Raw genomic sequence first — 57,671 nt, forward strand, 5'->3', positions numbered from 1 at the left:
ACATTTAGTATAGAGCCTGATTTTTAAACGATTACGAGAGTTGGATCAAGCAGAAAAACAAACAGCCCATTCAGTTGTTTCAACAGACATAGAAGCAAATGAACAAGTAAGGAAAACGACCGTTAGAAATCGAAGCGAGCGGACGGCTCTATTGCGAGAGACAGCTCTTGAAGTGTTAAAAGAAAGTGAAGGACCCCTAAAAGGTGCTGACTTGAAACGGGAAGTAGAGCAACGGACGAACGAAAAAATTGCGAATATGACGACCTTTATGAGAGCGTTAGAGAAAATGCATCCAGAAGTAAAAAAAGTGGATCGAGGAACATACACAATCGTAGACGAAGCACACACATTGTAAAAAGATGTGTGTGCTTTCCTTTTACATCATCGTTTCTAAATCTTTTATCAATAACTCTTGATGGTCACTTGGTTCAACTTGTTTTGCTAGAGAATAAGCTGTTTCAAAAGCGGCTTTCGCTTCTGGAATTAAATGAAGTTGATAGTAGGCTCGTGCCAATGCTTCAAAGGCATAACCGAGATAAAAGGGAGTTAATCCACCTTTTTCACTAATTTCTATACATTTTTTCGCGTATTCGAGTGCGATTTCAGGTTTCCCAATAGTAACATATACCCGTGACAATTGCCAGTACCCGATTGACAAATGCTCGGCTGTATGGTTTTCTATTTCCGTCCAATGTAGAAATGAAGCATGACATAAATGAACCATTCGTTGGTTATCTTCTTCTGTACGATTCTCTTTTTCGAGTAAGTCCCAAACGTTATTAAAATATTGAGCGGCTAATTCGCGATGGGCCAGTGGGGTTATCGTCTTATTTTCAGCCATATTCGACACCTCTTCTAAAAATTTCGAATACTTAAATTATACAAAAAATAAGAAGGCAAGTAATCGTTTCCAAGAAAAATAAACAAGATTTCTCCATTTCTATTTCGTCCATTAATTTTGAAATGACACTTCATCAAGAAGAGAATGGAATTGGAAATGCGAAAACATTGCCATGAAAGCGTTCTCCCTATTACAATAACAGTCGTATGATTTCGAACGTAACTGGGAAAGGATGACACATACATGATAAAGTTGCCACAACAGCTCGAACAAATGATAAATGAACGCAAATCGTTATGGAAAGATGTTGATCAACATTTAATAGGAAAAGGTGGGTATACACCTTCAAACGAATCGATCTTATATGATGCCTTAACAGCTCTTTCCATCGGTAAAAACGTATTATTGAAAGGGCCGACCGGTTCCGGAAAGACGAAATTGGCGGAAACGTTATCGGCAATTTTTTCACAGCCAATGCATTCCATTAACTGTTCCGTTGATTTAGACGCTGAAGCGTTGCTCGGATATAAAACAATCGTTGAGAAAGACGAAAAAACAACGATTGAATTTATTGAAGGACCCGTCATTCAAGCGATGAAAAAAGGTCATTTATTATATATAGATGAAATTAATATGGCCAAGCCAGAAACGTTACCAATCCTAAACGGGGTTCTCGATTATCGCCGGACGATAACGAATCCATTTACAGGAGAAGTGGTAAAAGCCAGACCGTCCTTTGGAGTGATTGCCGCGATTAATGAAGGATATGTGGGCACGGTTCCGTTAAATGAAGCGTTAAAAAACCGTTTTGTAGTCATTGACGTTCCGTACATTCAAGGTGATGTCTTAAAGCAAGTATTAAAGGAACAAAGCCTTCAGCAAGATGATCGGCTGTTAACGAATTTTGTTCAATTATCAAATGATTTGCTTATCCAGGTTACGAACGGTCAAATTTCAGAGGAGGCAGCATCGATTCGCGCCCTTCTTGATACGGTTGATTTAACGGTTTACATGCCACCTTTACGTGCGATTCAACGTGGAATTATAGACAAGTTAGAAGACGAACGAGAAAAAGCGGCCATCCGGAATATTGCCGAAACGATTTTTGAATGAGGGATGTCCGATGAATCGATTTATTCAGTTTAACGACGAAAAAATAGATTCTTTTTTATTTATGCAACTAGCTGATTTAGCAAAAACGCTAACGAAAAATCCGAATATGGAAGTGGAATATGGTGTTCAATCGTATTTAGACGTAATCGGTGAAAAAATCTTCGTCAGCCACTTTTGGGACCATCGCTCGAAAGAAGATACGGTCGCTGGATTGAAAAGTGATGTGTTTTTACGCGCGATAGGCAGCTTCTATCACACTGACTTTCAAGAAGTGATTCGATACATCGAACTAATCAAACAAACGTCAATCCCGAGTTTTGCGAAACAATTATTTATGCTGGCAGAAGATACAAGGTTAGAAGATATTTGTATAAAAAAGCGTCCAGGCACGAAAAGCGTTTTTTCAAAACGGCGGATGATGTATAAAAAACATTTTGAAACACAGCTAAATGTCAATTTAGTAAAAAGTGTGTATACGGATGCTCTGTTTAACAGTTTATTTGGAATGATTCATGCAGAGTCACCAACGGAAGAGCCCCCATCGATTTCAGAACCATTAGACCGTGTCATTCCATTTATTCGCCATCAATTATCGAGAATTTTTGAAGCGGCGCATACAAGGGACATTGTTCACATTTGCATGGAACTAGTGGAAGTATTGGACGAGTTACTCGAAGAAGATATGTTGAATGAGTATTTTCACTTACCGGAGAACGTCTACCATGACGAAGAAGGTCTTGATTACCGCGATTTAAAACGCCAAGATCCACTGCAAAATTGTGATTTTCATGATAAGAAAAAAGACGGTGATGAAACGGTATTTGATGAAGAATTGAGGACATGGCATCGGGAAACGTCCGACCTATCAAAAACGTTTCTCCAATTCGATTTAGATCAAGGCACCCAATCTGATTTACTCGGTGAAGGGGTCCGTGAAGGAGACGAAGGGGACCAAGCGTTAGGCGTCGTTCAAGGTTCCGCTCGTCAATCCGTGAACAACGATTACACTTCTGCGGAAGCGACGGCGATGAAAAAAATGGACCGTTTAGGAGGAAGTGAGTCGTACGGAAAAGAGAACAAATATGCGGTTCCTATTTTTGTCGAGCCGACACTCTCAACGACGGAAGAAAAGCGTCATTACGAACAAATAAAAAAAGACATTCTCACCTATCAAAAGAAACTGAAAAATATGATTGAGAAAACGCTTGAGCATAAAAAAATACAGCCGCGCACCGATTTGCACATGGGACGGTTAAATAAAAAACTTGTTCGTTTCTTTACAGATAAAAACCCTCGACTGTTTTATAAAAAGCATGAACCGTCGAATGAAATTGATGCAGTGTTTACGTTGCTTGTTGATTGTTCAGCTTCCATGTACGATAAAATGGAAGAAACGAAACGAGGAATTGTTTTATTCCATGAAGCGTTACAATCATTAAAAGTTCCTCATGAAATCGTCGGTTTTTGGGAAGATACAAACGACGCAACCGAAACGTATCAGCCGAACTATTTTAAACATGTTATTTCATTTCAAACGTGTTTTCAAAGAACAATAGGTCCAAAGGTCATGCAGTTGCAGCCTGAAGAGGACAATCGCGATGGATTCGCCATCCGACTAATGACGGAGCGACTATTAAAGCGATCAGAAAAACAAAAGTTTTTACTCGTTTTTTCCGATGGAGAACCTGCCGCCTTGGGGTATGATCAAAACGGAATAATTGATACTCATGAAGCGGTTATTTTAGCCCGTAAACAAAGAATTGAAGTAATGAACGTTTTTTTAGCAAATGGAGAAATTGATGAAGGACAAAAGACAACCATTCAAAACATTTATGGAAAATACAGCATCCTCGTATCCAACGTAGAACAACTTCCGGACGTATTGTTCCCGTTGTTAAAAAAATTACTGTATAAAAGTATTTAACCTGTAGTGTATAAAAAGGAGGGGGTACGGATGGAACGGTTACGCCAAATACTTAAGCAAATTGACCATAAAGGGTACAAAGCGTATAAATCGACTCAAGGGACGTATCGCTTTCCACAATATGAATTAGCCATTGATTATGTACAAGGAGATCCGTTTGCCAGTCCATCTAAAATTCGAATCATTATCCCATGGGAACAGACCATCCTTACGAGAGAAGATACCCTTACCCGAAAACGAACGATTCATATCGAAGACTATATAACAAGACAAATTCATCGGGCCATTCAACGTGTCGGGAAACAGGTAAACGGATCAGGAAAAAGCGGACTTATTTGGATCGATCCGCCAGGCCAAGAAGTATTAGAGACAACGGCCGTTACGATTTCCCCCCGTTATCTAACCGTCTGTCTTTCCATCGGTTTACCGGCTCGTGGGCGTACCGTTCTTGGTAAAGAAGCAGAACGACTGTTGTTTGAACAACTTCCAACGGTGTTACAACAAAGTGTTTTTTCCCTGAAGCGGGAGTCGATTACATCTGTTATCCACTTGTGCGATCAGCAAGCAGCGATAAGGGAATATATGAAAAAGCATGGACTCGTGGCCTTTATTGGAAACGGCGCCATATTACCACGTGAAAGCGGAGTAAGTGATCGTCCATTAAAACAGGGAGCGGTTCCTTTTCAAAGTCCAAAAGAATTAGAGGTGGCCATTCCCGTTCCTCATCAACAAGAACCGATTCGGGGGATGGGGATTCGAAAAGGCATTACGTTAATCGTAGGCGGGGGATTTCATGGGAAAAGCACATTTTTGAAAGCCCTTGAACGAAGTGTTTACGATCATATCAAAGGGGACGGGCGAGAATTTGTTTTTACGGACGAGCAAGCGATAAAAATTCGTGCTGAAGACGGCCGAAGTGTCCAAAAGGTAAATATAAGCCCGTTTATTACTCACTTACCATTGGGGCGGAAAACCGATGCTTTTACAACTGATAACGCAAGCGGTAGTACGTCCCAAGCAGCCAACATCATGGAGGCACTCGAAGCCGGAGCGACGACACTTTTGATTGATGAAGACACAAGTGCGACGAACTTAATGATCCGTGATGCCCGTATGCAAGCGCTTGTTCAAAAGGATCACGAACCGATCACGCCATTTATTGATAAAGTAAAACAACTATATGAAGAAAAAGGTGTTTCGACAATTCTTGTTATGGGTGGGGCGGGTGATTATTTTGATGTCGCCGATTGTATTATTAAAATGGAACAATACAAACCGTATGATGTAACGGATGAAGCGATAAAGATTTCCCAAACGTACCCGACGGAGCGAAAAATGGAAGGAGGGATTTCGTTTGGTCAGATCAATGGTCGCGTCATTACGGAAACGTGTTTTAACAGTCAAAGAGGAAAAAAACAGAAAGTGGTCGCTAAAGGAAAACAGGTATTACAATACGGTTTATCGATTATTGATTTAGCAGCCGTTGAACAGCTCGTGCACCCGAGTCAAGTAAATGCCATCGGGGCCATTTTATTGTATTTAGAACGGAATAACTTGTTTCGAAAAGGATGGACCATTCCTGAAATTTTATCGTTTGTCCGTGACCAAATAGACCAGCATGGAATCCAGATTTTTTCTATGCAGAAAGGTCATCCTGGGGAACTTGTTTATGTAAGACCGTTGGAGCTTGCTGCAGCCATTAATCGATTTCGATTATTAAAGGTGAAATAAAAAGAAAAACGTCGCCTTCCCGGAAAGGAGGCGACGTTTTTCTTACAATTTATTTGCTAAAGATTTGATTTAGAAAATAAAAGATGTTCCGACGATGATGAGTAAAATAAATAGTACGACAAGTAGCACAAATGTTGAACCAAGATTTAAACCGCCAGAACCATAACCTCCATAGCCATAGCCACCATAACCGCATCCAAAGCCCATCATTGATTCACCCTTTCATTTATTTTTTATTAGGTTAGTTAATAACCACATCCACAGATAAAGGCTGCTCCTACAATAATAAGGAGAATGAACAATACGACAATTAACGCAAAATTATTATCTCTTCTTCCGAAATCAGACATGAACTAGCCACCCCTTTCATTTTTTCAATGTGATAGGAAGTTATCCTTCACATTAATTACAATATTCAATGAATGGAAAAAAGGGTGGATGGTTGTCCTAATATATGAAAAAAAATAATCAAAATCTTAAAAAACGAACTAAGCCGAAGCAATAGAGGTTCTTTCCGTTATGGCAGTTTAAAGAAAAGTGTTCCTTTAAAAAAATATAATTTCACACATCCAAGTTTTTCATCAATTGCTGTGCATATTTTACATACCGGTGTAAAGAAAAAGAGGAAGTTAGATCAAAGTAAGTGACAATTTCATCCGTCGGTTTTCCTTTTAAAAGGGCGTCCAAAATGCACTGGTTCCTTAAATGAAGCGCTGAAATTTTGCGTAAGCCAGCTCGTCGAACTTCTTCTTTGATCATTTCTTGTATTCCCCGTACGGATAAATATTTTGGACAGTTTGCTTCATAGTCATATTGAAAGCTAAAAGATACATTGTTGTAGGCGACAAATAAAGGATGATCTGAAAAATAGTGTGGACGTACTTCTTTTGGGATAGAGCGATAATACGTGATTAAGTGATGATGAATTTTATCAGATATGACAAATGTCCGCGTTCTTTTTGCTGAACGAACGACGATTTCTTTTTGAGCGAAGTTAACGTCTTTCATTTTGATTTGCGATAGTTCTGTTGGCGTTAAACCAATGTATCGAACGAGGAGAACGATCGCTTGATTGCGATGTTTTAAGTCTTTACGAGCGGAGGGAACGTGATCCGGTAAATAATCCTGATCAGCAAACGAATGATACAACCGCTCAAATTCATCATCTTGGATAAAGTCATTCTTGGAGAGGGGTCTTAACGTTTCCGTATCCGTTAAATCCGTAATCTCACAGCCGACATTAATCGAAAAATGGTGAAATAGACGGTTGATGACGACACCAATCCGGCGAATCGTTGCGTGCGAATAGTTTGCCTCATGTAAAGTCTGGAAAAACGATTGTAATTGATCTACCGTTAACTTGCGCATCATTGCTTCGTTTGTTTCACCAAATGTATGTTCCATCCAGCGAAAAAAGTGAAGTAAATCCGAGCGATACCGTTTGATGGTCGAAGGCTTCCGGCCTTTGCCTAGTAACATTTCATAAAAACGATCAACAAATGAAGGGGTTTCGTTCATATCCAATCCTCCTACACGAATAATTTCACGCATCCAATTTTTTATATAAATTATACAAATAAATGAAATAGTTTCCAAGGGAAAAAAGAGAAAATTTTACGAATGGTAAGCTTTCGAATCATATTTTTATTCATTGTAAGCATATATTAACAACTGTGATAAAAAGAAAAGGTTGCATGTGATGGGAATTTATTAAAAAGCCATTGTATTTCATGAGAAGAAATGGTAAAATCAGTTTAACTTAATAAGAGCTTATCAAGAGTGAACGAGAGATCGGGCTCGATGACTTCACAGCAACCTGCCATTTTGCAAGGTGCTCCAACCCGCAAAGCATTCGCTTTGGATGATAAGAACGGACGAAAACTCTTTTCCCATCATTCATGGCGAAAAGAGTTTTTTTATTTCCTCCGTTCTATCCAAATTTCATAAAGGAGGAAATGGGATGAAAGGGAATGTGGTGTTAAGGGGCTATTTGGCCAGCCATTGCACAGTGGATGCTTTTGTGAGTCATGTGAAAAATTGTGTTATTCAACAGCTGAGAGAATTCGGATGTGACACAGAACTGTATTTAGATTCACAGCCTAATTTTTTTCTGTTTTACGGTCATGTGAATAATGAGCTATATCATCTGTTATTAACTCGGAACGAAGTGGATCAGTTGAAAGCAGCGGGTCCATATGCGTTAGATCGGGCGTTATGGGAGGTTATTTTCACGAGATACAATTACAATCAAAAAAAATTTTCCAGTTCCTATTTAAAGCTTGTGTTTTGTGAAACGAGCGATGATGGGGAGGGAGACATATAATGACCATTACCTCTTTTAATCATGTAGGAATTATGGTATCAGATATCCAATCATCTAAAAAATTTTATCAACAAGTGTTAGGGTTAAAAGTAATGGAAGAGTTCGTTCACTCGAACGGAGAATTGCATTTAGCATTTTTAGGAAAAGATAATCAAACGATCATTGAACTTATAGAAGGATACAATCCAAATCTTCCGGTTGAAGGAAAGGTTCATCATGTTGCATTTTCTGTTCAAGATATTGAAAAAGAAAAAGAACATTTGCAATCATTAGGTGTACCTCTTGTTTGGAATGACATTACCACTTTACCAAATGGGGGGAAATATTTATTTTTTCACGGTCCAGACGGGGAATGGATTGAATTGTATGAAAAACGTGTAGAAGATAATTAATGAAATATATGGGAAAAAGGCTATTGGAGAGAAAAGACATTAAAATCTTGCCAATAGCCTTTTTAGTGGCTTAATTCGTATATTTTTTTCAATTTTTCCCGAAAGACATCGAGATGTACAAAACGTGCTTCCCGTAGCACTTCTTTTCCATCCATAAACAATATCATCACAGGTGCTGTAAAGATTGATAAATAACCAGCCACTTCAGGGACATCATCCGCATTGACTACGCCAAGTTGGATATCCGGAAAATCTTCTAACACGTTTTTAAGTTGTGGAAACAAGGCATGACAGACACTACAATTGGTTCGCATAATGTATACGAATGAAAAACGATGGTTTGTGATGAACTGTTCTATTTGAGAGATAGAAGCTAAAACATTTTGCTCATTCAATATTAATCCTCCCTTTTATTAAAGTTAACAATACCTATTATAGTATATTTTTCATCAAAAAGATATTCGAAGGATCAGAAATAAAAATTGACATTTACGTAAGCGTAAAATAAACTATATTCAGAATAATCAAATAAATGGTGAGCACAATGGAACAATACACAATTTCTCAACTATCCTCCGAATTTGAAATTAGTACCCGGACTATTCGCTATTATGAAGAAAAGGGACTTTTATCCCCAAAACGGACGAATACAGGGCAACGGATTTATACGAAAACTGATCGTGCTATTTTAAAATTAATATTACGAGGAAAACGATTTGGATTTTCTCTTGATGAAATAAAAGAAATGATCCAACTTTTTAACCAAGATCGTTCAGGAAAAAAGCAATTGGAAAAAACAATTGAGTACGGTGAGACAAAATTAAAGGAGGTGAACGAAAGGATAGAGGATTTAATGTACTTAAAAAAAGATTTAGAAGCAATTCTTCAAGATTTTAAAGAAAGGTTACGTCTATTAAGGGAGGGATAATGATGAATATTTCACAATTCTTAGCTCGTAATGCTCGAAAATTCCCAAATAAGTTGGCTTATATTGATGGAAGTAATTCTTTAACGTATAGCGAAGTCGATAACATCGTCAATCGGCTTGCTTCATCTTTATCGAGATTACACATTCAGCCAAATGATAAGGTAGTTTTATATTTACCCAATGGATTGGAATTTGTGTATGCCTATTTTTCCGTCTTGCGCTTAGGTGCAATCGTTGTTCCGATAAATACCCGATTAGCTAAAGAGGAAGTAAAATACATTCTCGAACATAGCGATGCAAAAGCAATCATTGCTCACCATACGTTGTCTCAACAATTAAACCCTCTCATCAACGAACTGGACCTCTTTTGGATTCATACCGGAAGTAATTCCCCACCTTGGATATCACTTGAGACGTTAATTAATGACGGCTCACCTCACTTGATTGAATGTAACCGCCATGATGATGACGATGCTTCCATATTATATACTTCTGGAACGACTGGAAAGTCGAAAGGTGTTTTGTTTACCCATCGAAATATTTTAACTGTAGCAAATATGATGGTCATTGAAACAAACATGAATAAAGATAGTCGATTATTACACATGATGCCGCTTAGCCATTGTGCACCACTACATCTTTTTTTCATCGGTGGTCTGTATGTCGGAGCTACGCATGTTTTAGCCTCACAATTTACTCCAAAAGATTTTCTTCATCTCATTCAGTTGCACAAAATTACACACTTCTTTGGGGCTCCAGTTGCTTATTTACTCACTGCTAAACAATCCGATATCGATGAATATGATTTATCTTCAGTAAAGTATTGGTTGTATGGCGGAGCACCATTATCGACACAGGAAGTTCAATTTGTTCAGCAAAAATTTAAATCGGATCGATTTATGTGCCTGTATGGGTTAACGGAAGCGGGACCAAATGGGATATATTTATCACCTGAGGAACATCGTGACAAAGCTGGAAGTATTGGTAAACATGCCGCACTACATTGTGAAGCGAAAATAGTTAATGAAAAAGGGGAAGAGGTTAAGGTAGACGAAATCGGGGAAATCGTATTAGCTGGTGAAGGAACGATGAAAGGTTACTATAAAGATCCAGTAAAAACAGCAGAAACCATTCGGAATGGGTGGCTATATACTGGGGATTTAGCCCGAAAAGATAAAGATGGATATATATGGATTGTGGACAGAAAAAAAGACATGATTATTTCTGGAGGTGTGAATATCTATCCGAAAGAAATTGAAGACGTGTTAAAAACGCATCCATCGATATCAGATGTTGCTATCATCGGGGTTCCACATCCGGATTGGGGAGAAACGGCCAAGGCGTTTGTTGTGACAAATGAGCACATTCCTAATCTCGAAGAAGAATGCAAGCGTTTTCTTGAAGGAAAAGTGGCTGATTACAAAATTCCACGTCTATTTGAAACAATCGATGAACTTCCTCGGAATGCTTCAGGAAAAATATTAAAGCAGCTATTACGTCAAAAGGAGGTAAAGGCATGAAGCCTTTAAACCAAGTTGATCCCCATTTCTTATGGAATGTAAAAAAATTAATGGATCCCAAGTTGTACGCATTTACAGAAGAAATGCTTCAAGATTTTTGGCGTAAATGTATGACAGATTTTGATCGTCGTGCTGTTCATACTGATCGTGAAGGACAACCACGGTTAATCAAATATGATCGGTTCGGTAACGATATTTCAGAGGTTTGGGTAAATGAAGGGTATAAACAAACGGTACAAGAGACTTATGCAACTGGAATTGTTGGCTATGTCCATAAATTGATTCCTGATCTCGGACAAAAAGGTAATTATGTATATTCATATGCATTAGGATACTTATTGTCTCAAGTTGAGCCCGGCTTTTACTGTCCAGTCACCTTGACGATGGCTACCGCCTATATTTTAGAACACTTTGCTGATGATTGGTTAAAAGAAAAATATTTACCTCACGTGACATCTACAGGGGACGTCGAATTATATGAAGGGGCAACGTTTTTAACGGAACGTCAAGGAGGATCAGATGTCGGAGCGAATGTAGTAAAAGCAGTACCAGAAGGCAATCATTATAAAATTTATGGTGAAAAATATTTTGCAAGTAATGCAGGAACGTGCGGAGTTGCCACCGTCTTAGCACGGATAGAAGGGGGCCCACCGGGGACAAAAGGTTTAAGCCTATTTCTTGTTCCTTGGCGTAAAGATGACGGAACGTTAAATGGTATCCACATCCGCCGTTTAAAAGATAAACTCGGAGTGAGAGCCGTTCCATCGGCGGAGGTAGTGTTTGAAGGGGCTGAAGCTTACCTAGTAGGAGATCCAACCAAAGGATTTTACTACATGATGGAGGCATTAAATTTGTCTCGTGTATGTAATGCCATAGCCTCCATAGGCATTATGAAACGCGCGTTAGAAGAATCCAAGAGTTATGCGGTAGAACGAGCGGCTTTTGGAAGAAAATTAATTGAATTTCCAATGGTTCAACAAACACTTTGTAATTTAATAGCCAGACAAGAAGTTCAAACGAGCGCTTGTTTTCAATTCATCCATTTCTTTGACAGAGTGATGAGTAATCTAAGCCAAGTAACGAAGGTAGAAAAAGCCTGGAACCGATTAATCATTGCTCTATTAAAAATGCGTACTGCAGAAGAAGCGATTACCTTTGCGCATGAGGCAATTGAAATCCATGGAGGCAATGGTTATATCGAAGATTTTATCACTCCAAGATTGTTGCGTGATGCCCAAGTGTTAACCGTTTGGGAAGGAACTGCGAATATTTTAGGGTTAGAAGTTTTAAGATTAATAAAAAAATATAATATTCATGAAACATTTGAGGAGTATATTCATAACGAATTAGTAAAACTCCCTGTACATCTACATGCACATAGACATGTAGTAAAAGAAGGGCTTCTCGAATTACAAGAGCTTCTTACTTCATTACAGAATGAAAAAGAAGAAGTATGGAGCTACTATGCAAAAAAAATAGCCAACCGAATGTGTGACATTTATTTAAGTGTGGTCGCGTTAAAAGATGCAGCTGAAGGTGGAAAGCGGTATGAAATCATTGCTAAACTATTTTTACAACATATTTGGAAAAATCGTATTTTAGAAGAAGAACGACTTTCTGAACAATACTTTTCCATTATTTTTAACCCTGAGGAAGTACCTATTTCAAAAGAATAAGTAATAAATAAAATTATTATGTAAACAAAATCCTTGCCATAGAAATGGTAAGGATTTTTATTATTGAGAGCGTTTTGAATAAAAATACATAATTATGAAATTTGTGTTGCTTGCTACTGTATTTTATTATATAATTACTAGCAATTACAAAGAATAATTATTACATAACATGAATAAATATAAAAATATTTGATTTCATATTAAAGGTGGGAATATGATGGGACTTGCTGAAATGATTCATAACGATGTGATTACAAACTTAAAGGGAAAGGATTTGTTATCTTTATGGGATCTATCTTCAAAAGAAATTGAAAGTTTAATAGCCTTAGCCATTGAGTTAAAAAAGGGAGATGCGATTCATTTTCAACCATTAGCTGGAAAAACATTGGGGATGATTTTTGAAAAACATTCAACGAGGACACGCGTTTCTTTTGAAGTAGGTATGTATCAATTAGGTGGTCACGCTTTGTTTTTAAGCAATCAAGATATTCAACTCGGACGTGGTGAATCCATACCAGACACGGCTCGCGTGTTATCCGAATATGTGAATGGAATAATGATTCGAACGTTTGAACAACAAAAAATTATTCAACTAGCCGAATATGCCTCCGTTCCAGTGATTAACGGGTTATCGGACGATTATCATCCGTGTCAAGCATTGGCCGATTTATTAACCATATACGAATTGAAAGGACGAATGAAAGACATTTCCCTTGCCTATATTGGAGATGGGAATAACGTTGCGCATTCATTAATTATTGTGGCTACAAAAATGGGGATGAATATTCGAGTAGCAACTCCTCCATCATACGAACCGAATGAATGGGTGGTAAAAAAAGCAAAGGAACTAGCGAAGCAAACAGGGGCGACGATTCTTATAACGCATGACCCTTATGAGGCAGTCAAAGGAGTTGATGTCGTCTATACCGATGTTTGGGCAAGTATGGGCCAAGAGGATGAAAATGATATACGAAAACAAATTTTTTCTCCATATCAAGTGAATGGGCCACTTATGAGCATCGCGAACAAAGATGCGATCTTTTTACATTGTCTTCCTGCTCATCGTGGTGAAGAAGTAACCTCCGATGTGATTGATGGTCCGCAGTCAAAAGTGTTTCATCAAGCTGGAAATCGTCTTCACGTTCAAAAGGCGTTGTTAGTGGCTCTTTTAGGAGATTAGTCGGAGAAGATTTCTCATAATTCAAGTGGTTTTCTCATAAAACTAAAATCTTTTCCCATAAATGAATCTTTTTTGCTCATAAATTGAAAAATTTTTCCCATAAACGTGTCATTTTTGCTCATAAAAGTAAAAATTTTTTCTCAAACGATTATTTTAACTCATAATCGAAAAAAGATATACGAATCTTATGGTTTTTGTCTGAATCGGAATGATTAATACGGGCAAAGTGATTACGACTACCGACTTTGAAAAGGCGACCTTCGTGAAAATGTTCACTTGGTCGCCTAACACCTTTTACCCTAAATAATTTTCAACTTCTTGGCACACTTCTTCTGCGGATAGGCCACGTGCGTCAATGACTCGTCCAGCAGTCACGACATTTTGCATGCCCATCACGTTTTCGTCTTGACCTGAAATCACACAGCAGTCGCAGCCTTTAGCATCTTCCTCTTGTTTCAAGTCCACCACATCATATCCACGTTCACGTAAGGCATCTTGAACATTTGTTAACGATGATTCTACACCAATTTTAGCCACATGCACACCTCCTCACATCCTTAATTTGAGTAGGGTTGCCTATTTTTATTCCTTATCTCATTCATAATTTTGCTCTAAAAGAAAAAAATACGATTGGAGGTGATCTGCTTGAAAAAAAGAAAAAAAGATCCATCAACGATTGGATTATCGTCGTCTCAAGTGGAAGGTCAAGGAACTACTCAACAAGAAACTGGTTCCCAATCCTTGGACTCGTCACGAAAAAAACAAAAAAGAATGTAAACAAAAAACTACCAATGAAACAGAGATGGTTCCATTGGTAGTTTTTCTCGTCACGTTATTTTAGTATCTGCCGGGCTTCCCCTAATCGTGGACATTTATACACATTTTATTAAAAGGACCAAAAAGAAAAAATGTCGGAAAAATCATAATCCCCGGATTCCAAGGAAATCATTTTTCAAGAAGGAACTTTTACTTAGCTCGACAAAATATCTCAAACATTAACGGACTTTTGTCATTCGTTGTCATCTCATGCGCTTCCCAAGGAAATAACAGATTTCCAAAACCTTTCACGAGTAATTTCTTTGAGTCCGACGTTTTTTTCTATTGATAGGTATGATATCCTTTTAAAGGTGTGACTGATTGACATAAGGGGGAGCTCGATGGAAACATCCACTGTTGTTTTCTTAGCGTTTGTAGGCGCTTCCATTACCGTTTGTATCTATTCTCTAGCTCAATACATAAAAAGTAGAAAGCTTCCATCAATGACAATTACAGAAAAGGAACTACATCAACATCTTTCTCGTTATAATGGATCCACCATGGGACATTTACTTTTTTTAAATGATAAATCATTTTTTTGGAACGAAGAGAAAACGGTATTAATTGCCTTTCGAAAAGTAGGTCGTAAACTAATTGTTTTCGGGGATCCAATTGGAAAAGAGCAGGAAATAGCTGATTCGCTCTTACAATTTAAACGTTGGGCTGAAACCTATAAATGTACTCCGATTTTTTATCAAGTCAATCCGACTTTTTTATCTTGTTACCATGATCTTGGGTATAAATTTTATAAATTAGGTGAAGAAGCGAAAGTCAATTTACAACAATATTCGATTGCTGGTAAAAAAGGGGCTAGGTTACGGACAAGAAGAAATAAATTTTTACGGAATGGATACGAATTTAAAGTGATTTACCCACCATACAACAACAAATTGTTATCCGAATTAAAGCTAGTATCGGATTCATGGTTAAATGGTCGAAAAGAGAAAAGTTTTTCTGTCAGCTTTTTTGATGAGGATTACGTCTCTCGCTTTCCTATTGCTCTATTAAAAGGACCTGACCATTCGATTATAGCTTTTGCCACCTTAGCGATAGGACATGAGGTAACAGGCAAGACTATGACGATCGATTTAATGCGGCATATCGCCAATCAGCCTCATGGAACCATGGACATGCTTTTTGTATCAATCTTAATATGGGCTAAAGAAAAGGGATTGGAATGGTGTAGTTTAGGAATGTCTCCACTGGCAAACGTAGGGACCAACCGTTATGGATTTGTTAGTGAAAAAATTGGACGATTTTTATTTTTACATGGAAACATGTTTTATAAGTTTAAAGGATTGAAAGAGTTTAAGGATAAATTTGCTTGCACTTGGGAATCGAAATATTTAGCTTATAAAAAAGGTTTATTACCTATGATTTGTTTACAAATCATTTTAGTCATTCATCAAGTACCAGGAATGGGCATGACATCTAACAAAAATCCCCGAAAAACAAGACAGAAAGCAAGTTAAGGGGAAGGATGTTATGTCCTTTTTTGCTTAGAAAATTTTTCGATAAAATCGAACAACATTCTACAAAAGTAGCAAAATTTCAACATGGATTTGTAAGCGCTTTAAAAATCTTTACAAAAAATTTTGGGGGACAAAAAAAGATTGTTATAACGCACATGTAAGCGTTTTCTTAAACATTTAATAAAACAGAATGTTCAAAAAATTATTAAAAAGGGGGTTGAAATTCGTACTTAACGGTCGTATGATTGATGACAACTAAGGAACAAGGTATAAGTTTCCACTCAAAATACATTTTCAAAAAAGAATTGGATTATGACGACTTTGTAGAATCAAAAGCAGTTTAGAGATAGGTGATAGTGATGAGAAGTGACATGATCAAGAAGGGAATTGATCGAGCGCCACATCGGAGCCTGTTATATGCAACTGGTGTTCGAGCGAAAGATTTAGACAAACCATTTATCGGTGTTTGTAACTCGTATGTTGATATTATTCCAGGGCACAAACATTTACGTGAATTTGCGGAGGTTGTCAAAGAAGCGATTTGGGAAGCAGGAGGAGTTCCATTTGAATTCAATACAATTGGGGTTGACGATGGGATTGCAATGGGTCACATCGGGATGCGCTATTCACTACCAAGTAGGGAACTTATTGCCGATGCAGCGGAAACAGTTATCAATGCCCACTGGTTTGATGGGGTGTTTTATATCCCGAATTGCGACAAAATCACACCAGGAATGTTAATGGCGGCTGTACGCACCAATGTTCCATCCGTTTTTGTTTCCGGTGGACCGATGGAAGCGGGGGTTTCCTCCAAAGGTAAAACGCTGTCACTCGCATCTGTATTCGAAGGAGTTGGCGCGTATCAATCGGGAATGATCACAAAACAAGAACTGGATGATCTTGAACAACACGCCTGCCCGACATGTGGTTCTTGTTCGGGCATGTTTACAGCTAACTCTATGAACTGCTTAATGGAAGTATTAGGAGTAGCGCTACCTGGCAATGGAACAATCGTAGCTACTTCGAAACAACGATATCAACTCGTGTACGAAGCGGCGAAACAATTAATTGAAATGGTGAAACATGATGTTCGACCACGTGACATCATCACTAAACAAGCGATTGATGATGCGTTTGCTTTAGATATGGCCATGGGAGGCTCAACCAATACGGTCCTTCACTTGTTAGCTATTGCAAACGAAGCGGGAATTGACTATGACTTAGATCGAATTAACGAAATTGCCAAAAAAGTTCCTTACTTAGCGAAAATTAGCCCGGCCTCAGATTATTCTATCGGAGATGTTCATCGAGCAGGTGGAATCAGTGCAATCTTGAAGGAACTGAGTGATTTAGGTGTCTTACATGACGAACGGAGAACTGTCACTGGTCAAACGCTATATGACAATATTAAAAATGCAGTTATTTTAGATGACCAAGTCATTCGTCGAAAAGAAAATCCTTATCGAAAAGACGGTGGATTATCCATATTAAGAGGCAACTTAGCCCCTGATGGAGCTGTCATTAAGGTGGGGGCAGTGGATCCTTCCATTCAAAGATTTTTAGGGGAAGCTATTGTTTTTAATTCGCAAGATGAAGCGATTAAAGGAATTGAAAATGGGACGGTTCGAGAAGGTCATGTAGTGGTCATTCGTTATGAAGGACCAAAAGGGGGACCAGGAATGCCCGAGATGTTAGCCCCTACGGCCCAAATTGTCGGAAAAGGCTTAGGAACAAAAGTAGCACTTATTACGGACGGGCGTTTTTCAGGAGCAACACGAGGAATTTCAATTGGACATATCTCTCCAGAAGCAGCAGAAGGTGGTCCAATTGCCTTTGTAGAAAATGGCGATCCAATTCTCATTGATTTAACACAACGAACGATTCAAGTGCTTGTAGATCAAGAAGAATGGGAAGAGCGTAAGAAAAATTGGAAACCATTTGAACCGAAAATCAAATCCGGCTATTTAGGACGCTATTCAAAACTAGTAACATCAGCAAATACAGGCGCGATATTAAAAATATAAAAATCAGAATATTAAAAAAACGATGATGAGGACAAAGTAAGAGGACTAGGTATTTACAGAGAGCCGGGGGAGCTGGAAACCGGTAATACCCCCTCTTACGACATCACCTCGGAGTGCTGTCTTGAAACGAAAGGAGTAGGGATGGCCGAGTGTTCAACACTCGTTATCAAAAGGACAACTTCGGTTGTTCATGAGGTGGCATTTGCGAAAATGTCACGAAGTAGGGTGGTACCGTGAAGCTTTTTCACCCCTGCAACTTCCATTGGGAAGGTGCGTGGGTTGGAAAAGCTTTTTTCATTATGAATTAGAGGAGGGATTGGGGTGAAGTCAGAAATGATGACGGAACCGAAAACAGAGCCGTGGACTGGAGCCCAGCTGTTAATGCAGTGCTTAAAAGAAGAAGGAGTAGAAGTGATTTTTGGGTATCCAGGTGGAGCCGTTTTACCAATCTACGATGCGATTTACGATACGCCAATCAAACATGTTCTGACACGTCATGAGCAAGGGGCCATTCATGCGGCAGAAGGATACGCTCGAGTTTCCGGAAAACCAGGGGTAGTCATTGCGACTTCAGGACCAGGAGCAACCAATTTAGTAACCGGAATTACGGATGCGATGATGGATTCGATTCCATTGGTCGTTTTTACTGGTCAAGTGGCCACGCAGGTCATTGGGACGGATGCCTTCCAAGAAGCAGATATTATGGGAATTACGACTCCGATTACTAAACATAATTATCAAGTTCGAGATGTACATGAATTACCACGGATTGTGAAAGAGGCGTTTCACATCGCTACTACCGGTCGCCCAGGACCAGTTGTCATTGATATTCCAAAAGACATCTCGATTTCTGATGGTGCGGTAGATTTTCAAGGAGACATTTATTTACCTGGTTACCAGCCAACCATTCATCCAAATTTTATGCAACTGAAAAAAGTCATTCATGCCCTTGAAAAAGCGGAAAAACCGGTCTTGCTCGGTGGAGCCGGAGTTCTTCATGCCAAAGGGGCAAACGAATTTGTTGCATTTGCTGAGCGTTGGAATCTTCCTGTGACCACTACATTATTAGGTCTTGGAAGTATTCCAGGAGACCATCCACTCTTTTTAGGAATGGCAGGGATGCACGGTACGTTTGCGGCAAATCGTGCACTGTATGAATGCGATGTGTTAATTAACATTGGTGCACGTTTTGATGATCGATTAACAGGTAACTTAAAACATTTTGCCCCAAAAGCAACGGTTGTCCATATAGATATCGATCCAGCAGAAATAGGGAAAAACGTTCCAACTGCAGTTCCAATTGTGGCCGATGCTAAGGAGACGTTGAAACAACTGTTACAAATGGAAGGTCAGATTCCTTCGTATGACTCATGGCTTAATCATTTAAAAGACTATGAACTTGAATTCCCACTATGGTATGAAGCAAATGAAAATATCTTAATGCCGCAACAGCTTGTGGAACTAGTCCATAAAATTACGAACGGTGAGGCCATCGTTACAACAGATGTCGGTCAACACCAAATGTGGGCCGCCCAATATTTTCGAATGAAGTATCCTCATCGTTGGGTTACTTCCGGTGGTTTAGGAACTATGGGGTTCGGGTTCCCAGCAGCGATTGGAGCACAATTAGCTTCAAAAGAAGCAACGGTTGTGTCGTTAACCGGAGATGGTGGATTTCAAATGACGTTCCAAGAATTAGCTGTTGTAAAAGAAATGAATTTACCGGTTAAAGTTGTCATCTTCAATAACTATTCGTTAGGAATGGTACGCCAATGGCAACAGCTCTTTTATCAAGAACGATACTCCCATTCATTAATTCCAGTACAGCCGGATTTTGTCAAGCTAGCTGATGCCTTCGGTATTAAAGGTTATAGAATTACCAATCCATGTGAAGCAGATTCCATTTTACAAGAGGCGCTTTTATCAGACGAACCGGTAGTCGTTGATTGCCTTGTTAAACGTGATGAAAATGTCTACCCAATGATTGCACCAGGAAAAGGAATTCACGAAATGGTGGGGGTGAAAAGATGAAGCGAATCATCACGGCGTTAGTGAACAATCGAAGTGGCGTCCTTAATCGCGTTACAGGTGTTATGAGTAAACGCCAATTCAATATCGAAAGTATCACGGTTGGGCTAACGGAAACAGACGGTGTTTCACGGATGACGTTTGTCGTTCACGTAGAAGATGATCGGAAGCTGGAACAATTGATTAAGCAGCTAAACAAATTAATTGATGTCTTAAAAGTGTCAGATATTACGGACCAATCCATTGTTGCCCGTGAACTAGCGTTGATAAAAGTGATTAGTAATCCTCAAGTTCGAAGTGAAATTGGTGGCATTATTGAACCATTTCGGGCCTCCATCATTGATGTCAGTCGAGATAGCGTCACGGTCCAAGTAACAGGTGACTCTGAAAAAATTGAGGCCTTAATTGAATTGTTAAAACCGTATGGCATTAAAGAGCTTGCGAGAACGGGTCTTACCGCTTTTCCGCGTGGTTCACAAAAGCCTACTACTCAAGTGAAACAAGTATCTTTAATATAAAAAATTAACTAAAAGGAGTGTTGATCATGGTTAAAGTTTATTATGAAAACGATGTACAAGAATCTGTATTAAAAGGAAAGCAAGTGGCTGTTATCGGCTATGGATCTCAAGGGCATGCCCATGCACAAAACTTACGAGACAATGGTTACAATGTCGTTATCGGTTTAAGAAAAGGGAAATCATGGGACCAAGCCCAAAAAGATGGCTTTCACGTGTATCCAGTACGTGAAGCTGTTCAACAAAGCGATGTAATCATGGTCCTGCTACCTGATGAACATCAACCCAAGGTATATAAAGAAGAAATTGAACCATATTTACAGCCTGGTAAAGCATTAGCATTTGCGCACGGCTTTAATATTCATTATCACCAAATTACTCCACCAGCACATATCGATGTATTTTTAGTGGCACCGAAAGGTCCTGGTCACCTAGTTCGTCGCCAATTTGAAGAAGGAGCAGGGGTGCCTGCATTAGTCGCCGTTTATCAAGATGTGACGGGTGTAGCCAAACCGCTAGCACTTGCTTATGCAAAAGGAATTGGAAGTGCCAGAGCCGGGGTGTTAGAAACAACGTTTAAAGAAGAGACTGAAACCGATCTATTTGGAGAGCAAGCCGTTTTATGCGGAGGCTTAACTTCACTAGTCAAAGCAGGATTTGAAACATTAGTAGAAGCTGGTTACCAGCCAGAAGTGGCTTACTTTGAATGCTTACACGAATTAAAGCTGATTGTTGACTTAATGTACGAAGGTGGACTCGAATACATGCGTTATTCGATTTCAGATACGGCTCAATGGGGTGATTTTGTTTCCGGACCACGCGTTGTAAATCAAGAAACGAAACAACGGATGAAAGAAGTATTAGCAGACATTCAATCAGGTAAATTCGCTAAAGAATGGTTACTCGAAAATCAATTAAATCGTCCACAATTCCATGCGTTGAATGACAGAGAAAAAGACCATCCAATTGAACAAGTGGGACGTGAACTCCGTAAAATGATGCCATTTGTGCGGCGAACGAAAAAGGATGTGGTTGCTCATGCGAAAAATTGATGTCTTCGATACAACGCTACGAGATGGAGAACAAACGGTCGGTGTCAATTTGAATACGGTCGAAAAGCTCGAAATTGCTAAACAGCTTGAACGCCTTGGAGTAGATATTATGGAGGCGGGTTTTCCCGCTTCCTCTAAAGGAGATTTCGAAGCAGTTCAGATGATAGCCAAGACGATCAAACACTCCTCCGTTACTGGATTAGCGCGTTGTTATCAAAAGGATATTGACATAGCTTGGGAAGCGTTAAAGTATTCAGAAGAACCACGTATTCACGTGTTTTTAGCTACATCTCCGATTCATATGAAATACAAGCTACGAAAAACACCTGAAGAAGTGATCGAAACAGCCGTTCAAGCGGTGACTTATGCTAAACGCTTGTTCCCACATGTACAATGGTCTGCGGAGGATGCATGCCGATCAGATTGGAAGTTTCTGGCTAAGGTTATTGAAAAAGTAATTGAAGCAGGGGCGACAGTGATCAATATTCCAGATACAGTAGGCTACATTACCCCGAAAGAATACGGAGCGTTATTTACTTATTTACGTGAAAACGTGAAGAATATCGATCAGGTGAAATTGTCTGCCCATTGTCATGATGATTTAGGATTAGCGGTCACAAATACATTGGCAGCTATCGAGCATGGGGCCCTCCAAATTGAAGGGACCATCAACGGAATTGGTGAGCGTGCAGGGAATGCGGCCATTGAAGAAGTGGCTGTCGCATTAACGATTCGAAAAGACTACTATCAAGCCCAAACAAATCTGAATTTACAAGAAATTAAACGAACGAGTGATCTGGTCAGTAAATTAACAGGGATGATGGTTCCGGCGAATAAAGCGGTTGTTGGAGCTAACGCATTTGCTCACGAATCAGGCATTCATCAAGACGGTGTCTTAAAAGAAAAATTAACCTATGAAATTATCACACCAGAAATGGTTGGAGTTTCATCCAATCGAATCGTTCTTGGCAAACATTCTGGTCGACACGCATTTAAAGAAAAAGCGTTGGAACTTGGTTTTGATTTAACAGAAGAGAAATTGAATGCTGCATTTTCCGCATTTAAAGAGTTAGCAGATAAAAAGAAAGAAATAACAGATGATGACTTATTCACTATTTTAACAGATTATCAAACGAAACGGGTAGACGAACCAAAATATGAATTAATGAGTTTACAAGTTCAATATGGACTAAATCATATTCCGACGGCAACCTTACTTATTCAAACACCGAATGGCACGCTTGTACAAGAAGCTGCCACCGGTTCAGGGAGTGTAGAAGCAATTTACAACACGATTGAACGTATGATTCCAGGGGAACTCTCGCTTCAAGACTATCGAATTCATTCCGTTGGAAAAGGTAGAGATGCGCTAGCGGAAGTGTATGTAAAAGTAAAGTATAACGATAAACCTTCAAGCGGCCGCGGGGTGGCTCAAGACGTGTTAGAAGCATCCGCCAAAGCCTATTTAAATGCTGTGAACCGTTGTCGCAATCATTCGGAATTATCAACTTCACCATTATAATATAGGGGGTATTCGTATGGAAAAACATATTGCTGTATTACCTGGAGATGGAGTAGGACCGGAAGTAATGAGTGGAACGGTTAAAGTGCTAAAACGAATCGCCGAACGATTTGGGCATCAATTTCGTTTTCATTATGGCTCCATCGGTGGGGAATCGATTGATCAGTATGGTGTTCCATTAACAAAAGAAACGCTTGAAATGTGTCGAAAATGTGATGCCGTCCTATTAGGGGCGGTTGGAGGACCAAAATGGGATCAACTTCCATCACATAAGCGCCCAGAAAAAGGACTTCTACAATTACGAAAAGAATTGCAACTTTTTGCGAATATTCGTCCCGTAAAAGCCTGTGAAAGCTTATATAACGTGTCTCCATTAAAAAATGAAGTGATTCAAGATGTAGATGTGTTAATCGTTCGAGAACTAACAAGCGGTCTTTATTTTGGGACACCAAAAGGAAGAAGTGGCCAAAACGGAGATGATGTCGTTGATACCTTATATTATCATCGAACAGAAATTGAGCGGGTTGTAAAAAAAGCATTCGAATTAGCAAAATCTCGTCGAAAAAAATTAACATCGGTAGACAAAGCAAACGTTTTGGAATCCAGTCGAATGTGGCGAGAAGTGGTCGAAAAAATGAAACAGCAATTCCCTGAGGTGGAGGTTGAACACCTACTCGTCGATGCAGCAGCGATGAAATTACTTCGTGATCCACGGTCCTTTGATGTAATCGTAACGGAAAATATGTTTGGCGATATTTTAAGTGATGAAGCATCTGTCATTGTTGGGTCGCTCGGTATGCTGCCATCTGCTAGCTTACGAGAGGATCGATTCGGATTGTATGAACCGGTCCATGGTTCTGCTCCAGATATTGCCGGAAAAAATCAAGCCAATCCAATCGGTATGCTTCTTTCAGCAGCGATGATGCTTCGCTACTCTTTTGGCATGACAGAAGAAGCTGATGCGGTCGAAAAAGCGGTAAATGAAGTGCTCACATCTGGAGTAATGACGAGGGATGTCGCTACGTTATCGAACCGTTCCGTTTCAACGTCGGTGATGATTCATCATGTTTTAGATCAACTTGAAGAAGATCATGCAATTGCAGGGATTATGGCGGCCTATGCCTAAAATACATTTTCCTTTAAATAGTTTTTATCACATACATGATTTTGATGTGAGAATGAATGATTTGGTGTAAATGGAAAGGACAATTGTTAGGAGTTAAATGATTTTTTAATCCGACTATAAGGACTTTTCAATTAAAGGGGGGATGAATGAATGCCACAAACGATTATAGAAAAAATTTGGAATCATCATGTGGTCTATCAAGAAGAGGGAAAGCCCGATTTATTATATATTGACCTTCATCTTATTCACGAAGTTACTTCGCCACAAGCGTTTGAAGGGCTTCGGCAAAAAAAGCGACGCGTTCGACGGCCAGATTTAACGTTCGCTACTATGGACCATAACGTCCCGACATTGAACCGTAATGACATTCAAGATGAAATTGCTATGCGACAAATGACAACATTAGAAAAAAACTGTATAGAATTTGACATTCTGTTAGCGGACCTCAATCACCCGGATCAAGGGATTGTCCATGTCATTGGTCCTGAACTTGGATTAACGCAACCAGGTAAAACGATTGTCTGTGGTGATAGCCACACTTCGACACATGGTGCGTTTGGAGCAATCGCCTTTGGTATTGGAACGAGTGAAGTGGAGCACGTGTTAGCGACACAAACACTTTGGCAAAAAAGACCGAAAACGATGGAAGTACGAATTGAAGGAAAGCTTCAGCCAGGGGTGACGGCAAAAGATGTGATATTACATTTCATCGCCACATACGGAACAGATGTTGGGACCGGCTATATTATTGAATATACTGGTGAAGTGATTCGTAATATGAGCATGGAGGAGCGGATGACCATATGCAACATGAGTATCGAAGCTGGTGCTAAAGCTGGTCTCATCTCTCCTGATGAAACAACTATTTCCTATTTATATGGCCGGAAATACGTTCCCAATGATGTTCCGTTTGAAGAATTAGCCAACGAGTGGAAAAGGTGGGCCACCGATCGGGGAGCAACCTACGATCGCACAATTATTATAGATGCATCCACTATTGCGCCACAGGTTACTTGGGGAACCAACCCATCGATGGGGGGACCTATTGATGGGGTAGTCCCATCCCCAGATGATTATTCGACAAAACGTGAACAAGAAGCTGTGGCGAAAGCTCTTTCTTATATGGGCTTACAGCCAGGTACCAACCTATCGGACATTGAGATTCAACATGTGTTTATTGGTTCTTGTACGAATTCTCGTCTTAGTGATTTACAGGAAGCTGCTCGAGTGGTGAGAGGAAGGAAAGTGCACCCGAATGTTCGGGCCATTGTTGTTCCTGGTTCCCAACACGTAAAGCGACAAGCTGAAAAAGAAGGAATTGACCAAATTTTTAAAGAGGCTGGATTTGAATGGCGAGAATCTGGTTGTAGTATGTGCCTAGGAATGAACAATGACCTCGTTCCTCCAGGGGATCGTTGCGCCTCAACGTCTAATCGAAATTTTGAAGGACGACAAGGGGTAGGTGCACGTACACATCTTGTTAGTCCGATCATGGCGGCCGCCGCTGCGATTTATGGACATTTTGTCGATGTACGTACCTTGTTACACGAAGCATCTATTTTATCTTAAGGAGGAGCCGATGAAACCATTTACAACCGTTACCGGAAAAGTATGTCCGCTTGACTACGCTAATGTAGATACCGATCAAATTATTCCGAAACAATTTTTAAAGCGAATTGAACGTACGGGATATGGTCAATATTTATTCTATGATTGGCGTTTTGATCATGATGGAAAGACGCTATCATCCTTTCCATTAAATCAGGAAGCATATAAAGATGCATCCATTTTACTGACAGGTCCAAATTTTGGCTGTGGCTCGTCTAGGGAACATGCCCCGTGGGCGCTATCAGACTTTGGTATCCGTGCGATTATTTCACCGAGCTTTGCAGATATTTTTTATCAAAACTGTCTTAAAAACGGGCTATTACCTATTACATTGGATGAACAAACTGTCGAAAAATTAATGAACAAGGCGAAAGAAGAACCAATCATCATGACAATCCAATTAGAAGAACAACAAATTTTTGTCGATGGATTAACCCCTATTACTTTTACCATCGATCCTTATTGGAAACAGATGTTAGTAAATGGTTGGGATGAAATTCAATTGACATTAAATTATGAATCCTATATTTCTTCATACGAGAACAAATCAACGTTAGGAAGGTGATTCCATTGGGAATTGGTTACGATATTCGCAAATCGTGGAAGCAATGGAGTATGTCGGAAAGGTAGCTCGACGAACGCCTTTAAAACAATCAAGTACGTTAAACCGGTGGACGGGTGCAGATGTATATTTAAAACTAGAAAATTTACAAAAGACCGGTTCTTTTAAACTACGAGGTGCATGGAACAAAATTCGTACATTGTCGGAAGTCGAAGTAGCTCGAGGAATTGTGGCCGCTTCTGCAGGAAACCATGCGCAAGGAGTAGCCTACGCGGCAACCAGTAGAGGATTGAAAGCTACTATTTATATGCCCCTCAATACACCGACGAGTAAAATCGATGCAACGAAATCATATGGTGCCAACATTGCCTTGGTAGGAGAATCGTACCAAGAAGCATATGAAGCTGCGAAAGGTGAACAGCAAGCGAAAGGGGCTACTTTTGTTCATGCGTTTGATGATCCGCTCGTCATGGCCGGACAAGGAACAGTTGCAATGGAAATTATGCAACAATGTGCAGATTTAGATACGATTTTAGTCCCTGTCGGAGGAGGAGGATTAATTGCCGGTACAGCCATTGCCGTAAAAGAACTTCAGCCACACGTAGAGGTGATTGGTATTCAATCAGCTGGTGCTCCGTCCTCCTATAACCGTTTTAAAGGAAAGGGAAATCGAAAAATTGTTTCTGTTCATTCTATTGCGGATGGCATTTCGGTGAAAGAACCTGGAACTCTAACGTATCCGATCATTCATCGATATGTTGACGATATGATGACGGTGACTGATGAAGAAATTGCTTTCTCTATCGTTTTTATGTTAGAACGTGAAAAAATGTTGGTTGAAGGAGCAGGTGCTGCCGCATTGGCTGCTCTTTTATGTAAGAGTCACCGTTTTCAAGGGAAGAAGGTAGGGATTATCATAAGCGGAGGAAATACCGATATTGAAAAGCTAACAATGTTTAAAAATTTAGCGAATAAAGTGGAACCAACTCGAAAATATGGATAAACAATTAGAAGACCCATTTCCCACCATTGGAAATGGGTCTTTACTATTCAAAGAAAATTTGAACGTATTGGATAACTTATATATAAACGAAATCATTTTTTATCGGTCTAATAATAATGGTTCTTGTAATAAACGACTTGCTTTTATATTTTCAACGGCTTGTTGTAGGCGTTCTTTTGGTTGAACTAAAGCGATACGAACATATCCTTCACCTGTTGGCCCAAAAGCATGCCCTGGAGTAACCACTACATGCGCTTTGTCCATCAAAGCATAGACAAATTCCATGGTATTCCAACCGGTAGGAACCTTCGCCCAAACAAACATCCCACCTTGTGGGGAATCGACGTGCCATCCGAGGGAATGGAGGCCTTGAACAAAAATGTCTCTCCGTTCTTGGTATATTCGCCGTGTGTTTTCACAAAACTCATCACCATGTAACAGAGCTTCAATGGCCGCTTGTTGAATCGGTAAAAAGACGCCGTAATCTAGATTCGATTTTAACCGAAGGATCGCTTGGATAATGTCGGCATTTCCCACCACGTACCCGATACGACAGCCAGCCAAACTGAAACTTTTAGAAAGCGAGTTAACTTCAATACCCACGTCTTTTGCTCCAGGGATAGATAAAAAACTTATTGGTTGTTGACCATCAAAGTAAAATTCGCCATAAGCAAAATCGTGTACGACAATGATGTTGTATGTTCGGGCAAACTGGATGACTTCTTCAAAAAAGTCTTTCGATGCCATGGCCGGTATTGGGTTCCCTGGATAATTCAAAATCATTAATGAAGCTTTATGGGCAACCTCTTCAGGGATCAGTGATAGATCTGGTAAAAACTGATTTTCTTTTAAAAGAGGCATAAAATATGGTATAGCACCTGCCATGGCGATTCCAGTAGCATAGGCTGTATATCCTGGATCAGGAACAAGTATGTAATCATCAGGATCAGCAAAAACCATCGGAATATGTACGAGTGCATCTTGGGAACCCATCGATAACAATACTTCAGAATTCGGATCCACGTCTATTTGATATTTCCGATGATAGTATTGGGAAACAGCATCAAAAAATGGTTGAATTCCTGTCAACGTATACCCATATTGCGTATCATCTTTTGTTAAATCAGATAATACACTTTTTACAAGAGGAGATGGCGGTAAATCGGGACTACCAATACTTAAATCAATCATATCTACCCCATCTCTCAATCTTTTCTTTTTATATTCCACTAACTCATTAAAGATGGAAGGTTGAAATCGTTCCATGCGTTTCGATAATCGAATACGACTCATGTTCGTACCTCCATTTCGTTGATGGATGAATGATATTTTTAGTAGTTTATCATATTTTGTAAAAGGTAGTGAAGATACAAATGATACATATGAAGTCCATAAATATAAATTGATCTTCGTTTTGGTGAATAAATAATTTTATTGTCTGTTGATATCAGAAATATAAAAATATTCACAAATTTAGAAGGAGTTTGTCTGAATTTGTGGAATAAAACAATGATGAAAGCGTTTTAATTAGATGGATGTATGTTTCAATAATTATCCAAATATATTGAACTGTATGCATATCTTACATTTGGAGGGAATTGAATGATTGGTATAAGTAAGTATAGTTACCTTCTTCCAACCTTCCGACTCCCATTTCAACAGATGGATGAATTTTTCGGGTCGAAAGGGAGGAAGGGGTGGAAATACGTGGCGTCTTTCGATGAAGACAGTGTAACTCTTGCCACGGAATCCGCAAAACGATTGTTAGGACCGGAAGGAGAAAAAGGGATAGATGCGTTATTTTTTGCATCAACAACCGTTCCTTATAGTGAAGGGCTACACGCGAATATTTTGGTCAAAGCGTTACAGCAATCGCCCCATATCCAAACGGCTGATTTTGCCCATAGCTTAAAGTCTTCCACTGCCGCACTTTATACTGCTTTTCAGATTCTTCGAGGTGAGAATGACAAGAAAGTATTAGTAACCGCTAGTGATTGCCGAGTAGGTAAAATAAATAGTTTAGAAGAAAAAGAGTTCTCCGATGGAGCGGTCTCTTTTTTAATGGAATCTGGAGAAGGGGTAGCGGTCGAACTTTTACATACGTATCAGTTGCAAGACCGAGACTTTTTCCAATGGAGAAAAGGAAATCATGTATATGTTCAACGATGGGAAGAACGTTTTGGCCAATACGTTTCCTCTCAACTTGTCCGACAAGCAGTAGCAGAATTTGAACAACAAACAAACATGTCACTTCACCACGCTAACCACATCATTGTTTCAGCCCCAACATTGAAACTACAGCAGCAACTCGAAAAACAACTTCGTATTCCTAAACAGCAACTTATGTATAAAGAGAATTTAGTTCTTGGTCATTTTGGATCAGCAAATGGTCCATTGTTGTTTTCACTTGCTCTGGAACAAGCGAAAAAAGGAGAAACAATCATTTGGATTCAAGTAGGGGATGGATGTGATATTTTCGCTTTTGAAGTGCATAAAGAAATAACACCTAATGGAATGAATCGTACCGTTTTACAAGATGAACGCTATTTTAAAGAAGTATCTTACGGTCAATTTTTAAAATGGAGAGAGCTTATTTCAGTTGATAAAGGAAGAAGACCTGATGCACCTATTCCCTCTGCACCGGCTTTAAAACGAAACGAAGAAAAGGTGTATTCATTAGTTGGTTCAAAATGTCAAACCTGTGGACAAGTGAGTTATCCAAAACAACGCATTTGTAGCCATTGTTTTTCTAAAGACAAAATTGAACCCTATTCTTTTTACGGAAAGGATGGAACCATTCGCACGTATACCATTGACTACTTAGCAAGTTCACCTTCTCAACCAACGGTTTTTGCTGTGGTGGATATCGATGGAGGAGGGCGGATGTTGCTTCAATTAACTGATTGTGATCCTCATGAAGTCGAAATTGGAAGAAAAGTGACATTTACATTTCGACGTCTTTATGAAGCCGGTGGAATTATTAACTATTATTGGAAAGGAACATTAAAGCGGGGTGACAGAGTTGAAAAAATCGATACATGATCAAGTAGCCATTATTGGGATGGGGTGTACATCTTTTGGTGAGCATTGGGAGAAGAGTACGGATGACTTAATTATTGAAGCGGCAGCTGAAGCGATTGAATGTGCAGGCATAGAACCTTCTCATATTGATGCTGCCTGGATTGGAACGATGGATTCAGGATATGCAGGTATGACGTTGGCCACCCCATTAAAAACCGACTATTTACCTGTCACCCGAGTGGAAAACATGTGTGCGACTGGTTCAGAAGCATTTCGAAATGCTTGCTATGCCGTGGCAGCTGGGGCTTACGATGTGGCGTTAGTAGTAGGAGTTGAAAAGCTAAAAGATTCTGGTTATAGCGGTTTAGTTATTAATAGTCAGCCTGGTGATGGGACCTTTCCAAATATTACAGCACCAGGAGCGTTTGCACTGTTGGCCCCGCCCTATTTTCAAAAATATGGACTTGAGAAGAAACAAGGAAAAGAGGTATTGGCCAGGGTTGCCTGGAAGAACCACCAAAATGGAGCGAAAAATCCAAAAGCACAGTTTCAAAAAGAAGTTCCAATAGAAACCATTTTAAAAGCTCCTCTAGTGGCCGACCCATTAGGTGTGTTTGACTGCTCAGGAGTAGCAGATGGCGCTGCAGCGGCTATTGTCGTTCGAACCGAAGATGTAAACAAATTTAGCGGACGACCGATGTACGTCAAAGCATTGTCTGTAGCGGTAGGAAATGGGAATGGTCTTTTACAGTCCGATTATGATTTTACATATATTCGCGAAAATCAAAAAGCAGCAGCTGAAGCCTATCGACAAGCTGGAATTACAAACCCTTTGAAAGAGTTAGATTTAGCAGAAGTTCATGACTGTTTTACCCCAACTGAATTGGTGATTTGCGAAGATTTAGGTTTTAGTGAACGTGGGGAAGGATGGAAAGATGTCCTTAATGGAAAATTTGATTTAAATGGTGTTTTACCTGTCAATCCAGATGGAGGGTTAAAATCGTTTGGACATCCAATTGGTGCGAGCGGTCTAAGAATGCTTTACGAAGTATATTTACAATTTTTTGAACGTGCAGGTAATCGCCAGTTACCTAATCCGAAATTAGGACTTACACATAATTTAGGTGGATACCCATGGCAATGTGTGTCTTTTATTTCAATTGTTGGAAAAGAGTTGACGTAAAGGAGGAAAATGATGGCACATCCTTATTTAACAGAAGAACATGAAATGTTTCGGAAAGCATTTCGGTCTTTTTTAAAAAAGGAAGCAGAACCGTTTTACGAACAATGGGAAGAACAACAATGGATTCCACGGTCTTTTTGGGAAAAGCTTGGGGAGTATGGTTATTTATGCCCCCAAGTAGACGAAAAGTACGGTGGAAGTGGAGCCGATTTCGGTTATTCGGTTGTCATCAATGAAGAACTGGAACGGATTGGTTCAAGCCTTGTAGGAGTTGGGCTCCATAACGATATCGTCGTTCCATATATTGAATCCTATGGTACTGAAGAACAAAAGAAAAAATGGCTCCCCAAATGTGTAACTGGAGAAATAATTACTGCTATCGCCATGACGGAACCAGGGGCAGGATCGGATTTAGCCAACATTCAATCAACCGCGGTAAAAGATGGCGATGAATACATTATTAACGGTCAAAAAACGTTCATCACGAATGGAATTCATGCCGATTTAGTCCTTGTGGCTTGTAAAACAGACCCAGGAGCTATTCCGAAACATAAAGGCATTAGTTTAATTGTGGTCGAAGCGAACACACCAGGTTTTTCAAAAGGGCAAAAATTAAAAAAGGTTGGTCTTCATGCCCAAGACACGGCTGAACTTTTTTTTGATGAATGCCGCGTGCCACAAACCAATTTACTAGGAAAAGAAGGGGAAGGGTTTCGCTATCTAATGGAAAAGCTGCAGCAAGAGCGTCTCGTCGTGGCAATCAATGCCCAAGTTGCTGCAGAAGAGATGTTTGAGTTGACGTTAGAATATACGAAACAACGAAAAGCGTTCGGACGCTCAATCTCCTCCTTTCAGTCAATTCAGTTCGAACTTGTCGAAATGAAAACGGAAATTGAAATTGGACGGACGTTTTTAGACCAACTTATTGCTGAACATATGGAAGGGAAAGATGTAGTGGCCAAGGTGTCAATGGCAAAATGGTGGATTACTGAATTAGCTAAAAAAGTAGCTTCTAAATGTATGCAACTACATGGCGGTTACGGATATATGGAAGAATACAAGATTGCAAGAAGATATCGCGATATACCTGTGGCTGCCATTTATGCTGGGACGAATGAAATAATGAAAACAATTATCGCTAAAAAATTAGGTTTATAGGATAAATAAAGGAGGGTAGACAGTGAAGGCAGCGACAACCAAAACGTTATATACCTTTGATTATACAATCGAACGTGGAAAAATTCGGGAATTTGCTCAAGCAATTGGGGATCCAAATCCAATTTACCACGATATCGAACGAGCAAAAGAAGAAGGATTCAAAGATATCCCCATCCCTCCGACATTTCCGACGGTCATGGAAATGTGGGGAGGCTTGGATTTTGATGGACTTATTCGTTTGCTTCAATTAGACCCATTACGTGTCCTCCATGGTGAACAAAGTTACGAATATCTTCAAGATGTTTGTGCGAATGAAACGTTACATGCAACCCTCCACTTAAAACAAACCATTGACAAACCGACGATGAAAATTTTTGTGTTGGAAACGACGTATAAAAACGAACAAGGAGAAACGGTTTTAATCGGTACGTCAACGGTTTTAGAACGAAAAGGAGGCGATAAACGTGACTGAACTTCATCAATTGTCACCGATTACAAAAGACCGACTCACTCATACCCAACTAGTGAAATACGCTGGGGCTTCGGGGGATTTTAACCCTATCCATACGGTCGTTCCGATTGCCAAACAAGCAGGATTTCCTGATGTTATCGCTCATGGCATGTATGTCATGGGGATAGCCGGTGAAGCGATTACCACCTGGTTTCCACGAAAGACGCTTCGTAAATTCAACGTCCGTTTTAAACGAATCACTTATCCTGGAGAAACGTTAACCGTTCAGGGTCAACTTACTGATAACAAGCTAGTAAACGGTGAAACTAGATTAGTAGGAAAAATCCAAGTGGTGAACCAAGAAGAAGAAATCAAATTAGAAGGATGGTTCGAAGTCGAAAAAGTAGAGGAGGAAGCTACATGTTAACGGATCAAGTAGCGATTATTACAGGTGCTGGACGAGGAGTTGGAAAAGCGACTGCATTACAAATGGCAGCTAATGGGGCCTGTGTCATTGTGTCAGATAAAGATCCGGAACCAGTTGATGAAGTAGTTCAAGAGATACGAAATCAAGGAGGCTCGGCTTACGCCTTTGTAGGAGATGTGACGGCAAAAGAATTTGCGGAATCGATCATCGATTTTACCATCCAACAATGTGGACAACTAGATATTTTAGTGAACAATGCTGGATATACGTGGGATGGGATGATCCATAAAATGAGTGATGAACAGTTTCAAGCAATGTTAGACATTCATTTAATTGCCCCTTTCCGGTTGATTCGGGCGGCAGCTCCATATATGCGAGAAGCCGGCAAGAAAGATATCGAAAACGGAAAAACGACCTATCGAAAAATTGTCAACGTTTCATCTGTCGCAGGAGTGATGGGAAACGTTGGACAAGCAAACTATGCTTCAGCAAAAGCGGGGCTTATCGGTTTGACGAAAACCGTTGCTCGGGAATGGGGACCGTTTAATGTGAACTGTAATGCGGTGGCCTTCGGTTTAATTGATACACGACTAACACAAGCAAAAGAAAAAGGCGAAACAGTTAACGGAGTGTCAATCGGAATTCCAGAAAAAGTTCGATCGATGTTTGAACAATCGATTCCACAAAAAAGAGGAGGAACCGTCGAAGAAGCAGCAGCAGGTATTTTTTATCTATCTTCCCCATTATCTAACTATGTGAATGGCCACGTTCTTCACATTAATGGTGGCTGGTATACATGATGTTAAAAGGAGTTCGTATACTAGACTTTTCCACTTATTTACCTGGACCATATGCTGCATTACGGTTAGCTGATATGGGGGCAGAAGTGATTAAAATAGAGCCCCCAACTGGGGACCCTGCGAGGTCGTTAGCTGGTGGTTATGTGTTTACAGCTAATAATCGGAACAAACAAAGTGTAACCATTGATTTTCGAAACAAAGACGATAGGAAGAAATTATTATCACTTATTCCCACGGCCGATATCATCATTGAGAGCTTCCGTCCAGGTGTGATGGAAAAATGGGGGCTTCATTATGACCGTGTAAAAGCGTTGAATCACCATATTATTTACTGTTCCATAACAGGGTACGGTCAAGATAATTCAAATCGTCACTTAGGTAGTCATGATTTAAACTACTTATCACTATCCGGTCTGTTATTACAATTGAAAAATGAAAACGGGAAACCGGTACACCCGACCTTTCCACTAGCTGATTATTTGGGTTCGTTAGTAGCTTGTGAGCGAATCATCGCTGCCCTTTATGAACGAGAACGAACGGGTATGGGGAGTTACTTAGATATTTCCATTTTAGACAGTGTTCTGTCATTATTAGGTACACACATCGCCTTTTATGAAGAATTACACCGTACGAACGGAATCCCATTTATCGACGGTTCGATCGTTTCTTATGGAATTTACGAAACGAAAGATGGACGATATGTTTCATTAGCTGCATTAGAAGAAAAGTTTTGGAAAAATTTCTGTGAGGCTATTAATAAACCGGAATGGATTCCTTATCATTTGTCTGTACGAACAGAAAAAAATCCTATTTATATTGAAATAAAAAATGTGTTTGCATCCCGATCTTGGGAAGAGTGGTTACAATTTTCTACGTCTGTTGATTGTTGCTTAACTCCAATTTTTGACCTCCCAGATGTACTTCAACATTCTTACCTTTATGAACGTCAACTGGTAGAACAAACATCAAACGGTAGAACCGTCATGAAAACGCACCGTCATGCTCAATATAAACCCGCACCAAAATTAAATCAAAATAAATTGTCATTCCATTTATTAAGGGAGGATGAATCCAAATGATGAACACCCCATTAATTTTAACATCTTTCATTCAACGTGCTGAAAGGTATTTTCCTAACAAAATGATTATATCGAGAACGCATGACAAGATTCACCGCTTGACGTATCGGGAATATATAAAACGTACACGGAAATTGGCAAGTGCCCTCACTTCCCTAGGAATGAAGGAAGGAGACAAGATTGGTACTTTTGCGTGGAATCATCATCGCCATTTAGAAGCGTATTTTGCTGTTCCTTGTAGTGGTGCGGTCCTTCATATGATTAATATTCGTCTTTCCCCAGAACACATTGCTTATGTCATTAATCATGCCGAAGATAAGTTGCTTCTTGTGGATGAAGACTTAGTTCCACTAATCGAACAAATCCAAGACAGACTTTCAACGGTTGAGGCTTACATTATCATGACTGATAAAGAGGAGCTTCCAAAGACAAAGTTACATCCAGCCTATTCTTATGAGGAACTTTTGAAAAAAGGGGACGAAACATACGCCTTTCGGGACGACTTAGATGAAGAGACTCCTGCAGGAATGTGCTATACATCAGCAACCACAGGTAATCCAAAAGGAGTGGTATATAGCCATCGAGGCATTTATTTACACAGCATGGCGTTAGGTTTAGCCGATTCTGTAGCCCTTACGGAAAAAGATGTCGTCATGCCTGTAGTTCCGATGTTCCATGCGAATGCTTGGGGATTGCCGTTTGCCTCCGTATGGTTTGGAGCTACTCAAGTGTTCCCAGGACCACAAATGACACCTGCGATTATCGCTCAAATGATCCAAGACGAAAAAGTGACAATGACTGCTGGTGTTCCGACCATTTGGCTTGCGCTCCTTCAAACGTTGGAAAAGGAAAAATACGATATTTCTAGTTTACGAGGAATTGTATGTGGCGGTTCGGCTGCGCCTATTGGCGTTATCAAAGCGTTTGAAGAAAAATACAAGGTGCCATTTATCCATGGGTATGGGATGACCGAAACAAGCCCAATCGTTACGTTGTCAACCATTACGAGTGAAATGGAACAAGTGAAAGGTGAAGATCGATTCCGCTTATTATCGATGCAAGGGCTAGTCGTTCCAGGATTAGAGATAAAAGTCGTTAATGAACAAGGGGAAGTGCCTTGGGACGGAAAAACAATGGGGGACCTTATTGTACGAGGTCCTTGGATCGCAAACGAATATTACAAAGATGAACGGACAGAAGAAGCGTTCCGGGACGGTTGGTTATACACTGGCGATATCGCTACCATTAATGAATACGGTTATATCAAAATTACGGACCGAACAAAAGATTTAATCAAAAGCGGAGGAGAGTGGATTTCTTCTGTCGACTTAGAAAACGCTCTCATGTCCCATGAAGCGGTTTATGAAGCAGCGGTTATTGCTGTGCCGCATGAAAAATGGCAAGAACGACCATTAGCGTGTGTCGTCTTAAAAGATGAGTATAAATCAACGATTACAAAGGAAGATTTACTCCAGTACTTACAACCGCAATTTACGAAATGGTGGCTTCCTGATGACATCATCTTTATAGACGAAATTCCGAAAACTTCGGTCGGAAAATTGTTGAAACGTGCCCTACGTGAACAATATCAAGATTATTATTATTCCGTTTCTGAATAATTAATGAATATAAGAAGGGGGAATACGATGTATCCAACGATTGCCACATTGTTTGACCAAACAGTCCTTAAATATCCCAAAAAAGAAGCATTAGTTGATGTCACGAACAACCGAAGATGGACGTATGAACAGTGGCAAGATGATGTTCACCGGGTGGCTCATGCTTTGCTTGATGCTGGGGTTAAAAAAGGAGATCGTGTGTCAACGTTCTTGTTTAATGGAAGTGAATTTGCCACGACGTATTTTGCTTGTGCGAAAATTGGTGCTGTTATCAATCCGATCAACTTTCGCTTAAAGCCGAAAGAAGTAGCTTATATTTTACAAGACGCCCAACCTAAAATCGTTTTATTTGAACAGCCTTTAAAACCCGTAATTGATGCTATCTATGAAGAGTTTCCACACATTCAGTTTTGGTATATTCATCCAGATGCTCCTTCCTATGCGAAAAGTTATCATGAACTAATCTCCCTTTATCCAACTGAGGCTCCGAACGTATCGGTACAGGAAACAGATTTGTACGCGATTATGTATACAAGCGGAACGACTGGACACCCCAAAGGGGTTATGCATCGCCATCGCGATATGGTCGAACAAAGTTTAATTTGTTTAGCGGCATTGAAATTATCACCAGAAGACCGAGGTCTTGTCACTGCCCCAATGTTCCATTGTGCTGAACTTCATTGCTGTTTTCTTCCACGAGTTCAAGTAGGCGCATGTAATGTCGTTATGCATCATTTTGATCCAAAGCTAGTCCTGCAAACAATTCAAAACGAACGGATTACCATTTTCTTTGGTGCCCCAACGATGTGGAATATGCTCCTCCAAGAGGATATTCATACGGAAAACATTTCTTCCTTACGCCTAGGACTATACGGAGCAGCTCCGATGGCACCTGTACTTGTAAAAGCGATTAAAGAACGTTTAGGAATTGATTTAGTTCAAGCATATGGTCAAACAGAAATGGGACCTGCAGTTACATTTTTAAGTGAAACTGAACAACTTTCAAAAGCTGGTTCTGCCGGAAAAGCTTGTTTCAATCACGAAATTCGTATTGTTCGTCTAAGAGAAGATGGGCCAAGTGAACCGGATGATGTGCTTCCACCTGGCGAAGTAGGGGAAATTCTCGTCCGTGGTTCTTGTACGATGGTTGGCTACTACAACATGCCAGAAGCCACGGAAAAAGCACTATATAAAGGTTGGTATCATTCCGGTGATTTAGGATACATGGATGCTGATGGTTACGTTTACATTGCGGATCGGGTGGACGATATGATTATTAGTGGAGGGGAAAATATTTATCCTCGCGAAGTTGAAGACGTGTTATACGAACATCCAAATGTACTAGAGGTAGCGGTCTTAGGGGAACCGCATGAAAAATGGGGTGAACAAGTAACGGCTATCGTCGTTCCGAAACACGAAGGACTAACCGCTGAAGAACTCGATGAATTTTGTAAAAACAGCGAGCGTCTAGCGGACTATAAACGCCCAAGAAATTATGTATTTGTCAAACAATTACCTCGAAATGCGAGCGGGAAAATTCAAAAGTTTCTCCTTCGGAAGCAATTAAATGAGCAAAAACCGCTCCATTCATTCGAATGAGCCAGTCACCTTCTGACTGGCTTTCTTTAATGGAAAAATATCCTATTTTATGATACTCTCAAATTATTAAACAAAAATCCTATATACGAATGATAAGGGCAGTGCTATACTAATGCACATACATATTTTTCTAACTTCGATGAGGTTTCAGCAAGGAGGGGAAGGTATGGGATCGATTCGTTCATCCCTGTGGACGTTAAAAAGTTTTTATTTGTTATCGTTTTTTGGTGTAGGAAGCTTACTTCCGCTTCTAAGTGTATATTTAAGTGAAGTGGAAGGATTGAACGGTTATCAAATTGGAATCATTATGTCGATGACACCGATTGTGACGATTTTCTTTCAACCCGTTTGGGGTATCGTTAGTGATGTGACAAAAGCTCCGACATTGGTATTGTTTTGGACTTCTCTACTGGCGGGAATAGCAGGATTAACGTTTTTATGGACGCATGATTACATGTTATTTGTCCTTATTGCTTTTTTTGTTGCATTATTTCAAAGCGCGATTGTCCCGATTTCTGATAGTATTTCTATTCAATTTGCCCACCGAACAAACGTGAAATATGGAAGCATTCGCTTGTATGGTTCTTTAGGATTTGGGTTAGCGGTATTTTTCATGGGTCGACTAGCCGAAACAACTATTGGATTATCGGTTATTTTTTATGCTTTTTTTATTTCTTTAGCGATTTCAGCTGTGATTGCCCGCTTTGCCCCAAAAGAAACATCAGCAAAACGGGGGAAAATTACGGCGGGAATGAAAGAACTCCTAAACCAAAAAAAGTTTTCCTTGTTTCTTCTTATTACCTTCTTACTCTTTGGACCTAATTTGGCAAACAACTTTTATTTTGGTTTATTTGTCGAAGACCGTGGGGGGACGTTTACCGGTATTGGTATTGCTTTCCTAATTGCGGTATTATCAGAAATTCCATTTATGAAAGTTTCTGGTTCATGGATTATGCGCTGGGGTCTTTTACCCATTGTTCTTGTGTCCGGTTTTATATCTATGATCCGATGGTTTTTATACTTTACGGAACCAAGTCTTACGGTTATTTATTTGTCAGCTGTACTACAAGGATTTTCTCTTGGATTATTTATTCCTGCCGGTCTCCAATATATTCGAGAAATTACTCCAGCTCATATTGCCACCACAGGTGTTACTCTTTATTCAGCAATTGGAAACGGGTGTGGGAACTGGTTTAGTACGTTTTTAGCCGGTATTATTTTTGAACAATTTCATATTTATATGGTTTATTTCTTTTTTGGAATTTTAACGCTAGTTAGTGTTTTATTAACGGTTTACCTTATTCGGTTAGAACGTCAAAGTCAAAAAAGAATATCAAAGGTGGCTCTTGTATCCAAAAAATAACAACTACAGACGAGGAATTATTTATAAGATTTGTCCTTTTGGAGGAGAGATGAAACATTGTGGAAAGGACTGCGTGGTCTACTCATTCTCGTACTTTTTTTTGAGGGGGGAAAATGGTTTGCTCATGCTCTACAACTACCTGTACCTGGTAGTATCATCGGGATGATGTTGTTCTTTTTACTCATGGAATCAGGAATTATTTCTGTTCATTGGGTGGAAGAGATGGCTCAATATCTATTAAAACATTTATCCTTTTTCTTTCTCCCAATAACAATTGGCATTATGAGTATGGGAGATTTATTAGTAAGTAAAGGATGGAAGCTACTTCTCATTTTAATGATCAGTACTTTTTTTGGATTTATCGCATGCGGATGGACGGTGCAATGGTTCGTTCGAAAAAAGGGGAGGAGTATGGATGGACAATCAGCTCAGCGCTACCATTCTTAGTCTTCTTATTACCATTTTCGCTTATAGATTCTCTCGCTGGCTTGGGAGAAAAACAAACCATCCTTTATTTACTCCGATTTTACCCGCAACGATCATTGCTATATGGATGTTAACTACTTTGGAGATTTCTTATGAAGAGTACGAGTGGGCATACAAAGGAATTACGTATTTATTAGGACCCGCTACAGTTGCCTTGGCTGTTCCATTATACCACCATTGGCCAACGATTCGAAAATACTTTCTTCCTTCACTAATAGGAATCATTGTTGGAAGTACGGTCACATTACTGGCCGCGATTACTTTGGCCCATCTTTTGGGAGTGGAACAAGAGCTCTCCTTACCGCTTTTACTCAAATCGATAACGACACCTGTTGCAGTGGAAGTTGGTAAAATCATTCATCTAAATCCAACCCTTATTGCTTTTTATGTGACTGTAACCGGGATGACAGGTGCGGTTTTTGGGGGATGGTGGATGAAATGGGCAAGAATTACCGATCCGCTCGCTCGAGGACTCTCTTTTGGAACGATCTCTCACGGGATTGGAACGAGCGAAGCGGTAAAAGAAGGGGAATTACAAGGAGCTGTATCGGCTGTGTCGATGGGAGTAGCTGCTGTCTTAACTGCCTGTTTGATACCCGTTATCATTTCTTTCATTAATAGTTAAGGAAAGGAAAGATTAAAAATGTCGGTCACAACAAAAAAATTAGCCGCACCGTCTGTACTTCCTGTTTACGGGATTTTATTTGCCATCAGTTCCGGTCATTTTATCAATGATACGCTCCAAGCAGTTGTACCAGCGATGTTTCCGATATTAGAAAAAGAATTACAATTAACGTACACAGAAATTGGTTGGATTGCGTTTATGTTGAATATGACATCATCCGTTTTGCAGCCCGTATTTGGATATTTTGCCGATAGAAAACCGAGCCCGTTTTTATTACCAATAGCCATGTTGTTCAGTATGATAGGCGTATTAGGGTATGCGATGTTTCAGCATTTTTTATTTTTATTACTTGCCGTGATGTTTATTGGAATGGGATCAGCCATTTTTCATCCAGAAGGTTCACGGGTTGCTTATATGGCAGCGGGGAATCGGCGTGGTTTTGCCCAATCGATTTACCAAGTAGGAGGAAATACGGGCCAATCGTTAGCACCGATCATTACTGCGTTCATCCTTGTTCCATTGGGGCAAAAAGGGGCTGCTCTTTTCATGCTTGTAGCTTTGCTAGGTGCTATTATTTTGTACCGTGTTTCTTTATGGTACCGTAAACAAACCATGCATAGTAGAATAAAGCCGAAACATCAAACTTCAAAAACACGATTAAGCCATATTCCGCATCCGGTTAAAGGAGCAATTGCCTTATTGATTTTTCTTGTATTTGTCCGTTCTTGGTATGGTGCGGCGATATCAAACTTTTATCAATTTTACTTAATTGAAGATTACGGGTTATCAATACGAGAGGCACAAATTTACGTATTTATATTTATGTTCGCGAGTGTGATCGGTACGTTTATCGGCGGTCCGATAGCCGATCGAATTGGAAAACGTACTGTGATATTCGGGTCATTATTAGGTGGGGCTCCATTTGCCCTTATGTTACCTCACGTACCGTTAATTGGGGTTATTCCCATTGTGTTTTTATTAGGAATTATCTTGTTTTCAAGTTTTAGTGTCACCGTTGTTTACGCACAAGAGTTGGTCCCGAGAAATGTTGGGATGGTGTCAGGATTAATTGTTGGATTAGCGTTTGGTATGGGGGCCATTGGAGCAGTGTTCTTTGGTGGAATGGCCGATGCCTTTAGCATTCGGAGCGTCATGGTTGTTAGTAGCTTTTTACCGTTATTTGGTTTATTGACTTGGCGCCTTCCATCAGATCATACCATCCGTTCGTGGTATCAATAAAATACGGAACGGATTCGCTCAGGAATCCGATCCGTATTTGATTACTTTTTGTTACTTTTAAGCAGAGAAGAAACGGCAAATAAGCGGCTGCCTCCAAGTGTTAAGACAATGGCTAATCCTAAAAGAGCTAAATCAAGCTCGTATCCAGGCATTTGTCCGTTTCCGAAAAATCCTATCGAAAACTTCACCGTAACGATCGCGCCAACCATCACCAAGCCTAGTAGCGCTGCAGAATATTGAACGAATAAACCTAGAATAAGAGCAAGACCAGCGACTGTTTCAACAATGGCAGTAGCATAAGCAAAGAAGCTGGGTAATCCAAAATTTTCTGTAAACATATTGACAACCAAATCCAGCATTTTAAATTTTTGAATCCCGTGCGCTAACATCGTACCCCCTAAAATGAGACGAGCAAGAAATAATCCCCATTCAAGTCGCCGACTCATATTCCATCACTCCTTTAAAAGAATTTGTTTTCACTACCATAAATATGACAGAATCCTTGTTTATAATTATGGGACATTACTGTTAAAAAACGAAAAAAGTCTGCCTTTAGTCGTTAGGCAGACTTTTATTTTAACATGATTGTTCTAAAACAGCGAAGAAGAAGGGCTTAATTTTAGACTATTTGCAACCATATTCATACTGTTTGTACCAGAATAACAATTTCAGGAGAATGGTTCCTCGATTCATGTGAACGAAAGGAGTGAATGTCTGAAGGTCTGATTGGTTTTATACTGTACTTTATGAGGATAAAAATGGTTAAGACAATTGATTAATCTTCTTTTTTGGATAAGCAACGTTCACATTCAATAAAATGTGATTCCATTTTTTCTTTAATAACTTCCCCGCATTGTACACAAATTTTCGTTACCATACGTTTTTTCAAATGAATCTCCCCCATAATGTTATATTACAGAATATTATAATTAATGTTGTTATATAACACAATACGTAAAACAAAGAAAATTGTGAAATTTTTAAAATTTTTTCACTGAAATGGACGATGGTTTTAAGAAGAGCGTATGAATAATGAAGTAATCCACAATTAGATGTAATCACAAGTCATCTTCAAAAAGCATGGGGGAAGAAAACGATTACTTAGTCATACGATTCTAACGTTATAAAACTTGCTAGTATGTTAGCTGCATTATATACCAAAGTCAAACAATTCATAGGTAAAGATTTTCGATAGAGTTGGTAAGAAACTCCCACCTCTAAAGAATGTGTAGGTGGGAGAGGTTCATTAAAAAGCTTATTTCCAATGTTTTTCAATAAATTCATCCCGACCAGATTTTGCACGGTCTTCTTTATAAGCTTTCGGATTCTTTTTATAAAAGTGTTGATGATATTCTTCTGCAGGATAAAAGGTCGAAGCAGGTAAAATTTTTGTTACAATTGGTTTGTTAAACCGTCCGCTTTCTTCAATTTGTCGTTTCGATTCTTCAGCTAATTGCCTTTGTTCTTCCGTATGATAAAAAATCGCTGTACGATATTGCGGGCCACGGTCATGGAACTGTCCGCCATCGTCTGTTGGGTCAATTTGCGGCCAATATAATTCAAGAAGTTTTTTGTATGGAAATATTTCAGAATCATATGTAATTTGCACCGCTTCGTAATGACCCGATTCACCTGACTTTACTTGTTCATATGTAGGATTTTCAACATGGCCACCTGTATAACCAGAAACCACCTCGTGAATTCCAGGCAGTTCATCAAACGGTTGAACCATACACCAAAAACATCCCCCAGCAAATGTGGCTTTTTGTAGTGAACTCATCGATATATATACCTCCTTGTTTTCGGTATTTTACAGTATTTCACTATATTAAAGTCTATTATATTACGGATAACAGATGTAAATCTATTATTTTGATATATACCCGGTATGTAACTTTTGAAATTGCCCTCCGGTAAGTAACATCCCTATAATAGCCATGTAAACTATTTTTCTAAAAACTATGCTTTTCGTTTCCCAATCAAATATCCATCTCCCCCTACCTAAATAAAAAACAAGCTGAAGGGTCAGCTTGTTTAACGAACAGTAAAGGTAGCTGTTCTTGGATACGTTTCATCATAACAGGTTAACCATACTGTTAAAGTATACGTGCCAGGTTCGAGGTCAAAGGACATCATATGGGTAAAAGATTTGCCAGGGGCGAGTTTCAACATTCGAACGGCTTGGGTAAACATCTTGCCATCGGAATATCGTTCGATTAGTTCGCCATTTTCATTCCGAAGTTCATGCTCGAATGTTTGACCAGTCGGAAATGTAAATGCAACATACTTTTCGGATTGATTTTTGACTTCATACACAAATTGAATGGGGGATGTAATAGTTAGTTGAGTAAGTGTCGCTTCAATATCTCCAGCGACCTTCTCAGAAGATTCATTCATTGGATTCGTTTCCTCCTTGTCTAGCGATTGACAGCCAACCATAATCCATAAAACGAGATAAAAAAACATCCATTTTTTCATTGTTTCACCTCAAAAGGTAAGACGAATAAACTTCACATTAGTCACCTTCCTTTATCACATTTATTCCTGACTGAAGATAAACATATTATATGACGTCGTACGCTCGCAAAATTCGTAAGTTTTGTAACGTTAATATGCCTTGCCATTCTTTTTTGGCTTGTAGCCACTCTCTTTCAAATTGGCCCCACGACCATGTTGGTTCCCAATACCCTTCTGCATGTTGAGTTTCCTGAATGTATTTGAGATTAGAAGGAATGTATTCTGAAACGAGTTCATAAAAACGGGATGTAGGAGTAGGTGCAATTTGTATCGGTTGTAAACTATACGTGTCCCATTTAGTAGGATTTGTTTCCACACATGCTTTTATCATTGGAGTTAATTGTGCTTCTAATCGTAGTTGCCATTTTGATGGGAGTTTGTCCATTAACCGTAGGAAACATAAGAGTTCGTGAAATTCGTAGTTTTCTAATGAATAAAGGTAGTCTTCCACAAAAGGAAGCATGGATTCAGCCCATGTTCGATCCTCTTTTGTTCCGTATGTATAAAAGTAACCAATGATTTCAGCTGACGGATTTCCCCAATTTACGATTTCCTCTCGGTAATTCCACCAAGGCGCACGAGGGGCTTCATTTACATCTTTTGGTACAGACAGCCATCCGTTCAAATCTGCTTGATACGTTTTTCTCAAATAATTGAGAGCGTTTTCAATAATTGGAACAGGCTTTTTGTCTAAAAGATCGAACATTTGAAAGGCAATTGTTGTTGCCATGGGAGAAGAAGTAGAACACCGAAAATCTGGTTCTAATGCGTGGCCAAATCCGCCGTTTTTGTTTTGATAACGTTTTAACGTGTCAATAACCGTTTGAACAGAACCGCTTTCAAATAAATAGTGGAAAAGAGCTTGTTCGACCAGTCGGGCATTATTTTCAATAAATGATTTTCCTTTTTCATAAATCGTGGAACTCATTCGATCACCTCATATCATTATTTCTTACATTTATTATACATGAATGAATTGTTAAAAAGCGGAAACGGAATGGAATAAATAAGTAGTCATTTAGAAAAAAGGTGAGTTCTACAAATATATACTCACCTTTTTGACGGGTATAGACGTATAGATTGAATCACCTCGTATAACGATTTGCATAACTAAAGGCGGTGTACGATTCCGGTTTGATCCTGGCATCCATACCCATAGCTGTTATTCGCCCGACCATGTCTTGAATTAATTCTTTCGTTAACCCTTTTCGTCCGATGTCTAAATGAATTTCTATCGTTAAAGAAGCTCCTTTTTTTTCATACGGTACAATTAGTTCAGATAAACTTAATAAATGATCATCAGTAAATAAATACGCAATTTCCTGACTAAGGGACGTTTCAAGGGAAATTTTTTCACGGATGCTATCGATTGGACGAGGAATGATTAGCTTGCGAATACATCCCCACGCTCCTTTCCCTTTTCGATGAAGATGAATGGCGGTGATAAACCGTGTCTCTTTTTGATACGTTTGGGAATCAGAACCAATGGAGAGAACGTAGCAAGCGGTAGGATCCTGTAAAATAAATGACTGAATTTTTTGAAAAACGACATCAAATGTCATTACACCGTCACTCGTATTTGTAAAATTATACGAATTCATAGAATCGCTCCTTTTTAGAAAAATGCTATCAAGCTCTCATGTTGTCCTTATATTATTGTATGCACAATAGAGAGGGGGGATGAACGGTATGGGAAAAAGCGCTACCTAAAAAGGTAACGCTTAATTTCGTTTTCAACTAAAAAATAAAGTTTCGCAACGGGGCAATAAGGGCTAAGTACGTCTAAGGTATTCGAAAATCAGACAGACGCACAGTAAGGAAATGATTAATCGATGATGGAGAAACGAAGGTCAAAAAGCTCACATCCACCACAAAAAAATTACAACCGGAGCTTTGGAACCGACAATTTCTTCGAATCCTGACCACTAGTGCTGTTTTAGAAAGGTTAACAGGTCCATGTACGAAAGGGGTACACCCAATCCTAACACCAATGTTAATAGGTGATCATGTATTGATGAATCATTTCATTAAATCAATTGATGAAAACGATTTTCATGGTAATTTTCAAACCAATGAATGACATGGTCGATGATGGTTCTCGAAGCATTCGGTCTGTACATAGACGCAAGTGATTGTTTCATTTGTTGTTGTTTTTTTGGATCCTTTAGCACACGCAGAATGGTTGGGAGTAAGTCTTTTCCTGAAGAAACGATCACAGCTGCACGTTTTTGTTCAAAGTATCGGGCGTTTTCTTGTTCTTGACCAGGAACAGGTTTATATAGGATAAGTGGAGTGGTTGTGGCAGTGGCTTCTGTTAGTGTAATACCACCCGGTTTCGTTACCATCACTGTAGACAAGCGGAATAATTCATCGATTTGTTCTACAAATGGAAACACCCGCAGTCGATGTGGATAAAGGTGTTGTAAAGATGATAATTCCTCAGAAAGTTTTGTATTATGGCCACACACGACAACTATTTGTACGTCCGTTTCATGAATGAGTTGTTTACATGTTCGCTTCACATGTTTTAACAGCCCCTGTGCCCCGGCCAAAATCGTCACTATAGGATTGTTAGGAGACAACTTGTATCGTTTATATAAAATGTCCGAAGAAATAGGGAGTTCGAACGCAGGGCGAATTGGGATACCGCTAACAATAATTTTGTCACGGGGTACATATTTTTGAGCCAAGGCTTCCTTCAATTTAGGCGTTGCAACAAAATACCGATTAATATAAGGATGAACCCACATTTTATGCAGACAATAATCAGTTAGTACATTAAAAATCGGAAGTTGAAAACCGGAATATTGACGAAACTGTGGGACGACCATTAATGGAAACGTATTAATGATCATGTCCGGACTTTCTGTTTGTATGAGTGTTAATAATCGTTTGCGACCTACGTAATAATACCATTTCAATAACCGATGGTCGTTCCATTTATCAAGGCTATAGTAGAACATTTTATAAAGCGGTTGTCCATACGAAAAACATTTTAAATACAAATATTCCGTCATTTGGGTTAAAAAGGGATATGCTTCAGCTAATAAATTGGATACAGTAACTTGTGAAATTCCTTGGTATTTAGCTTCTTGACAAAGCGAATTGGCTACTTGAATATGCCCCGTTCCGAAACTAGCCGTCAAGATAAGAATGCGAGGTTCTCTCAACACGTTCCCCCCTTTTCCGTTATTACTTTTAAAGGTACCATATTTTTGTTAGGGAAAAATCAGGACAAGTTTTAGTATTTGAAAAAGATGTTAAAATTATGTAAAAAGTTCTATGTAGGTAAAATGATAAATGCTGATGGATAAAAGAACTTAAAAAGCTGACGTACATCAGAAAATAGTGATGTACATCAGCCGTAGAATCAAAATACATCCATTTTTATTTCTGTTTCCAAATTTCCATTATCGCACGTACGATTTCAACGCCTTGATAAAGAAATAAGTCAACTGCAGTTAATGAAAATGCGACGATAAGAAAATAGCGAATCCACATGATTCGTCCCTCCTTATTTTCATATTTCATTTGGAAGGACAATACAAACCACATTTCTCGATTGATAAAAGACGGCTAATAAAAAGTGAAAACGTAAATAAACAAAAAACGGAATAAAAATAATAAAAAAGCAAGAATGGACAAGGCAAATAATACATATATCAGGGGATATTGTAAAATCATCGGTTGTATCAAGTGTCTTTTCAGAAAGACTAATTAAAGTTTCTTCAAAGTCATACAGTATAGGGGTGAATGTGAATGAGCTGTCATAAGCAGAAACCAGATGGTATGAGATTAGGAAATGTATGAACCAGAATAACATTACGATTCACCCCTTTGTTAATCATTTTATCTATAAAACTCGTTAAATTCATTAAACAGTTACAGTAATTTTATGCAGATGACATAACCTTTTTCTTCGTTTTTTATATGATTTTTATTGCCTAATAAAAAGGAAGGATTAGAGAGATAAACGAATATAGAAAGAAGCGAACGATATATACTTTGGTGGCGATCAGGGACAAAAACCCTACCTAAAATGAACATATTCCATAAAAAGAAAAAAGCCAAATAAATGGAAATGCTCCATTGATGATGGATGGACTCGTCTAAAAATGAATGCTAAAGTACAAGTTAACAAAAAGAAGCGGCAATAAATGTCCGTATCTAACGATATCACTCTAATTTGAATAAAGATATCTTATTTTACCATTTTTTAAAGGGTGGGGAGCAAATAATTACTAAATAGAATGAAAGGGAAGAATAATGATGAAGTACATTGATAAAATTTACGCACTTCAACATCGTAGTCCTGGTATTTTTGGAGAAGATGAAGCAACGAAATATGCGATTTTTCTCCCTCTTATTAGAGTAAAAGAGGAAATTCATGTACTTTTTGAAGTTAGGGCTCATCATTTACGTCGACAGCCAGGAGAAATTTGTTTTCCTGGCGGGAAAATTGACAAGGTGGATGATCATGCGAAGGCAGCGGCCATTCGAGAAACGTTGGAAGAACTGAATTTGCACTCTAAAGATGTATCGATTGTAGCACCTCTAGATATAATGGTCGGGTATGGGCAAATCATAGAGCCATTTGTAGGGGAAATTTGTCAAGACGTGAACAACATTTTTCCAAATAAAGATGAAGTGGAAGAAATATTTACGGTCCCTTTGGATTATTTTATGGACACTAAACCAGAAAAATATCTTGTGGAGCTTCACCCTCATCCATCGGTCGATTTCCCATTCCACTACATTCCGAATGGGAAAAAGTATAATTGGCGGATGCGAGGAATAAAAGAATTATTTTATGAATATAACGGTCGAGTCATTTGGGGGCTTACAGCAAAAATTCTTTATCACTTTGTGCAGTTGGTGCAAAAATCGAAAAATAACAACTAATTGGTATAATTTGTATTCTCTCCCCATACGTTGAAAAGGGAATGCGAACGCTTTTATAAGGGGAGGAAACAAATTGAAGAAGTGGGTGGTTACAATTGTATTATTCTTTTTACTCTCAACCGTCTTTAAGGCACCTGTGTCTGCTGGGAAATTTTTTAACCCAGGAGCTGATGGAACACCAGGAACATGGTATGTTGGGGCCACGCCTGATCATCTCGACCCGAATGCACCGGTCATTCTCTTTGTTCAAGGGTTAAATAGCTCAGCACGTACATGGTTTGACAATAATGATATGTACGTAACCGCGTATAATGCAGGTTTTCAAACCGCATTTGTCGAGCTTTTTGATGCTGGTGGTACGTCGGAAGACATGTGGGACAACGGACAATTATTAGCCGAGTTAATTGAAGAGATTTATCAATACTTTGGTAAGCCACTTGTTCTAGTAACGCATAGTAAAGGGGGGATTGATGCCCAAACCGCATTAGTTCATTATGGAGTGTATCCCTATGTTTCAAATGTGATTACACTCAGTAGTCCTCATTTTGGGTCCGAATTAGCAGATTTAGCGTATAGCAGTTGGGCAGGGTGGTTAGCTGGTATTTTAGGGTCGAGAAGCGATGCAACGTATTCGCTACAAACATCGTATATGAATTATTTTCGTTCCATTACCGATCAGCATCCAAATGTAAATAAAAACAACTATTATACATTCGCCGGTACCAAATGGGGTTCATTTGGTTCTTCGTTATATTGGGGAGGATTGTATTTATCCCAGTACGGTCCAAACGATGGAGCCGTAACGGTGGAGAGCGCCTTCTTGCCAAATGGAACCATGGTGAAAGTGGGGGATTGGAATCATTTTACTATAAAAGAAGGATCGTCCACATTTTCTTTTTTTGCCCCGTATTTAACGACTTCTACTTCCATGGCTAGTGCGCAAATGGCGGCAGCTACAGTAGAGGATTTAACTATTACTGACCAAACATTAACAAGCGGCCAAATCATTCGTGGTGGTCCATTTAAAGAAGCAGGCATAGAAAGCTTTCTTGTGGAAAAAGGGGTTGAAACATTAACAATCAATTGGATGAGTGATGTCCCCGTTGATACTCTTGAGGTCATCGGTCCTAATGGGAAACGTGAAACTGTTACGGTGGAAAGAATAGAAGACAAAGGAATATTTGCAGGAGCATGGCACCACGTGGCAGTCCTCCAAAAACCAAATGCAGGAACATGGAAAGTATATGCTTCCGATGATGATGCACAAGCTTATCTTCTTGTCGTTTCCTTACAATCGGACATTTCAAATGACCTAGTTCTTCAAAATAAACACAGAAAAAAGATATGGAAACTTGAAACAAAACAGAAGAAAGTAAGAGAAAAAGAAACAAAAGCCACATATTCGGTAGACTTTACCCCTTATCAAAACGGACAATCGATAAAAAATCGAAAAAAATTAAAAATAAAGGAACCAATATCTATTGCTAGTGAAATCACCCTTCCAACGGTTACTGAGGCAGGAACGTATCAAATAACCGTTGAGATTAAAGGAAAAACAAAAGACGGATATCCATTTGAACGAACACTTCTAAAATCCGTTTATAAAGATGAATATGGTAATTTCTATTAACACAGCCATCCAATATTTGGCTGTTTTTGTTTTGAATGGTAGAAAAAACTACCATCTAGAAAAATATTTGATAATATAAAATTGTGCGAAAAAAAGGAAAGGCGAGTGAACATGAGTCTTTATCAATCAGAGATTCAATTAAGCTTTTATCGATCAATGTACAAAAAGGAATTGCTTGCATTTGAATTACTTCCTGAACAAAAACGGTTTACCGCCCTTCCAAACTACTGGATACAAAATAAATCGAAAGAAGGGCAATGGTATCCGATTGTCATTTTACAAGGAAGCTCCCCAGTCGGGTTTTTTGTGTTAGATGAAGGAGAGGACGTAAAAACATATACCTCACGTCCAAATAGCATGCTTCTTCGTTCGTTTTCGGTTCATCTTCCACACCAAGGAAAAGGCTATGCAAAAATAGCCCTTCATCTTCTAGTATCATTTGTTGATACACACTTTCCACACATTGAAGAAATCGTGTTAGGTGTGAATGAAAACAATCATGCCGCCCTCCGCTTGTATCAATCTTGCGGATTTATCGATCAAGGGAATCGAGTGTTTGGACGTCAAGGGTGGCAATATGTTCTTCATTTTTCATTAAAAAATGAACAGTAGATAAATTCGGAGAGGTACTAACATGAACGTAAAAACCCAATTTTTGAAACAAGTAGGAGGGCGCATGATGACGATGAAGAATTCGATATTGATGGTCTATGCTGTAATTGTTATCTTATCGGCGTGTAGTCAACAAACAATGTCCTTTGAAGGGATAAGCGAGCATTGGCACGTCAATGTAACAGTTGTACAGAATGGAGGGCAAATCGAAAATGACATTGTGATGACCTATGTTGGAGAAAAACATGAACCTATAACAAAAATAATGTATGAATTCGAAGGGCCAATGTCCCAAATAGGTGGAGAACCACAAGTGAACGAGGAAGGAATAGTACATGTGGAACATACATTGAATTCCAAGGTATTTTCAGAGGATATGATCGTCACTATTAAATGGAATGGGCAGGAAGAATCGTTTCCTTTAGTAAAAAAATAGAACGACAAACATAAATAGGTAATTTTTGAAACATTTTTCAAAGTTTGTTCGTAATACATAGTAGAAACAGCGGAAAGGGGAGATCAGAATGAACGAAAAAGGTTGTATTAAATGCGGATCGCGTGATGCGGGACAAAAGGAAGTCGCAATGACCGGAACCGGGCTTTCGAAAATGTTTGATATTCAACATAATCGGTTCGTTGTGGTATATTGTCGCAATTGTGGTTACTCCGAGTTTTATAACAAAGATGCTTCTGTAGGATCCAATATTCTTGACTTTTTCTTTGGGGGATAAAACACAAGGTATGTAGATTTACGCTTGGAACAAATCTCCAGGCGTTTTATTTTTAAAGTAAGTTTAGGGTGTTCTATTCATTCATTCACAAGTGGTGCTTAACAGTAGTGTTACGTGCAAAAAGACTTTTTTGAATAAAAGCGTTTTAAGATGCGATGAGGTTTCAAGGTGTAAATCTTTTTAATTTAGTTCAAAAGTACCAATTTAGTGCATAATCTTGTAAACTGGTGCAAAAAAGGTGAATGGTCAAGATATTATTGTTTCAATATTTTTGAATTAATACGATAGGTAGTTAGTTTATTATCATAAAAGAAAAAAATGTGCTTTTAAAAAGTAAAACGGACACTATTCATGTCCGTTTTTACAAAATTCCAATGAAACTATTACTCTTGTACTTCTTTTTTCCAAAAGCCCACCATAAAAGCGGTTACAAATGAACCAATTAAAATGGCAAGAACATATAACCATGCACTACCTGTAACAATTGGAATCACAAATGCACCTCCATGTGGGGCAGGTAATCCAATTCCAAACATCATCGTTAAGGCACCGGCAACTGCTGAACCAACAATAATAGATGGGATGACGCGTCCTGGGTCAGCCGCTGCAAATGGAATCGCCCCTTCTGTGATAAAAGAAGCTCCCATAATGTAACAAGTTTTTCCTGCTTCACGTTCTGCTATAGTAAATTTTTTCTTAAACATGGTAGTAGCTAACGCTAAACCAAGTGGAGGAACCATACCACCAGCCATAATCGCCGCATGTGGAGCATAGTTGCCTGCATCAATCATCGCAATCCCGAATGTAAAAGCAGCTTTATTAATCGGACCGCCCATGTCAACAGCCATCATTCCACCTAGAATTAACCCTAAAAGGACTAGGTTGCCAGTCCCTAAACCTTCTAACCAAACTTTTAACCCATCATTTAATGCTTTCACAGGGTCAATGACGATATACATCATGATCAGTCCTGTAATTAAAATACCAAATAGCGGATAAAGAAGAACCGGTTTAATTCCTTCTAAGGAAGGAGGTAATACGCTAAAGATACGTTTCAATCCAAGAACTAAATAACCTGCAAGAAAACCGGCGATTAATCCTCCTAGGAAACCGGCACCACCTGTAGCGGCCATAAATCCACCGACCATCCCTGGAGCAAATCCTGGACGGTCCGCAATGCTCATTGCAATAAATCCAGCTAACACAGGAATCATAAGTCCAAATGCATTCCCGCCACCTATTGTCATTAATGCTTCGGCGATTGGGTGATAAGATGGGTCATTGGGGTCAAAGGCTTTAATGCCGAAGATGAATGAAATCGCAATTAAAATACCGCCTCCAACAACAAATGGAAGCATATTGGACACACCATTCATTAAGTGTTTGTAAAAACCTTTTCGTTCTCCAAATGTATTAGCTGAATTTGATTGATTTCCTGAACCATGGTATATTGGTGCATCTTTCTTTAAAGCCCGGTGAATTAATTCTTCTGGTTTTCTTATTGCTTGTGAAACTGGGACTTGAATGACTGGTTTACCAGCAAAACGGTCCATTTCTACTTGCTTATCGGCTGCAACGATGATCGCAATCGCCTCATCAATATCTTGTTGCGTCAACGCATTTTTTACACCTGTTGAGCCATTCGTTTCTACTTTTAAGTTCACATTCAGTTCTTTTGCTTTCGCTTTTAGGGCATCTGCAGCCATGTACGTATGTGCAATCCCCGTAGGGCAGGCGGTAACCGCTAAAATTTTTCCTGATGTTGACTTTGTTGAAGTATCTTCATTCGGTACCTTATCATTTTCCTCATACTCATGAATGGTTTGAATAATGTCATCAGCCGTTTGTGCCGTTTCCAGTTTATGACGAAAAGATGGATCCATTAATAAAGTTGACAGGCGAGATAGGGTTTCTAAATGTGCATTATGTGCTCCTTCTGAAGCGGCAATCATAAAAAATAAGTGACTCGGCTTACCGTCTAAAGATTCAAAATCAATCCCTTCTTTTGAGCGGCCAAAAACAATTGCTGACTGTTTAACGGCTTTCGATTTTGCGTGTGGGATGGCAATTCCTTCACCAATTCCGGTTGTACTTTGAGCTTCCCTTGCTAAAATTGCTTTTTTAAATGCCACATCATCATCAAGCTTTCCAGCTTTTGCGAGGGTACGAATCATTTCATCGATGACGGCTTCTTTCGTAGTGCCCCGTAAATCTAAAATGATTGTATCTTTTGTTATTAAATCGGTAAATCTCACATTAAAAACCTCCTTACGAAATGGATTTTATATGGATGCTGGATAAAAGCCGATCGGTTTCGTCCTTCGTACATAAATCTTCTGAAAAAGCAGTGGCAGTTCCAGCGCTAACTCCGTATTGAAAAGCTTTCATCCAATCTTTGTCTTGAATAAATGAGGCTAGAAAGCCAGCTACCGTTGAATCGCCGGCACCAACAGTATTGATGACGTTACCATTTGGAACCGTCGCCACGAATTGATGCTTTTCATTAATAAAAACTGCTCCATTTCCCCCCATTGATACGATGACATTGGATGCGCCTTCTTGTAATAGTTTTTTTCCATACGAGATGGCATCTTGAACAGTTTCAATAGCAACATGAAACATATCACCTAACTCATGGTGGTTAGGTTTAACTAAAAATGGACGAAAGGGAAGAAGTTTTTTTAATATAGGTCCTGTTGTATCAACGATAAAAGGAATATTTCGTTCCGTGCAAAGTAACGCTATTTCTTCATAAAATTGTGCGGGAATCGAAGGTGGTAGACTCCCTGATACCACTAGGACATCGTTTTTCGTTAACGATTCAATTTTTTTTAAAAACTGTTTTTGTTTTTCTTTTGATATAGTTGGTCCAACTCCATTAATTTCGGTTTCTTGAGCATCTTTAAGCTTAATATTGATTCGTGTTGGCTCATCAACTTCAATGAATTGAACTGGAATTTGTTCTTGTGTTAGTGCCTGCTTAATGAAGGTTCCAGTAAAACCACCAGCAAAGCCCAAAACGACACTATTGATTCCGAAGCGCATAAGCACTCGTGAGACGTTAATTCCTTTTCCACCAGGGGAAAAAATCGTTTGTTCCGCACGATTTAACGTGCCAACTTGTAAGTGTTGAATTCGTACGTAATAATCAATAGAAGGATTTAAAGTCACGGTATAGATCATGATGTTTTCACAACCTTTATTACAGTTTTTTTCATCCAGTCTTCATACATGTCTTGGTCTATTTCACTCGTAATGATGGTTGCTTCATGTAAATCGGCAATTTTAGAAAATGTAAATTCATTAAATTTCGAATGATCAGCTAGTATAAAAGCCTTTTCGGAAAGGTGAATGGCTAATTTTTTTACAGTAGCTTCTTCAGGGTCTGGTGTTGTGTAACCGTAATCGAGATGAATGCCGTTGACCCCCATAAACGCTTTATCAAACCGATAGGCTTGTAAACCTTCTTGTGCACCACGACCAATCAGTGCTCGAGTTTTTGATTTTACATAACCACCTGTTACATACGTTTCGATTTGGTGTTCTAAAAGTGCTTCCAAATGGGTTAAACCATTCGTCACAACCTTAATATTTTTCGCTGAAATAAATGGAATCATTTGAAACGTAGTCGTCCCAGCATCTAGATAAATACAATCTCCTTCTTGAATTAGATTTGCTGCATATTGAGCGATTTTTTGTTTTTCTTCTAAATTCTTCGTTGATTTTTCAAGGATGCTTAATTCGATGCCACGTTGATGTAATAGTGAGGCCCCACCATGAACACGTTTTAACTTTCTTTCTTTCTCTAGTTGACTTAAGTCGCGTCGAATGGTGGATTCTGATGATGAAGTCGCTTCCACAAATTCTTGTATTTTCACCACTTCTTTTCGTTGTAATAGCTCTAAGATAATGCGATGTCTCTCTGGAGTTAGCATGTTTCCACCTCTTAATAAAAAGAAACCAAATTTGACTTTAATTATATTGAAAGCATTTTCAAAAATCAATCATTTTTAATCAAAAACTACCAAAAAAAATCAAATTACACTCATTATCAATCATAAACTATCAAATTCTATAGACAAGGGAAAAAACAAATTTTATAATTTCTATCTTTTGTAATAAAATAGGATTAATCATCAATCCAATTTCTGGAGGGAGTTTGATATGAAAATAAGGCGAGCAACTATTGCAGATGCTGAACAAATAGCAAAAGTTCATGTAGATAGTTGGTGAACGACTTATAAAGGAATACTTTCAGAAGACTTCTTACAATCGTTATCCTATGAAGCAAGAGCGAAAAGATGGGAAGAAATTATCTCCAATTCAACAGGTGGGTCAGTGTTTGTCGCAGAAAATGAACACGGGGACATTGTTGGATTTGCGAATGGTGGCAAGGAACGATCCGGGAAGTTACCCCTATGACGGGGAATTGTATGCCATCTATCTGCTAGAAAACTATCAAAGGCAAGGGATTGGAAATCAGCTAGTCCGACATGTTGTCTAAGAGCTTCATACATTTAATATCTTTTCCTTATTTGTCTGGGTATTAGAAGATATTCCATCGCGTTTCTTTTATTATTAAAGGTCAAGAGATCCAATCAGGTTCACTCACCTATCAAAATGGTGAACTAACGTTTGGAGAAGTTATGGAATAGTATTAAGTTGAAAGGAATGAAACTTGTGCGACTCACAGGAAGATTAGTCACGATTCGAACGATTGAAGACCATGATATACCGATTCTTTGGAAATTTATTCATGACACGAAAGATCCTGAATGGAAGAAATGGGATGCACCGTATTTTCCACTAGAACACAAGACGTTAGAAGAGTTTACACGAAATTTAAAACAGCAACTTACGTCAGAACCAGTCC

At 39.1% G+C, this 57,671-nt stretch carries 56 protein-coding genes, 2 pseudogenes, 1 riboswitch and 1 other annotated feature (1 of these 60 running past the window's edge); of the genes and pseudogenes, 41 read left to right on the top strand and 17 right to left on the bottom strand.

Going from position 1 to position 57,671, the window contains the following annotated elements:
- The first annotated feature begins 40 nt into the window (after positions 1 to 40).
- Entirely contained in the window at positions 41 to 355 is a 315-nt protein-coding gene (locus ABES52_RS02270; protein ID WP_429648521.1) for a Rok-like winged helix domain-containing protein, read from the top strand.
- A gap of 21 nt (positions 356 to 376) precedes the next feature.
- Here ABES52_RS02270 and ABES52_RS02275 read toward each other — a convergent pair whose 3' ends face one another.
- Positions 377 to 841 carry a hypothetical protein gene (locus ABES52_RS02275; RefSeq protein ID WP_429648523.1) on the bottom strand — a complete coding sequence of 155 codons (465 nt, stop codon included), beginning with the start codon at positions 839 to 841 and terminating at the stop codon, positions 377 to 379.
- 243 nt (positions 842 to 1,084) lie between these two features.
- Between ABES52_RS02275 and ABES52_RS02280 the strand changes: the two genes are divergently transcribed.
- From ABES52_RS02280 to ABES52_RS02290, 3 genes are read left to right on the top strand one after another with little or no spacing between them, the layout of a single operon-like run.
- On the top strand, positions 1,085 to 1,954 hold the full coding sequence (locus ABES52_RS02280) for an ATP-binding protein (RefSeq protein ID WP_429648525.1): 870 nt from the start codon (positions 1,085 to 1,087) through the stop codon (positions 1,952 to 1,954).
- A gap of 10 nt (positions 1,955 to 1,964) precedes the next feature.
- Entirely contained in the window at positions 1,965 to 3,878 is a 1,914-nt protein-coding gene (locus ABES52_RS02285) for a vWA domain-containing protein (RefSeq protein ID WP_429648527.1), read from the top strand.
- Between the two features lie 30 nt (positions 3,879 to 3,908).
- Positions 3,909 to 5,609 carry an ABC-ATPase domain-containing protein gene (locus tag ABES52_RS02290; RefSeq protein ID WP_429648529.1) on the top strand — a complete coding sequence of 567 codons (1,701 nt, stop codon included), beginning with the start codon at positions 3,909 to 3,911 and terminating at the stop codon, positions 5,607 to 5,609.
- Positions 5,610 to 5,678: 69 nt separating this feature from the next.
- On the opposite strand, the gene ABES52_RS02295 is transcribed toward ABES52_RS02290, so the two are convergent.
- The 3 genes and pseudogenes from ABES52_RS02295 to ABES52_RS02305 all read right to left on the bottom strand — a co-directional run bounded on the left by ABES52_RS02295 (position 5,679) and on the right by ABES52_RS02305 (position 7,127).
- Positions 5,679 to 5,816, bottom strand: coding sequence for a YjcZ family sporulation protein (locus ABES52_RS02295; protein WP_429648531.1), 138 nt, complete (start codon positions 5,814 to 5,816; stop codon positions 5,679 to 5,681).
- A gap of 38 nt (positions 5,817 to 5,854) precedes the next feature.
- A pseudogene (locus ABES52_RS02300) lies at positions 5,855 to 5,935 on the bottom strand (YjcZ family sporulation protein); the annotation flags it as partial.
- A 235-nt stretch (positions 5,936 to 6,170) separates the two neighbouring features.
- Positions 6,171 to 7,127 carry a tyrosine-type recombinase/integrase gene (locus ABES52_RS02305; RefSeq protein ID WP_429648533.1) on the bottom strand — a complete coding sequence of 319 codons (957 nt, stop codon included), beginning with the start codon at positions 7,125 to 7,127 and terminating at the stop codon, positions 6,171 to 6,173.
- A 249-nt stretch (positions 7,128 to 7,376) separates the two neighbouring features.
- Positions 7,377 to 7,480: riboswitch (SAM riboswitch) on the top strand.
- A gap of 89 nt (positions 7,481 to 7,569) precedes the next feature.
- Between ABES52_RS02305 and ABES52_RS02310 the strand changes: the two genes are divergently transcribed.
- Complete coding sequence (locus ABES52_RS02310) at positions 7,570 to 7,932, top strand: hypothetical protein (RefSeq protein ID WP_429648535.1); 363 nt, start codon at positions 7,570 to 7,572, stop codon at positions 7,930 to 7,932.
- The gene (locus tag ABES52_RS02315) at positions 7,932 to 8,324 is read left to right on the top strand and encodes a VOC family protein (RefSeq protein WP_429648537.1); all 393 of its coding nucleotides are present in this window, start codon (positions 7,932 to 7,934) and stop codon (positions 8,322 to 8,324) included. The genes ABES52_RS02310 and ABES52_RS02315 overlap by 1 nt, the downstream gene beginning before the upstream one ends.
- A gap of 62 nt (positions 8,325 to 8,386) precedes the next feature.
- On the opposite strand, the gene ABES52_RS02320 is transcribed toward ABES52_RS02315, so the two are convergent.
- Entirely contained in the window at positions 8,387 to 8,719 is a 333-nt protein-coding gene (locus ABES52_RS02320) for a thioredoxin family protein (RefSeq protein WP_429648539.1), read from the bottom strand.
- A 149-nt stretch (positions 8,720 to 8,868) separates the two neighbouring features.
- On the opposite strand from ABES52_RS02320, the gene ABES52_RS02325 reads away from it, so the two are divergent.
- The 4 genes from ABES52_RS02325 (at position 8,869) to argF (ending at position 13,628) form a co-directional block, all read left to right on the top strand.
- The gene (locus ABES52_RS02325) at positions 8,869 to 9,252 is read left to right on the top strand and encodes a MerR family transcriptional regulator (protein ID WP_429648541.1); all 384 of its coding nucleotides are present in this window, start codon (positions 8,869 to 8,871) and stop codon (positions 9,250 to 9,252) included.
- Between the two features lie 2 nt (positions 9,253 to 9,254).
- Positions 9,255 to 10,772, top strand: coding sequence for a class I adenylate-forming enzyme family protein (locus tag ABES52_RS02330; RefSeq protein ID WP_429648543.1), 1,518 nt, complete (start codon positions 9,255 to 9,257; stop codon positions 10,770 to 10,772).
- Complete coding sequence (locus tag ABES52_RS02335) at positions 10,769 to 12,448, top strand: acyl-CoA dehydrogenase family protein (RefSeq protein ID WP_429648545.1); 1,680 nt, start codon at positions 10,769 to 10,771, stop codon at positions 12,446 to 12,448. Before ABES52_RS02330 ends, ABES52_RS02335 begins: the two co-directional genes overlap by 4 nt.
- Before the next feature lie 235 nt (positions 12,449 to 12,683).
- Positions 12,684 to 13,628: an ornithine carbamoyltransferase gene (gene argF, locus ABES52_RS02340; RefSeq protein WP_429648635.1), complete on the top strand. Its 945-nt coding sequence runs from the start codon at positions 12,684 to 12,686 to the stop codon at positions 13,626 to 13,628.
- Positions 13,629 to 13,922: 294 nt separating this feature from the next.
- On the opposite strand, the gene ABES52_RS02345 is transcribed toward argF, so the two are convergent.
- Positions 13,923 to 14,165, bottom strand: a complete 243-nt coding sequence (locus tag ABES52_RS02345; protein WP_429648547.1) for a YkuS family protein — start codon at positions 14,163 to 14,165, stop codon at positions 13,923 to 13,925.
- Positions 14,166 to 14,273: 108 nt separating this feature from the next.
- On the opposite strand from ABES52_RS02345, the gene ABES52_RS02350 reads away from it, so the two are divergent.
- The 11 genes from ABES52_RS02350 (at position 14,274) to ilvA (ending at position 27,356) form a co-directional block, all read left to right on the top strand.
- Positions 14,274 to 14,405, top strand: a complete 132-nt coding sequence (locus ABES52_RS02350) for a YuzL family protein (protein ID WP_429648549.1) — start codon at positions 14,274 to 14,276, stop codon at positions 14,403 to 14,405.
- 380 nt (positions 14,406 to 14,785) lie between these two features.
- A complete protein-coding gene (locus ABES52_RS02355) occupies positions 14,786 to 15,916 on the top strand; it encodes a phosphatidylglycerol lysyltransferase domain-containing protein (RefSeq protein WP_429648551.1) in 1,131 nt (376 codons plus the stop codon).
- Positions 15,917 to 16,275: 359 nt separating this feature from the next.
- Positions 16,276 to 17,940 (top strand): dihydroxy-acid dehydratase, encoded by a 1,665-nt coding sequence (ilvD, locus tag ABES52_RS02360; protein WP_429648553.1) that lies wholly within the window; start codon positions 16,276 to 16,278, stop codon positions 17,938 to 17,940.
- 13 nt (positions 17,941 to 17,953) lie between these two features.
- Positions 17,954 to 18,195 (top strand) — a binding site (T-box leader).
- A 78-nt stretch (positions 18,196 to 18,273) separates the two neighbouring features.
- Positions 18,274 to 19,971, top strand: coding sequence for an acetolactate synthase large subunit (gene ilvB, locus ABES52_RS02365; protein ID WP_429648637.1), 1,698 nt, complete (start codon positions 18,274 to 18,276; stop codon positions 19,969 to 19,971).
- Entirely contained in the window at positions 19,968 to 20,486 is a 519-nt protein-coding gene (gene ilvN, locus ABES52_RS02370) for an acetolactate synthase small subunit (protein WP_429648555.1), read from the top strand. Before ilvB ends, ilvN begins: the two co-directional genes overlap by 4 nt.
- A gap of 26 nt (positions 20,487 to 20,512) precedes the next feature.
- Positions 20,513 to 21,535 carry a ketol-acid reductoisomerase gene (gene ilvC / locus ABES52_RS02375; RefSeq protein ID WP_429648557.1) on the top strand — a complete coding sequence of 341 codons (1,023 nt, stop codon included), beginning with the start codon at positions 20,513 to 20,515 and terminating at the stop codon, positions 21,533 to 21,535.
- Entirely contained in the window at positions 21,522 to 23,057 is a 1,536-nt protein-coding gene (locus tag ABES52_RS02380) for a 2-isopropylmalate synthase (RefSeq protein WP_429648559.1), read from the top strand. The genes ilvC and ABES52_RS02380 overlap by 14 nt, the downstream gene beginning before the upstream one ends.
- A 16-nt stretch (positions 23,058 to 23,073) precedes the next feature.
- Positions 23,074 to 24,183: a 3-isopropylmalate dehydrogenase gene (gene leuB / locus ABES52_RS02385; protein WP_429648561.1), complete on the top strand. Its 1,110-nt coding sequence runs from the start codon at positions 23,074 to 23,076 to the stop codon at positions 24,181 to 24,183.
- Between the two features lie 150 nt (positions 24,184 to 24,333).
- The gene (leuC, locus tag ABES52_RS02390) at positions 24,334 to 25,752 is read left to right on the top strand and encodes a 3-isopropylmalate dehydratase large subunit (protein ID WP_429648563.1); all 1,419 of its coding nucleotides are present in this window, start codon (positions 24,334 to 24,336) and stop codon (positions 25,750 to 25,752) included.
- A 10-nt stretch (positions 25,753 to 25,762) separates the two neighbouring features.
- Positions 25,763 to 26,356, top strand: coding sequence for a 3-isopropylmalate dehydratase small subunit (gene leuD / locus ABES52_RS02395; RefSeq protein ID WP_429648565.1), 594 nt, complete (start codon positions 25,763 to 25,765; stop codon positions 26,354 to 26,356).
- A gap of 43 nt (positions 26,357 to 26,399) precedes the next feature.
- A complete protein-coding gene (gene ilvA / locus ABES52_RS02400; RefSeq protein WP_429648639.1) occupies positions 26,400 to 27,356 on the top strand; it encodes a threonine ammonia-lyase in 957 nt (318 codons plus the stop codon).
- A gap of 99 nt (positions 27,357 to 27,455) precedes the next feature.
- Here the strand turns inward: ilvA and ABES52_RS02405 are convergent, their stop codons facing one another.
- Positions 27,456 to 28,649, bottom strand: coding sequence for an LL-diaminopimelate aminotransferase (locus ABES52_RS02405; protein ID WP_429648567.1), 1,194 nt, complete (start codon positions 28,647 to 28,649; stop codon positions 27,456 to 27,458).
- A 309-nt stretch (positions 28,650 to 28,958) separates the two neighbouring features.
- Here ABES52_RS02405 and ABES52_RS02410 point away from each other — a divergent pair, with 309 nt between their 5' ends.
- The 13 genes from ABES52_RS02410 (at position 28,959) to ABES52_RS02470 (ending at position 42,406) form a co-directional block, all read left to right on the top strand.
- Positions 28,959 to 30,398, top strand: a complete 1,440-nt coding sequence (locus tag ABES52_RS02410) for an OB-fold domain-containing protein (RefSeq protein ID WP_429648569.1) — start codon at positions 28,959 to 28,961, stop codon at positions 30,396 to 30,398.
- Positions 30,379 to 31,560, top strand: a complete 1,182-nt coding sequence (locus ABES52_RS02415; RefSeq protein ID WP_429648571.1) for an acetyl-CoA acetyltransferase — start codon at positions 30,379 to 30,381, stop codon at positions 31,558 to 31,560. The genes ABES52_RS02410 and ABES52_RS02415 overlap by 20 nt, the downstream gene beginning before the upstream one ends.
- Positions 31,561 to 31,572: 12 nt before the next feature.
- On the top strand, positions 31,573 to 32,718 hold the full coding sequence (locus ABES52_RS02420; RefSeq protein WP_429648573.1) for an acyl-CoA dehydrogenase family protein: 1,146 nt from the start codon (positions 31,573 to 31,575) through the stop codon (positions 32,716 to 32,718).
- A gap of 22 nt (positions 32,719 to 32,740) precedes the next feature.
- A complete protein-coding gene (locus ABES52_RS02425; protein WP_429648575.1) occupies positions 32,741 to 33,190 on the top strand; it encodes an FAS1-like dehydratase domain-containing protein in 450 nt (149 codons plus the stop codon).
- On the top strand, positions 33,183 to 33,596 hold the full coding sequence (locus tag ABES52_RS02430; protein WP_429648577.1) for a MaoC/PaaZ C-terminal domain-containing protein: 414 nt from the start codon (positions 33,183 to 33,185) through the stop codon (positions 33,594 to 33,596). The genes ABES52_RS02425 and ABES52_RS02430 overlap by 8 nt, the downstream gene beginning before the upstream one ends.
- The gene (locus ABES52_RS02435; protein ID WP_429648579.1) at positions 33,590 to 34,396 is read left to right on the top strand and encodes an SDR family NAD(P)-dependent oxidoreductase; all 807 of its coding nucleotides are present in this window, start codon (positions 33,590 to 33,592) and stop codon (positions 34,394 to 34,396) included. The genes ABES52_RS02430 and ABES52_RS02435 overlap by 7 nt, the downstream gene beginning before the upstream one ends.
- Positions 34,393 to 35,475, top strand: coding sequence for a CaiB/BaiF CoA transferase family protein (locus ABES52_RS02440; protein WP_429648581.1), 1,083 nt, complete (start codon positions 34,393 to 34,395; stop codon positions 35,473 to 35,475). The genes ABES52_RS02435 and ABES52_RS02440 overlap by 4 nt, the downstream gene beginning before the upstream one ends.
- Positions 35,472 to 37,094, top strand: a complete 1,623-nt coding sequence (locus tag ABES52_RS02445; protein WP_429648583.1) for a long-chain fatty acid--CoA ligase — start codon at positions 35,472 to 35,474, stop codon at positions 37,092 to 37,094. Before ABES52_RS02440 ends, ABES52_RS02445 begins: the two co-directional genes overlap by 4 nt.
- Positions 37,095 to 37,121: 27 nt before the next feature.
- On the top strand, positions 37,122 to 38,693 hold the full coding sequence (locus ABES52_RS02450) for a fatty acid--CoA ligase (RefSeq protein ID WP_429648585.1): 1,572 nt from the start codon (positions 37,122 to 37,124) through the stop codon (positions 38,691 to 38,693).
- A 166-nt stretch (positions 38,694 to 38,859) separates the two neighbouring features.
- A complete protein-coding gene (locus tag ABES52_RS02455; RefSeq protein WP_429648587.1) occupies positions 38,860 to 40,056 on the top strand; it encodes an MFS transporter in 1,197 nt (398 codons plus the stop codon).
- A gap of 57 nt (positions 40,057 to 40,113) precedes the next feature.
- Positions 40,114 to 40,503: a CidA/LrgA family protein gene (locus ABES52_RS02460; RefSeq protein ID WP_429648589.1), complete on the top strand. Its 390-nt coding sequence runs from the start codon at positions 40,114 to 40,116 to the stop codon at positions 40,501 to 40,503.
- The gene (locus tag ABES52_RS02465; RefSeq protein ID WP_429648591.1) at positions 40,472 to 41,167 is read left to right on the top strand and encodes an LrgB family protein; all 696 of its coding nucleotides are present in this window, start codon (positions 40,472 to 40,474) and stop codon (positions 41,165 to 41,167) included. Before ABES52_RS02460 ends, ABES52_RS02465 begins: the two co-directional genes overlap by 32 nt.
- A gap of 18 nt (positions 41,168 to 41,185) precedes the next feature.
- A complete protein-coding gene (locus ABES52_RS02470; RefSeq protein WP_429648593.1) occupies positions 41,186 to 42,406 on the top strand; it encodes an MFS transporter in 1,221 nt (406 codons plus the stop codon).
- 41 nt (positions 42,407 to 42,447) lie between these two features.
- Here the strand turns inward: ABES52_RS02470 and ABES52_RS02475 are convergent, their stop codons facing one another.
- The 7 genes from ABES52_RS02475 to ABES52_RS02505 all read right to left on the bottom strand — a co-directional run bounded on the left by ABES52_RS02475 (position 42,448) and on the right by ABES52_RS02505 (position 48,093).
- Positions 42,448 to 42,852 carry a DoxX family protein gene (locus tag ABES52_RS02475; RefSeq protein WP_429648595.1) on the bottom strand — a complete coding sequence of 135 codons (405 nt, stop codon included), beginning with the start codon at positions 42,850 to 42,852 and terminating at the stop codon, positions 42,448 to 42,450.
- Between the two features lie 329 nt (positions 42,853 to 43,181).
- Positions 43,182 to 43,295 carry a protein YhfH gene (gene yhfH, locus ABES52_RS02480; RefSeq protein ID WP_429648597.1) on the bottom strand — a complete coding sequence of 38 codons (114 nt, stop codon included), beginning with the start codon at positions 43,293 to 43,295 and terminating at the stop codon, positions 43,182 to 43,184.
- A 366-nt stretch (positions 43,296 to 43,661) separates the two neighbouring features.
- Positions 43,662 to 44,186 (bottom strand): peptide-methionine (S)-S-oxide reductase MsrA, encoded by a 525-nt coding sequence (gene msrA, locus ABES52_RS02485; RefSeq protein ID WP_429648599.1) that lies wholly within the window; start codon positions 44,184 to 44,186, stop codon positions 43,662 to 43,664.
- A gap of 254 nt (positions 44,187 to 44,440) precedes the next feature.
- The gene (locus tag ABES52_RS02490) at positions 44,441 to 44,884 is read right to left on the bottom strand and encodes a BsuPI-related putative proteinase inhibitor (RefSeq protein ID WP_429648601.1); all 444 of its coding nucleotides are present in this window, start codon (positions 44,882 to 44,884) and stop codon (positions 44,441 to 44,443) included.
- 85 nt (positions 44,885 to 44,969) lie between these two features.
- Positions 44,970 to 45,851: a hypothetical protein gene (locus tag ABES52_RS02495; RefSeq protein WP_429648603.1), complete on the bottom strand. Its 882-nt coding sequence runs from the start codon at positions 45,849 to 45,851 to the stop codon at positions 44,970 to 44,972.
- A 157-nt stretch (positions 45,852 to 46,008) separates the two neighbouring features.
- Positions 46,009 to 46,524 (bottom strand): ribonuclease H-like YkuK family protein, encoded by a 516-nt coding sequence (locus ABES52_RS02500; protein WP_429648605.1) that lies wholly within the window; start codon positions 46,522 to 46,524, stop codon positions 46,009 to 46,011.
- Positions 46,525 to 46,950: 426 nt separating this feature from the next.
- The gene (locus tag ABES52_RS02505) at positions 46,951 to 48,093 is read right to left on the bottom strand and encodes an MGDG synthase family glycosyltransferase (RefSeq protein WP_429648607.1); all 1,143 of its coding nucleotides are present in this window, start codon (positions 48,091 to 48,093) and stop codon (positions 46,951 to 46,953) included.
- A 1,099-nt stretch (positions 48,094 to 49,192) separates the two neighbouring features.
- On the opposite strand from ABES52_RS02505, the gene ABES52_RS02510 reads away from it, so the two are divergent.
- The 5 genes from ABES52_RS02510 to ABES52_RS02530 all read left to right on the top strand — a co-directional run bounded on the left by ABES52_RS02510 (position 49,193) and on the right by ABES52_RS02530 (position 52,798).
- Entirely contained in the window at positions 49,193 to 49,825 is a 633-nt protein-coding gene (locus ABES52_RS02510) for an NUDIX hydrolase (RefSeq protein WP_429648609.1), read from the top strand.
- A gap of 73 nt (positions 49,826 to 49,898) precedes the next feature.
- The gene (locus ABES52_RS02515; RefSeq protein WP_429648611.1) at positions 49,899 to 51,455 is read left to right on the top strand and encodes an esterase/lipase family protein; all 1,557 of its coding nucleotides are present in this window, start codon (positions 49,899 to 49,901) and stop codon (positions 51,453 to 51,455) included.
- Positions 51,456 to 51,566: 111 nt separating this feature from the next.
- The gene (locus ABES52_RS02520; protein WP_429648613.1) at positions 51,567 to 52,067 is read left to right on the top strand and encodes a GNAT family N-acetyltransferase; all 501 of its coding nucleotides are present in this window, start codon (positions 51,567 to 51,569) and stop codon (positions 52,065 to 52,067) included.
- A 67-nt stretch (positions 52,068 to 52,134) separates the two neighbouring features.
- Entirely contained in the window at positions 52,135 to 52,503 is a 369-nt protein-coding gene (locus tag ABES52_RS02525) for a hypothetical protein (protein WP_429648615.1), read from the top strand.
- A gap of 88 nt (positions 52,504 to 52,591) precedes the next feature.
- A complete protein-coding gene (locus ABES52_RS02530; protein WP_429648617.1) occupies positions 52,592 to 52,798 on the top strand; it encodes a zinc ribbon domain-containing protein in 207 nt (68 codons plus the stop codon).
- A gap of 383 nt (positions 52,799 to 53,181) precedes the next feature.
- On the opposite strand, the gene ABES52_RS02535 is transcribed toward ABES52_RS02530, so the two are convergent.
- Genes ABES52_RS02535 through ABES52_RS02545 form a run of 3 tightly spaced genes read right to left on the bottom strand, consistent with a single transcriptional unit; the run spans position 53,182 to position 56,733 of the window.
- Positions 53,182 to 55,053, bottom strand: a complete 1,872-nt coding sequence (locus tag ABES52_RS02535) for a PTS fructose transporter subunit IIABC (protein ID WP_429648619.1) — start codon at positions 55,051 to 55,053, stop codon at positions 53,182 to 53,184.
- Between the two features lie 13 nt (positions 55,054 to 55,066).
- Positions 55,067 to 55,981: a 1-phosphofructokinase gene (gene pfkB, locus ABES52_RS02540; RefSeq protein ID WP_429648621.1), complete on the bottom strand. Its 915-nt coding sequence runs from the start codon at positions 55,979 to 55,981 to the stop codon at positions 55,067 to 55,069.
- Complete coding sequence (locus ABES52_RS02545) at positions 55,978 to 56,733, bottom strand: DeoR/GlpR family DNA-binding transcription regulator (protein ID WP_429648623.1); 756 nt, start codon at positions 56,731 to 56,733, stop codon at positions 55,978 to 55,980. Before ABES52_RS02545 ends, pfkB begins: the two co-directional genes overlap by 4 nt.
- Before the next feature lie 407 nt (positions 56,734 to 57,140).
- On the opposite strand from ABES52_RS02545, the gene ABES52_RS02550 reads away from it, so the two are divergent.
- Both ABES52_RS02550 and ABES52_RS02555 read left to right on the top strand, forming a co-directional pair.
- Positions 57,141 to 57,302 carry a GNAT family N-acetyltransferase gene (locus ABES52_RS02550; protein WP_429648625.1) on the top strand — a complete coding sequence of 54 codons (162 nt, stop codon included), beginning with the start codon at positions 57,141 to 57,143 and terminating at the stop codon, positions 57,300 to 57,302.
- Between the two features lie 167 nt (positions 57,303 to 57,469).
- Positions 57,470 to 57,671, top strand: a pseudogene (locus ABES52_RS02555) (GNAT family N-acetyltransferase) (its annotated part continues 347 nt past the right edge of the window); the annotation flags it as partial.

This window comes from Aeribacillus pallidus (genome assembly GCF_050478865.1).
Classification (GTDB): Bacteria; Bacillota; Bacilli; order Bacillales; family JACDOC01; genus JACDOC01.

Coding starts and splice junctions, on each gene's coding strand:
- ABES52_RS02290 (WP_429648529.1), top strand. CDS start 3,909: ATGGAACGGTTACGCCAAATACTTAAGCAAATTGACCATAAAGGGTAC.
- ilvD (WP_429648553.1), top strand. CDS start 16,276: ATGAGAAGTGACATGATCAAGAAGGGAATTGATCGAGCGCCACATCGG.
- msrA (WP_429648599.1), bottom strand. CDS start 44,186: ATGAGTTCACTACAAAAAGCCACATTTGCTGGGGGATGTTTTTGGTGT.
- ABES52_RS02525 (WP_429648615.1), top strand. CDS start 52,135: ATGACGATGAAGAATTCGATATTGATGGTCTATGCTGTAATTGTTATC.
- ABES52_RS02490 (WP_429648601.1), bottom strand. CDS start 44,884: ATGAAAAAATGGATGTTTTTTTATCTCGTTTTATGGATTATGGTTGGC.
- ABES52_RS02475 (WP_429648595.1), bottom strand. CDS start 42,852: ATGAGTCGGCGACTTGAATGGGGATTATTTCTTGCTCGTCTCATTTTA.
- leuC (WP_429648563.1), top strand. CDS start 24,334: ATGCCACAAACGATTATAGAAAAAATTTGGAATCATCATGTGGTCTAT.
- ABES52_RS02355 (WP_429648551.1), top strand. CDS start 14,786: ATGGAAACATCCACTGTTGTTTTCTTAGCGTTTGTAGGCGCTTCCATT.
- ilvN (WP_429648555.1), top strand. CDS start 19,968: ATGAAGCGAATCATCACGGCGTTAGTGAACAATCGAAGTGGCGTCCTT.
- ABES52_RS02495 (WP_429648603.1), bottom strand. CDS start 45,851: ATGAGTTCCACGATTTATGAAAAAGGAAAATCATTTATTGAAAATAAT.
- ABES52_RS02435 (WP_429648579.1), top strand. CDS start 33,590: ATGTTAACGGATCAAGTAGCGATTATTACAGGTGCTGGACGAGGAGTT.
- ilvB (WP_429648637.1), top strand. CDS start 18,274: ATGATGACGGAACCGAAAACAGAGCCGTGGACTGGAGCCCAGCTGTTA.
- ABES52_RS02445 (WP_429648583.1), top strand. CDS start 35,472: ATGATGAACACCCCATTAATTTTAACATCTTTCATTCAACGTGCTGAA.
- ABES52_RS02520 (WP_429648613.1), top strand. CDS start 51,567: ATGAGTCTTTATCAATCAGAGATTCAATTAAGCTTTTATCGATCAATG.
- ABES52_RS02405 (WP_429648567.1), bottom strand. CDS start 28,649: ATGAGTCGTATTCGATTATCGAAACGCATGGAACGATTTCAACCTTCC.
- ABES52_RS02500 (WP_429648605.1), bottom strand. CDS start 46,524: ATGAATTCGTATAATTTTACAAATACGAGTGACGGTGTAATGACATTT.
- ABES52_RS02510 (WP_429648609.1), top strand. CDS start 49,193: ATGAAGTACATTGATAAAATTTACGCACTTCAACATCGTAGTCCTGGT.
- ilvC (WP_429648557.1), top strand. CDS start 20,513: ATGGTTAAAGTTTATTATGAAAACGATGTACAAGAATCTGTATTAAAA.
- ABES52_RS02325 (WP_429648541.1), top strand. CDS start 8,869: ATGGAACAATACACAATTTCTCAACTATCCTCCGAATTTGAAATTAGT.
- ABES52_RS02285 (WP_429648527.1), top strand. CDS start 1,965: ATGAATCGATTTATTCAGTTTAACGACGAAAAAATAGATTCTTTTTTA.
- ABES52_RS02315 (WP_429648537.1), top strand. CDS start 7,932: ATGACCATTACCTCTTTTAATCATGTAGGAATTATGGTATCAGATATC.
- ABES52_RS02295 (WP_429648531.1), bottom strand. CDS start 5,816: ATGGGCTTTGGATGCGGTTATGGTGGCTATGGCTATGGAGGTTATGGT.
- ABES52_RS02545 (WP_429648623.1), bottom strand. CDS start 56,733: ATGCTAACTCCAGAGAGACATCGCATTATCTTAGAGCTATTACAACGA.
- ABES52_RS02450 (WP_429648585.1), top strand. CDS start 37,122: ATGTATCCAACGATTGCCACATTGTTTGACCAAACAGTCCTTAAATAT.
- ilvA (WP_429648639.1), top strand. CDS start 26,400: ATGGAGTATGTCGGAAAGGTAGCTCGACGAACGCCTTTAAAACAATCA.
- ABES52_RS02410 (WP_429648569.1), top strand. CDS start 28,959: ATGATTGGTATAAGTAAGTATAGTTACCTTCTTCCAACCTTCCGACTC.
- ABES52_RS02470 (WP_429648593.1), top strand. CDS start 41,186: ATGTCGGTCACAACAAAAAAATTAGCCGCACCGTCTGTACTTCCTGTT.
- ABES52_RS02305 (WP_429648533.1), bottom strand. CDS start 7,127: ATGAACGAAACCCCTTCATTTGTTGATCGTTTTTATGAAATGTTACTA.
- ABES52_RS02465 (WP_429648591.1), top strand. CDS start 40,472: ATGGACAATCAGCTCAGCGCTACCATTCTTAGTCTTCTTATTACCATT.
- ABES52_RS02310 (WP_429648535.1), top strand. CDS start 7,570: ATGAAAGGGAATGTGGTGTTAAGGGGCTATTTGGCCAGCCATTGCACA.
- ABES52_RS02275 (WP_429648523.1), bottom strand. CDS start 841: ATGGCTGAAAATAAGACGATAACCCCACTGGCCCATCGCGAATTAGCC.
- ABES52_RS02380 (WP_429648559.1), top strand. CDS start 21,522: ATGCGAAAAATTGATGTCTTCGATACAACGCTACGAGATGGAGAACAA.
- ABES52_RS02440 (WP_429648581.1), top strand. CDS start 34,393: ATGATGTTAAAAGGAGTTCGTATACTAGACTTTTCCACTTATTTACCT.
- pfkB (WP_429648621.1), bottom strand. CDS start 55,981: ATGATCTATACCGTGACTTTAAATCCTTCTATTGATTATTACGTACGA.
- leuD (WP_429648565.1), top strand. CDS start 25,763: ATGAAACCATTTACAACCGTTACCGGAAAAGTATGTCCGCTTGACTAC.
- ABES52_RS02335 (WP_429648545.1), top strand. CDS start 10,769: ATGAAGCCTTTAAACCAAGTTGATCCCCATTTCTTATGGAATGTAAAA.
- leuB (WP_429648561.1), top strand. CDS start 23,074: ATGGAAAAACATATTGCTGTATTACCTGGAGATGGAGTAGGACCGGAA.
- ABES52_RS02530 (WP_429648617.1), top strand. CDS start 52,592: ATGAACGAAAAAGGTTGTATTAAATGCGGATCGCGTGATGCGGGACAA.
- ABES52_RS02420 (WP_429648573.1), top strand. CDS start 31,573: ATGGCACATCCTTATTTAACAGAAGAACATGAAATGTTTCGGAAAGCA.
- ABES52_RS02455 (WP_429648587.1), top strand. CDS start 38,860: ATGGGATCGATTCGTTCATCCCTGTGGACGTTAAAAAGTTTTTATTTG.
- ABES52_RS02280 (WP_429648525.1), top strand. CDS start 1,085: ATGATAAAGTTGCCACAACAGCTCGAACAAATGATAAATGAACGCAAA.
- ABES52_RS02330 (WP_429648543.1), top strand. CDS start 9,255: ATGAATATTTCACAATTCTTAGCTCGTAATGCTCGAAAATTCCCAAAT.